The sequence below is a fragment of the Paraburkholderia aspalathi genome (assembly GCF_905220735.1).
Taxonomy (GTDB): domain Bacteria; phylum Pseudomonadota; class Gammaproteobacteria; order Burkholderiales; family Burkholderiaceae; genus Paraburkholderia; species Paraburkholderia aspalathi.
In genome coordinates, this window is sequence record NZ_CAJNBA010000007.1 from 285,920 (window position 1) to 328,230 (window position 42,311).

Genomic DNA, 42,311 nt, shown 5'->3' on the forward strand with positions numbered 1-42,311 from the left:
GCTGATGGCCACCGCGTTGATTGCAAGCCGCGTGGCGCGTCTCTTCGCTCCACCGCTGTATGAATCGCTGGCTCAGCGCTATATGGCGCCGCTACCGCAGCCGGCACCCGCGCCGGTGCCCGAAGTGCCCGAAGTCGACGTGCCCGAACCAGCGGCCGTCGATGAGATCACGGGTGAGGCGCCTGCTGAAGACGGCGCCCCGCGTCAGTAAACAACAACCGCCGGCGCGCGCATATAAACCGGCCGTGCCGGCGCCACTACGCAACCGGCCAGCATGACCGCCAGAACGGCGATCAGAAACAGATTCTTTTTCATCACGTGTTCCTCAGAAACACGGGCATGCGCTACGCCGGACGCACGAGCGGCGCCTGTGTCGTCAAACTGGAGGGAGCGGCACGAGCGGTGTCGATTCCGCTGTGCCGCACGCGGTTGTTGCCGGTGGACTTACGCCCAGTGGCCTTGGACCCAGCGATAGTTCGGACCGTGTTCGACCCAGTGGCCCGGCACCCAGTGGTAGCCGACGCGCTCGGCCTGCCAGTGGCCCGCGTCCCACACATAGCGGCCGTGATCCCAACGCCAATGACCGTGATCCCACACGTAGCCGACACGCGGTGCCGGCACGGCTTCATAACGCACGGCCGGCGGTGCGGACGGCGCGATCACGACGACTTCCTCGGCCGAAGCGGAGGCCACGGCAGATGCACCAGCAGCGATCAGAACAGCGTTGGCGATCAGCAAGCGAAAGGTCTTGTTCATGTTTTCCCTCTTTGGATGGACACCGAATGCGGCGTTATCCGTTTAATGCGCGAGGGGACGAAAGCGCTGACTGTGGGCGTGTAACGGCACACCCCGAAGTGCAACGGATTATTTCGCCGCGCGAAAAGCACGCGTGAGAGGGCCTGTGCGAGCGCACATGAACACAGAAGTAGCGGGGACGACGACGAGAAAAACAGCGGAGGGAAACGACGAGGGAACAAAACAACAAAAGCGCTTACGCGCCCCACCTCGTCACATCAACATCGACGCAACGAAACAGAGCGCGCAACACGTTACGCGGAACCCACCTGCGGTATTTCGATCTTGACCTCGAGCACTTCGAGATCGTCCTGACGTTCCAGGCTCACACGAATATCGTCATCGGAGATTTTCACGTACTTTGAAATCACGGCCACCAGTTCGCGTTGCAACGCAGGCAGATAATCGGCAGGCGCATGGCCGCCGGCGCGCTCATGCGCGATGATCAACTGCAGGCGTTCCTTCGCTACCGACGCGGATTTCTTCTTCTCGCCCAGCAAAAACGAAAGAATCGACATTACGTGCGCTCCCCTTACTTGGTGCCGAAGAGGCGCTGCAGCAGCCCTGGCTTCTGGTAATCGGTAAAGCGAAGCGATTTCTGCTCGCCGAGGAAACGCGACACGACATCTTTATAGGCTTCAGCAACGTCGGTACCGTCGAGGTGCACAGCCGGCAGCCCCTGGTTCGATGCATGCAGCACCGCTTCCGATTCCGGAATCACGCCGATCAGATCGATACGCAGAATTTCCTGGATGTCGGTCAGCGACAGCATTTCGCCTTCGCTCACGCGCTTCGGGTTGTAGCGGGTGATCAGCAGGTGTTCCTTGATCGGCTCCTTGCTTTCGATTGCGCGCTTGGTCTTCGACGACAGAATGCCGAGGATACGGTCCGAGTCGCGCACCGAGGAGACTTCCGGATTCGTCACGATCAGCGCTTCGTCGGCGAAGTGCATGGCGAGCAGCGCGCCCGATTCGATACCCGCCGGCGAATCGCAGACGATGTATTCGAAGTCCATCGCGATCAGGTCGTTGATGATCTTCTCGACGCCTTCCAGCGTCAGCGCGTCCTTGTCACGCGTCTGCGAGGCCGGCAGGATGAACAGGTTCTCGCACTTCTTGTCCTTGATCAGCGCCTGGTTCAGGTTGGCTTCGCCCTGGATCACGTTGATCAGGTCGTACACCACACGGCGCTCGCAGCCCATGATGAGGTCGAGGTTACGCAGGCCGACGTCGAAGTCGATCACGGCGGTTTTGCTGCCACGCAATGCGAGGGCCGATGCAAAACTCGCGCTCGTGGTCGTCTTGCCCACGCCACCCTTGCCCGAAGTCACCACAATGATTTTTGCCATTACCCTTACCTTGTGTTCGTCAAATTCGTCAATTATGTGCGGCCATATTTGCCGTGAAGCGCCGCGTGCCGTGTACGTTCAGGGCTGCGCGCGCTTCACGTCGATCAGGTGAGCCGCAACGGTTCGATCATCAGTTTTTCTTCTTCGAGCCAGATCTGCACCGGCTTGCCGAGCACGTCGGCCGGCAGCGGGTTCTCGGTCGTACGATAGATGCCCGCGATCGAGATGAGTTCCGGCTCGAGACACGTGCAGAAAATGCGCGCGTCGTGATTGCCCTGCACGCCGGCCAACGCCCGGCCGCGCAGCGGCGCGTAAATATGGATGTTGCCTTCCGCGATCACTTCCGCGCCGTAGCTCACCAGACCGAGCACGACCAGATCGCCCTTTGCGTAGATGCGCTGGCCCGAGCGCAACGGCTTGTCGACCACCATGGTTTGCGACGAGGTGGCAAGGCGCACGGGTTCGGCGGCCGGCGCGGGGTCGACCGCGGCGGCCGTAGCCGGCGTGCCCTCTACCGCCGAAAACAGATCGGCCGGCGGCGTGGCCGTTGCTGCGGTGGCAGCCGGTGCCGTAGCGGGCACATTGGCGGCTTCTTCGTCAGCGGATTTAGCGGATGCGCCGCGACGGTCGCGCGCTTCGAGCAAGGGCAGTGCGGACTCCGCCGCCCACGCCTGCTGCGCATTGGCCACCACGCCGACCGGGCGCATGCGCACGCTGTCGAGCAGTTGCGCGATGTCGGCGAGCGGCACGCGTTCCGTCTCGGCGAGCCGGCGCACGTCGATCGCGACGACGTCGTTAGCGAAAAATTCGGGGGTCGCCTCGAAGCGCCGGGTCAGTTCGGCACGCATCGCGTCGAGGTCGGTTGTCTTGACCACGAACAGGAGCGTGTCGACAGAGCCGCTGCGGAGTTCGAAAAAGGGCGATTTCTTGGGCGACATAGCGTTCGGCAAAAAATTTTGCGTATTTTACAGGCGTCCAGGCGGGGAGCGAGTTTTTTTGCCGACAGAACGCAGCACGGCGGCCTGAATACCCATGACGTGGCCACGTCTCGGCCATACAGGCCGCGTCCAGGCCGGTCATTTGGCCATGAACGCTGTTGCGACGCGGATGGGATGTGAGCGGCAGGCTGACGCGCCGCTCGCGAGATCACTGCTGAAATACCTGCGACGTGGTCGGCACGTGCCGCACCAGCAGGCTTTCTGCCTGCTCGGGCGCACGCGCGACGCGGCGATGCTCGCCGGTGGGACCGAAACCGAGCGCCTCGTAAAAGCGCATCGCATTGCGGTTGGCGTCCGCGACCCATGCGTAGATTTCCATGGCGCCTTCGCCGGCAAGCCAGGCGCTGGCCGTGTCGACCAGCAACTCGCCGCCTCGCAGATGACGCACGGCCGGCGCCACCCACAACTCGCAGACGAACGCGCGGCGCGCCTCGGAGTCGTCGAAATAGGCTTCGACTAGTCCTGCCGGATGGCCCTCGGTATAGAGGATGAAACTGGTGAAGATAAACGAAACAGCGTGTTCAGCAGCGGTGGCGTCGAAGGTGGCGGCATCCGCCGACAACGCGTCCTCTAGCGTCTCGCCGAAGGCATAGGGTGCCTCCCGCAGCGACGCAGTACGGAGTTCGCGGAAAACAGCGCCCTGATCAGCGGCGATACGGCGAACGGTCAATGACGGACTCATGCAGACGAAAACCCCTTGAAACCCTAAGGCATAGCTTTAACCGAACCGGCGCGCGAGTCAAATCCTTATTTGCCGGATCGAACTTTAGCCGCGGTTCCTGGTGCAGGCGCCGCGCGCCCGCTGCGCAGCAATTCGCACGCCCACCGTCCGGATAGCCGGTTCGTCAGGCGCGCTGGTCACTGCGTTCAAGGCGCTTCGTAATTGCCGGTGCCGTCCGGCCATGGCGTCAGCAGCTCGTAGCCCTCTTCGGTCACGGCGATCATATGCTCCCATTGCGCCGACAGCGAACGGTCTTTGGTGACCACGGTCCAGCCGTCACGCTGCACCGCGGTGCTGGCGCGGCCCGCGTTGATCATCGGTTCGATCGTGAAGACCATGCCCGGCTTCAGACGCACGCCCTGCCCCGGCTGACCGTAGTGCAGCACTTGCGGGTCTTCGTGATAAACCTTGCCGATGCCATGCCCGCAGTAGTCGCGCACGATCGAGAAACCGTCGCGCTGCGCGATCTTCTGGATCGCGTAGCCGACGTCGCCGAGCGTGGCGCCTGGCTTGACCTCGCGAATGCCGGCCAGCATCGCTTCATAGGTCGTGTCGATCAGCTGGCGCGCCACCGTGCTCGGCTGGCCGACGCAATACATGCGGCTCGTGTCGCCGAAATAGCCGTCTTTGATAATCGCGACGTCGATATTGATGATGTCGCCGTCTTTCAGGATTTCGCTGCGGTTAGGAATGCCGTGGCACACCACCTGGTTGACGGACGTGCAAACCGTCTTCGGAAAACCCAAATAGCCAACATTTGCCGGAATCGACTTTTGTGTATTGACAATGTAGTCGTTGCACAGTGTGTCGAGCTCGTCGGTGGAGACACCGGCCTTGACGTGCTCGCCGATCATCGCCAGCACGTCGGCCGCGAGGCGGCCGGAAATGCGCAGCTTGGCGATGTCGTCAGGAGTCTTGTAGGTAATGGCCATGAATTCGGTGGGGCTGAAACGATGTTGACGATCGGCCAATTGTACAGAGGATCGCCGGAGGGCCTCCGCGAGCCGGACGGGACCTGCTAGCCGGGCGTTTTTTCCGCACGACGCCGATCGGCTTTCTGGAGTCGGAAAAACCGTGTCAGCCTGCCCCATGCTGCGAGCGCGCAGAGAAATCTTTTGTGAGGCTTGCATCTGGCCGCGCATTCGCGTCGTAAAGAAGTTGAGGACTCGATTTCTTCCCCACATCGTTTAGTTCTTCTCAGAAGAACGGGGCCTCTTTGCGCCCGCGATTTGCGTTTGAGCATCGCGTGGATAGCAGTTGTCCGCGCGTATGCGTCGCGAGTCCGCGGCATTGGCGTCGTACCATCGGAGGAGCATAGCCATGTCGGAATCCAGCAATAAATCAGCAGAGCTTATCGACGTATTCGACCGCCGGGTTGAACGGCGCCTGCAGCGCAGACAGTTTTTCCGCAACGCTGGCGGACTCGGCCTAGGTCTGGTCGGCGGCACGCTGATCAGTGCGTGCGGCGGTGGCTCCGGCTCGAGTGCCTCGGCCGCCAGCGCACCGACCGATCCGGAGATTCTCAACTTCGCGCTGAATCTGGAATACCTGGAGTCGCAGTTCTATACGTATGCGACAACAGGTGCGGGCCTCGCGGCCAGCATGACGTCCGGTCTGGGTACGCTGGGCACGGTAATTCCAGGGCAGCAGGTGCCGTTCCAGGATCCGGTCGTTCAGGCCTATGCGAACGAAATCGCCAACGACGAACGCGAGCACGTCACCTTCCTGCGCAGCGCGTTGGGCTCGGCGGCAGTCGCGATGCCCTCGATCGACATTGGCGGGACCAATCCGAACGGAGCGTTCTCGAACGCGGCGCGCGCTGCGGGTCTGGTCGGCGCAGGCGTCACCTTCAATCCGTATGCGAACGACAACAACTTCCTGCTCGGTGCGTTCATCTTCGAAGACGTCGGCGTGACGGCCTACAAGGGCGCCTCTCCGCTCATCACCAACAAGACCTTCCTCGAAGCGGCTGCCGGCATTCTCGCGGCTGAGGCGTATCACGCCGGGCTCGTGCGTACAGTGCTGTTTGCAAAAGGCGTCGACACGGCGAGTATCTACACCGCCGCCAACGCCATCTCCGCCGCGCGCGCCAGCCTCGACCAGAACGGCCACGACGATCAGGGCATCACGGGCGCGACGTCTGGATCGTCGAACATCGTGCCGCTCGACAGCAACGGGCTCGCCTTCAGCCGCGGCTATGGCAACGTACTCAACATCGTCTACCTGACGAGTTCGATGGCGACCAAGGGTGGTTTCTTCCCGAACGGCGTGAATGGCACGCTCAACATGAGCGCCTGAAGCACGCAACGTACTGTGCCGGATGCACCGGCAACGGGTCGCCGCGATGACGATCGCGCTCACCCGTTGGCCGGCCTTCATCTGGATTGCCTTGAACGCTTGAAGACGGACAGGAGCAGTCATGAACAAAGCGATCAGCCAAGCCGCCGTGCCTCAAACCCTCACCGAGCAGACCTGTTTCGATATCCGCGAAACGCTGGCAGGACGGCGTCGCGGCTTGCGGACGATGCTGCCGTTCGTTGGACCGGCGGTCGTCGCTTCGATCGCGTATATGGACCCGGGCAACTTCGCCACCAATATTCAGGCGGGCGCCGGTTACGGCTACACCCTGCTCTGGGTGGTCGCGTTGGCGAACATCGTGGCGATGTTATTTCAGACGTTATCCGCCAAGCTCGGGATCGTGACCGGCAGCAATCTCGCCGAACTATGCCGCTCGGTCCTGCCGCGCCGTTGCGTGCTCGCGATGTGGGGCATCAGCGAAATCGCGGCGATGGCGACCGACCTGGCAGAATTCGTCGGCGGTGCGATTGGCGTTTCGTTGCTCACGCATCTACCGATGATGCCGAGCATGCTGATCACCGCCGCCGTCACCTACGGTTTGCTGCAGTTCGAGAAGCGCGGCTTCCGCCCGCTCGAACTGGCGATCGCGGCCCTCGTCGGTGTGATCGGGCTGTCGTATCTCGCCGAGTTGCTGATTGCGCCGGTGCATTGGTCATCGGTTGTCAAGCATACGTTCACGCCGGGCATGCCCGATAGCAACGCGCTGACGATTTCCGTCGGCATTATCGGCGCAACGGTCATGCCGCATGTGCTGTTCCTGCATTCGGGACTCACGCAGAATCGCGTCAAGCCGCGCAATGAAGGTGAGCGCGCCAAACTGCTGCGCTTTTCGAATATCGAGGTGGTGGTTGCGCTCGGCGTGGCCGGACTCATCAACATGGCGATGGTGATCATGGCGTCGAGCGCGTTTCATGCGGGGCATGCCGATATGGCCAGCATCGAAACAGCATGGCGCACGCTCACGCCGCTGCTTGGTGGCGCCGCGGCGGGTCTCTTTCTTGCGGCGCTGATTGCGTCCGGTGTGTCGAGTTCGGTCGTCGGCACGATGGCCGGGCAGATGATCATGCAGGGCTTTGTCGGCTTTCATATCCCCGTATGGGCGCGGCGGCTGATTACGATGGCGCCGGCGTTCGTGGTGGTTGCCTGCGGAGTGGACGCGACGCGCGCGCTGGTGCTGAGCCAAGTGGTATTAAGCATCGCACTACCGGTGCCGATGATCGCGCTGGTGTGGTTCACCTCGCGTGGCGACTTGATGGGCCGCTACCGGAATCGCCGCTCGACCACGATCGCCGCGGTGGCGGGCACATTCGCCGTGCTGGCGCTCAATCTCATTCTGTTGCTGCAAGTGGCCGGCATTTCTCCATGGCCGCCGTTCCACGCGGGATAAGGTGGCAAAGCAGCTTTCTGCATCCGGTTATCGGGTTGGCGCGTACATTGTTCGAACGCTTATTCACGAACGATTTTCGACGGACCCGACTTTCATGCCTCGACGCCTGCTTACCTTGACCGCCGCGCTGGCGCTCGCCGCTCTGGGCGGCTGTAGCGCCGCGGGCGTACTCAACGCCACCGTATCGCACAAGAACTTCCAGGTTGAGCACAGCCTCGCGTACGGCCGCTCGCCACGGCAGACGCCCGATGTCTACATGCCCGCCGCCAATTCACCGCAAAGCGGTTCGCACGGCCGTCCGATCGTCGTGTTCTTTTACGGCGGCAGCTGGCAGAGCGGTTCGCGCGACAGCTATCTGTTCGTCGGTGCGGCGCTGGCTTCGCGTGGCTTTGTGGCCGTGGTGCCCGACTATCGGACGTGGCCGGAAACCACCTTCCCTGGCTTTGTCGACGACGCGGCCGCAGCCGTGCGCTGGGCACGCGATCACGCGGCCGAGTTCGGCGGTGACCCGTCACGGATCTTTCTGATGGGTCATTCGGCCGGTGCGCATATCGTGATGCTGCTGGCCACCGACGGTCGCTATCTCGCAGCGCAACAGATGAGCAAGCGCGACTTGAGCGGCGTGATCGGCCTTGCCGGCCCGTATGATTTTCTGCCGCTGCACGACGCGACGCTTGAAGAAATTTTCCCGCCTGCATTGCGCGCGGCGAGCCAGCCGATCAACTTCGTCGAAGGCGACGAACCACCGGTGTTCCTCGCAGCGGGCGAGCGCGATACGACAGTCGATCCGGGCAACACCGACCGGTTCGCGGCCAGGCTGCGCGCCGCCGGCGACACGGTTGAAGTGAAACACTATCCGCGGATTGGGCACGCGCTGCTGGTCGGCGCCATCGCCGGGCCGTTGCGGGGCTTTGCGCCAGTCCTCGACGATACCAGCGCGTTTATCGACGCACAGACGAGCCGTGAGGTGCAGCGTGATGGTGATGCGCAATCATCGCCATGCGCATCATGCACGCTTCACTGCGCGGTACCGAGCAACTGTCTGCGCAAGGTCGGCGCGCGCGTCGACGGATCGAGCCAGATGCCGAAGAAGGCCCGTGCGAATGTAGGATCGTCGAACTCGCCGGTCATACGGTCACCCGCATAAAAACGCACGCCCTTGTCCGGCAGATAGACCGCGCTTAACTGGTCGCCGGGACCGACATCGACAAACGCCTGCATCATATCCGCACGCCAGCGCTCCAACGTATCGGCTGGAATCGGCGCGCTGGCAAGACGCTTGATCTCGCTGATACCCGCATCGACGAACCGCTCGCGCTTGATGCCGCGAGCGTAAATGATGTGCAGCGCGAAGCGTTCGTCATAGTCGATGGGTACGCGTTCGCTCCACATCTGCGCACGGTAGAGCTTGAAGCCGAACACGCTGAAATCGCCCTCGCCCACGAGTGTCGCGGACTGCATGTCGCCGCGCCAATCGGCGCAGGCGGCCGTCGCCCACAACACCAGCACGATCGCCGCGAGCACACGCATATCAGTCCGCCGAGGTGAGCAGGAACTGCATCACGTCCGTGCGTCCTTCGTCGAAGCCAGCTTCGCAGTACGCCAGATACAGCCGCCACGTCCGCACGAAAATCTCATCGAAGCCTTGCGTATGGATCGTATCGAGTTGTGCTTCGAACGCGCTGCGCCAGCGGCGCAGGGTCTCGGCATAGTCGTGTCCGAATGCCAACGACGTACGTGCCGTGAGCTTGCCACGCCGCGCCGCTTCGATGAAACGCTGCGGACTCGGCAACATGCCGCCCGGAAAAATGAATTCGCGGATGAAGTCACTGGTCGCGCGATAGGCGGCGAAGTGTGAATCGTCGATCGTGATGGTTTGCACGAGCGCGCGTGCACCAGGCAGGAGACGTTCGCGCAAGATGCGGAAATACGTCGGCCAGAATTTTTCGCCGACCGCTTCGAACATTTCGATCGATACGATGCTGTCGTACTGGCCCGTCAGCGTGCGGTAGTCGCGTAGTTCAAGATGCACCTGATCACTCAGACCTGCTTCGCTCACACGTTGCTTGGCGAATTCAAGCTGCGCCTGCGAGATCGTGATGCCGTGCACGTGGATTCCCTGGCGCGCCGCGTGCATCGCAAAACCGCCCCACCCGCAGCCGATTTCCAGAATGCGCATGCCTTCGCGCAAACCGAGCGTATCGATGATGCGTTGATACTTCGCATGTTGTGCGGCTTCGAGCGATTGGTAGAAATTGCCATCGAACATAGCGCTCGAATAGGTGAACGTCGGATCCAGCCACTGCGCGTAGAACGCATTGCCGATATCGTAGTGCGCGTGAATATTGCGCTGGCTGCCCGCACGCGTATTGGGCCTGAGCTTATGACGCAGCCCGTACCAGAGTTGCGCGAGCCAGCCGCCGTAGACCGTGCGTTGCAGCGCGCGCTCGTTGCGAATCGCGACGCGCAGCAAGGCGGCCAGATCAGGCGTGTCCACCCAGAACGTGCGCCATGCGTCGGCGAAACCGATGTCGCCTTTGCGCAGAATCGCGCCGCACGCACGCCAGTCGCGCAGCTCCAGACGCGCGCCCGGTGCCGCATGCGGATCGCCGAACACGCGCTGCTGACCGTCGGGCGTGATCAGCACCAGATGCCCAACCTGAATCCGTTCGAGCAGAGAGAGAAATAGACGGCCCGACGCGGGGATGGTTCGGTGCTCGCTCAGGGTTCTTGAAAGCGCCATGGCTGAATCTCCTCAATCGGACGATATGGGGCGCGCAGCGGCGGACGGTTGGCCGGCTGCGGCGTGGTCGGTGGATGCATCGGCGGTGCGACTCGGCGCAGGATGTTTGCCGTAGAACGGCGCTTTCTTGAAGGCGAGACGCAACGCCTGCCAATGAATTCGTACGACGACGCCGACGGTCAGCAACGGTTGGCGGATCAACGCGGCGAGCGCTGTCGAGCGCGTTAAGGGTTTTAATCGGCCACCCAGCGCGGTGCGGATCAGCAAACCGTCAGCGTCGTGGTAGTCGATCGAGACCGACGCGCTGTTTGGCGTCTCTCTGACGCGAAATTCGTAGCTCCCCTCGACGCGGCAAAATGGCGATACGTGTAGCACTTTTCGGCATTTGAGTTGTGTTTCGGACGTGATCGGAGCGTTGCCCGCAGCGCTCAAGAGGTAGCTATGGCGATCGCCAAAAGTGTTGCGCACTTCGGCCAGCAACGCGCGCAGATGACCGTCTCGATCGTGGCAAAACCAGAAACTGACCGGATTGAATGCATAGCCGAACACACGCGGGAACGCTTGTAGCCAGATCTTGCCGTCCGCTGCTTCAATACCCGCCGCCGATAGTTGCGCGCGCATCCATGTGGCGAGATCGCTACCGTCGCGTGGACCGTGATCGCGTTGGTGCAAGCTGAGCGGCCGCCAGCGATCGACGCCAAACCACCTGCTATCGAGCGACGCAAGACGATCCAGATCGCAGCGCACGCAAAACACCGGGTACGTGAAGGGATGATGCTTCGGCCGCAGACGCTCGTGCATCACCTGCCCCGTCAAAAGCCAGGCAGCCGGATCAACGTTGGCTTCGACGCGAGCGGGATTCATAGTTTGGCCCACGCCGGCGACGCGTCGAAATCGGCGGCCACGCGCAGTGCCGACTTCAGACCGTCCTCGTGAAAACCATAGCCCGTCCATGCGCCCGCGAACCAGGTACGGCGCTTGCCTTGCACCGACTGCAGACGGTGTTGCGCATCGATAGCGGCCAGATCGAACAACGGATGGTCGTAGACGAAGCGGCGCAACTCGGTGCCCGGCGCCGGCTGCGTCACCGGATTGAGCGTGACGACGAGCGGCGTTCTGAACGGCAGCGGCTGCAGTTGATTGACCAGATAACTGACGCACACCGGATGCGTGCCGTCGACCGCGCGGTTCCCCAGATAATTCCACGCCGACCACACACGCTGACGACGCGGCAGCAGGTTCGTATCTGTATGCAGCACCGCGACGTTCGGCTGGTAACGCACGGCGCTTAGCACGCTGCGCTCGTCCTGATCGGCGTCGTTTGCCAGCAGACGCAGCGAGGTCGGCGCGTGGGTGGTGAGCACCAGCGCGTCGAAGCGTTCCGTGCCCCTATCCGTGAAGACATCGACGCCGTCTGCATCGCGTCGCACACCTTTGACTGCGGTACCGATGCGCACGTCGTCGAGCGTGTCGACGATACGCCGTACATATTCGCGCCCTCCTCCGACCACCGTTTTCCACTGCGGCCGGCGGTTCACCTGAAGCAACGCATGGTTCAGACAAAAGCGCAGGAACGTGGTGGCCGGGAACGCGAGAATGTCTGCAGTCGCGCTCGACCAGATCGCCGCGGCCATCGGCAGCAGGTAGTGACGCTGGAACGCGCCGCCATAACCTCCGGCCGTCAGCAGTTCACCCATGGATGCGCGCGTTTCCATCGCGAGATCGAGATTGCTTTGCGCACTGCTGTTGAAACGCATGATGTCGCGCAGCATGCCGATGAAGGTCGGCGAGAACAGGTTGCGACGTTGCGCGAACACGGTGTTCAGGCTGGTGCCGGCCCATTCAAGGCGGCCTTCGTCGAGCGAGACCGAGAAGGTCATTTCACTCGGGTGCGACTCGACACCCAGTTCGGCGAACAGCGCGATCAGGTTCGGATAGGTGCGGTCGTTGAAAACCAGGAAGCCCGTGTCGACGGGATGTGTGTGGCCCTCGAGGGTGACGTCCACGGTGTTGGTGTGGCCGCCCACGTAGCCGGCCGATTCAAACAGCGTGACCTGATGGTTGCGCGCCAGCAGATAGGCGCTGGCCAAACCCGAGATACCGGCGCCGATAACCGCGACCCGCGAGCCGCGCGGTAGTGGTGAGGTCGGTGCGGAATGGGTCATGGGCGCGTCTCCTGGTTTCAGGGGCGCGCGGTCGGTTAGTTGGGTATGGCGGGGTGGCGCGTCCTTGAAGGGATTTACGCAGCGGGGGTTGAAACGGATGCAAATCTGGCGGATTTTGGACGGCAGACACGGGCACGCGACCCGGCGAGACAGAGCTAGCCGACGTGCGGCGTGCTCACATTGGCAATCGGGGAGAGTTGTTCATGCCGGGCCGCGAGGGCCCGGCAGAAAAATCTACCGCGTCAGCGCACCGGAATGATCAAGTGCTGACCGATAAGGATGAGGTTGGGGTTCGGCAGGTTATTGCGCTTCTGCACTTCAACAAATCGCGCACCGCTTCCCAACTGGCTCGCGGCAATGGCGTTCAGCGTGTCGCCCGAGCGGACCACGTACGTCTTCTCGCCGCCGGTCGCAGCGGTGGTGAGCACCTGGTCGCTGATGAAGTATTTACGCAACAGGTCCAGATAGGCCGGCGACTGCTTGACCTTCGCGATCGCGGAGTTCAGGTAGATCAGGAGCGCGCTGTCTTCCTTGCGTACGCCGATTTTGTACGCGAGATTGGAGCCGTCCAGCTTCGTGACAGCGAAGGTCAGGTCAGTGCCCTTGATTTCCGATACGCCGAACGGATAGTCGTAGACGATGGCGTCGACCTGATGCTCGTCCAGGAAGTGCGACATCCACGACCGCTGACCTTCGATGCTCGCATCCGACAGCTCGACGATCTTGCTATTCGGGAACGCTTTCTGGACATACGCTTTCACGTCCGGATCGCCCTGCAGCACGCCGACCGTTTTGCCCGCCAGGTCGGCTGCGGAGCGGACCGGCGAACCCTTGGCGACGATCAACGAATAGCCGAAGTCCTCGACATAGGGAATCGAATAGACGACGCCGCTCGGGGTGTTGTCGGGGAACGTCAGGCCGTCCATGGCGACGTCGACGACCGCGTTGCCCTGCTTGTCGGTTTTCGTCAGCTGATCGGGGACCGCCGGATACGTGTCCACGCCGTGGTGCGTGTCGACGGCGATGGTCGGATGATCGCCCGAGGTGAACTCTTTCTGCGCGAACAACAGATTGGCGAAGTCGACGTTGAAGCCTTGCGGCTTGCCGTTGTCTTCCGAGTAAAACGGCCGCGATGGATTTTCGACGCTGACGCGTACGACGCCGTTGCTCAAGATCGACTTCAGCGTGTCCTTGTTGGGCACGAAACCGTCTGGATTGCTCGGGGCTGGCGTTTTGACGTCGGCGCTGCTGGGGTTGCCGGTGTCTACGCCGTTCACCCCGCCATTCACCGCGACGGTGTCTTTGTCGGCGCTCTGGCCGCTGTTAAGCGGATTTTTCAGGCCGCCTTCGTGGATATACCAACCGGCAGCCAGTAAGATCAGGAAAAGAACCGAACCCAGAATTTTCTTCATTATTTTTTGATCGAGTTGAGTAGTCGAGCGGTGCGCGCCAGATTATTTGGGCGCCGCGGGCGAGCCGAGTTGCTGGGCGGGCTGACTGATAGCGCCGATCTCGGTAGCGGCCTTGGCTTGCTGCACTTCCGCGCTTTCCATCAGCGACGTTTCCATTTCGGAAAATGCTTTGTTGACCGAGTTCATCACAGAGTCGAGGGCGGCGTCGGTTTTGATTTGCGCGAACGTGTCGCTGGATTGCATGCCGGCGATCTTGTTCATGCGTTGCGCGGATTGCGACATATCCCACAGCGCTTTGGCCCGGTCGATCGCGTCGGAGAATCGCTTGAGTTCGTCCTGAACCTGCTTATAGCGCCCCTCGCGAAACGCGAGCAGTTTTCTCATCGTCGCGAGTTGGGTCTCGAAACGCGCCGCGTCTTCCGGATACTGCTTTTTAAACTGCGCGGTTTTATCTTCGAAGTTTTTCACTTCTGTGCGGAAATCCGTGATGCTCTTCTTGAACCGCTCGGCCCCTTCCTGCTTTTCGGCCAGTTCGTTGTAGAGCGTCTCGATCGGGTTCGACTTCGCTTCGTTCACGAACATCTTGACCTTCTGGTTCGCGAACTTCATGGCGAGAACGGGACCGAAGTTGATCGCCGCAAGCCCGATCACCGCCGCGAGGATCAGGCCTACCAGGCCTTTGACCAGCAGGATGGCGAGCGGCGCGCCGATGGCGATGCACAGCCCGATAATCGACCACTTGATGACTTTGTATTTCGTGCTGCTTTTGGTCGTGTCAACGACCGAATTGCCGACTGACATGTGAATCCCCTTTTGAAGCCTGTTTTACAAAACTGGTCTTGCAAACTGTTCGGGACATCGTTGTGGCTATGCGTTTGGCGTCGGTGTTTTTAGGCTCGACGCGAAAACGCTGTATGACTTTACAGGCACTCAGGCGACTCGGGAAGTGCCACTTCTTTTTCACCATAATTCGGCGGGTCACGAAGTCGAATTGGCCTAGTGGGCAATGGCTGCGCGCGTTGAATTCAGGCGGAAATATTTATGACAAACAAGCATCGGATTATTTTCTAATTGCTTTCAATTTGTGCGTTCGCGGTAAGTGAATTCGTTCTTGCGACCTGAGAACGCACATGTCCATTATGTGAATCGCATAAATTCGGTGCTGTGCTCGCTTTTTTGCATCGTTTTGGATGAAACAAAGTTGGGTGGTGAAGAAGGCCTCGCAGCGCAATCAAACGGGCGATGCGGGGGGCGCAATGATCAAATGCTCCCCTGGCCAGCGACAGCCGGGATAAAGAGAACGAATGACGATCGATTCAAATTAACGTTTCATATCCAATGTGTTCAAGGTGCCGGCCTGGCTCGCTCGCGCGCCAGGCCGTACCGTGCCCCTCATCAATCTCCGGAGCACGGTGATGCTGCATACATTGCTAGCCAGACGCGAAGGGCTGACTACAATGTATTGATAAAAGCAAAATTGCAGGGGCAGTCGGCGGTCCATTCAGGCATAGCGGTTAGTAGCGTGACGTTTCAATTCCTTCATTGGAGGCACGGCCATGACCTGCCTGAACGAAAGGATTGTCGGCGCAATATTCCTTGTTCTGACCGGATATGCGTTCGCGGGTGGCCTTGCCACCGACCTGCCCGAAGCGATGACCGTTGCGAACATCGCGCCTCTGCCCGAGACGGTTGTTCCACCCATTCCGGAACCGCAACGGTATTTGCACCGTTATGAAATGGAATATCAGTCGGACCAGGGAAAGCCGTTTTACGCGCAAGTCGATAATTTCTATAGCACGCAGGCGCCCCGCGAATTCCGATTTGGCGCTGGGAGCGTTGCGACGCCAGCGCCTGAGGCGGCACCACAGCAGACGTCGAGTTATCTCAATCTGGGGCCGTCGTTGGCGCCGCAACTCTCGATAGCCCAGTTGCCGAACACGACTTTAACGCTCGGTGCACAACCGCAGCGAAGGCTGTCGTTGACTGTCAACGATTGGGTCTTTTCTGGAACTGCGCGTGTGGCAGTTTTCCATTCGCATGATACGGGTGCGACGCTTTCTGTTTGGCATGGCTTCTGAGCCGGGCACGCGATTCGAACGACCCAAAAGCAAAACCCCCGCTGAACTTTCGTTCAGCGGGGGTTTTTAAATTTGGCGGAAAGGGTGAGATTCGAACTCACGGTACCCCTAAAGGTACACTGGATTTCGAGTCCAGCGCATTCGACCACTCTGCCACCTTTCCGGGTCTTCCAACTCACAGCAACTAGGCCATTTCGTCAGATCCAAGCGGGTCGTTGCTTGGGAGAGAAAGATTATAGAACAGCTGAAACCGATTTCCAAGCCCCTCGGCCAAAAAATTTAAAGGGACTTGGCAATCGGCAGCGGCCTCAGCCCGGCGCCAATCAAGCCGCCGGCACTTCCAGCCGTTCCACCCCACCGAGGTAAGGACGCAGCGCCACCGGCACCGTCACCGAACCATCCGCGTTCTGGAAATTCTCCAGCACTGCCAGGAGCGTGCGGCCAACCGCCAGACCCGAACCGTTCAGCGTATGCACCAGCTCCGGCTTGCCCTGCGCATTGCGGAAGCGCGCCTGCATCCGGCGAGCCTGGAACGACTCCGTGTTCGAGCAGCTCGAGATCTCGCGATACGTATTCTGCGCAGGCACCCACACCTCCAGGTCATACGTCTTGGCTGCCGAGAAGCCCATGTCGCCCGTGCACAGCGTAATCACGCGGTACGGCAGCTCAAGCTTCTGCAAAATCGCCTCAGCATGGCCGACCATCTGCTCCAGCGCGTCATACGACGTTTCCGGCGCGACGATCTGCACCATCTCGACCTTGTCGAACTGATGCTGACGGATCAGCCCTCGCGTGTCGCGGCCATACGAACCCGCTTCCGAGCGGAAGCACGGCGAATGCGCGGTCAGCTTGATCGGCAACGTGTCCGCTTCGACGATGCTGTCGCGCACCGTGTTCGTCAGCGAAATTTCCGACGTCGAAATCAGATACTGCGTGACCGTGTTCTCGTCACCGCCCTTCTCGACGCGGAACATGTCGTCGGCGAATTTCGGCAGTTGGCCGGTGCCGTACAGAATCTCCGGATTCACGATATACGGCGTATACACCTCGGTATAGCCGTGGTGCTGCGTGTGCGTGTCGATCATGAACTGCGCCAGCGCGCGATGCAGCCGAGCAATCTGTCCACGCAGCAACGTGAAACGCGCGCCCGACAGTTTCGCGCCGGTCTCGAAATCGAGGCCGAGCGGCGTGCCGACGTCGACGTGATCCTTCACCTCGAAATCGAACTGGCGCGGCGTGCCCCAGCGGCGCACTTCGACGTTCTCAGTTTCGTCTTTGCCTGCGGGCACGCTTTCGTGCGCCAGGTTCGGCACACCGAGCAGCAGGTCGGACAGACGCTTCTGGATATCGTCAAGCTTGGCCGCCGACGCCTTCATCTCGTCGCCAATCCCGCCCACTTCGGCCATCAGCGCCGACGTGTCCTCGCCCCGCCCCTTCATCCCGCCGATCTGCTTCGATAGGGTGTTACGGCGCGCCTGCATCTCTTCGGTACGGGTCTGGGTGTCGCGGCGTTCCGCTTCGAGGGCGGCAAAGGCCGCCACGTCGAGGGTATAGCCGCGGTCGGCGAGGCGTTTGGCGACGCCGTCGAGGTCTTTGCGCAGCAGCTGGATGTCGAGCATGGGATGGGGCAGGTGTTCGTTGTATGAAGCAGCGATTTTAGCGCACCGGCGCGGGCGGCCGGTGCGTTAGATGGTCAAGGCCGTGCGGAATGGCGACACGGCATCTGCAACCGCCGCAGAAGCCCGGGCGAAAAGGCTCAGCCCTTCTTCGGCTTGTTCTCGCTGCGCCACTGCGCGTCGAGCTCGGCCAGACGCGCCATCTTGTCGCCGATCTTGCCTTCGAGACCGCGCGGCGTCGGCTCGTACCAATGCGGGTCGCGCATGTTGTCCGGCAGATAGGTCTCGCCGGCCGCGTAGGCATCGGGTTCGTCGTGCGCGTAGCGGTATTCGTGACCGTAGCCGAGTTCCTTCATCAGCTTGGTCGGCGCGTTACGCAGATGCACCGGCACGCCGCGCGACTGGTCTTTGCTCACGAACCGCCGCGCTTCGTTGTACGCGTTGTAACCCGCGTTCGACTTCGGCGCGACCGCCAGATAGATAATCGCCTGCGCCAGCGCCAGTTCGCCTTCGGGCGTGCCGAGGCGTTCGTAGGTTTCGGAGGCGTCGAGCGCGATGCGCGCCGCGCGCGGGTCGGCGAGGCCGATGTCTTCCCATGCCATCCGCACGATGCGTCGCGCGAGATAACGCGGGTCCGCGCCGCCGTCGAGCATGCGGCAGAACCAGTACAGCGCGCCGTCCGGGCTGCTGCCGCGCACCGATTTATGCAACGCGCTGATCTGGTCGTAAAATGCGTCGCCGCCTTTGTCGAAGCGGCGCAAATTCTCGGCGAGCGCGCTGCCGAGCAGAGCGCCGTCGATTTCGGTGCTCTTCTGCTGGGCCGCCGCGCGCGCGACGATTTCCAGGTTGTTCAGCAGCTTGCGGCCGTCGCCGTCGGCGGAACCGATCAGGGCGTCGCGGGCTTCGTCGGTGAACGTGAGGCCGCCGAGTTCTTTTTGCGCGCGGTCGAGCAGTTCGCACTGCTCTTCGTCGGTGAGGCTTTTCAGCACGTAGACAGCGGCTCGCGAGAGCAACGCGCTATTCACCTCGAACGACGGATTCTCGGTCGTCGCGCCGACGAACACGAACAGGCCTGACTCGACGTGCGGTAAGAACGCGTCCTGCTGGCTCTTGTTGAAGCGATGCACTTCGTCGACGAACACTAGCGTCTGGTGGCCATTCGCGCGATGAATCTGTGCGGTCTCGACGGCTTCGCGGATATCCTTCACGCCCGAAAGCACCGCGGACAACGCGATGAACTCGGCATGAAACGCGTCGGCCATGAGCCGCGCGAGCGTGGTTTTGCCGACGCCGGGCGGGCCCCAGAGGATCATCGAATGGGCTTCGCCGGATTCGAAAGCGACCCGCAACGGCTTGTTCGGGCCGAGCAGGTGCTTCTGGCCGATCACTTCGTCGATATTGCGGGGCCGCAGGCGTTCGGCGAGCGGAACATTGGCACGGGTTTCTTCAAACATGACGTTTTGGGGATAATCTCGGCTTTTCCGGACGCGGTCCGTGTGAAGGCGGCGTGCTGCCGGATGAACAAAGCCGGCACGCAAGAGTGCGGGCAACGTCCTGCATTATGACAGTGACGGCGCTCGGGCGATGACCACGCCGGTTAGCCAGTAATCTCGCCGACAGCCTGACAGGCTAACATCGCGCGCGGATTGGCCGGCAACACGGGCATCGCACGCGAACATACAAGCAGCACCGAACGCACAAGCAACACCAACAGGGACAAGATTAGATGGCACAAGATCCACTCGCCGGCGACGCCGGCTCCACCTACGCACCACTCACGCCGGTGCCTGACGCGCGCCGCGCCTTTCGCACCGGCGACGCTTTCGCGCTCTGGTTCTCGCTCGGCATCGGCCTGCTGGTTGCGCAGGCGGGCGCGCTGCTGGTGCCCGGGCTGTCGCTGCCGCATGCGCTGCTGGCGATCGTGATCGGCAGCGTGATCGGCGTCGTATTGCTGGCGCTGGCAGGCGTGATCGGCACGGATACAGGGCTCGCGGCGATGTCGTCGTTGCGGCCGACGCTCGGTGTGCGCGGCGCCTCGGTGCCCGCCGTGCTCAATGCGGTGCAACTGGTCGGCTGGGGCTCGTTCGAGGTGATCGTGATGCGCGATTCCGCCGATGCGCTCGCCAAGCAGGCCTTCGGATTCTCGATGCCGCTGATCTGGACCGTGATCTTCGGTTTGCTCGCAACGCTGCTGGCCATCAGCGGCCCGTTGTCGTTCGTGCGCCGGTTTCTGCGCACGTGGGGCATCTGGCTGCTGCTGGCGGGCGCTGCGTGGCTCTCGTGGAATCTGCTCGCCAAGCACGATCTGGCCGAGTTGATGCGCCGTCCGGGTACCGGCGAGATGTCGTTCGGCGGCGCAATCGATCTGGTGGTCGCGATGCCGCTCTCGTGGCTGCCGCTGATCGCCGACTACACGCGTTTCGGCCGACGCCCCGGCGAGACCTTCCGCGGCACGCTGCTCGGCTATGGCATCGCAAACATCTGGTTTTACGCGCTCGGCGCGATCTACGGTCTCGCGGCCGGCGGCGGCGATGCGCTGCTGACCGGCGCGCTGGCTCAAGCAGGCGGCGGCCTCGCCCTGCTGCTGATCCTGATCGACGAAGTGGACAACGCGTTCGCCGACATCCACTCGGCAGCGGTCTCGACCGGCACGTTCTGGACGCGCGGCAGCGTGCCGTTGTTGTCGGCGGCTTTCGGCGCGCTGTGCACAGCGATCGCCTTGCTCGTGCCGATGGCGAAGTATCAGAACTTCCTGCTGCTGATCGGCTCGGTGTTCGCGCCGCTGTTCGGCGTGGTGCTGGTGGATCACTTCATCGTGCGCAAGCGTCGCATTGAAGCCGCCGTGCTCGGCGATGTGCGCGGCCGCTACGGCTTCTCGGGCGGCTGGCATCTGAGCGCATTTATCTCGTGGGCAATCGGGATCGTGGCGTATCAGGCGATCAATCAATGGCTGCCGAATCTGGGCGCTACGTTGCCGGCGTTGGTGATCGGCGCGGTGTGTTATCTGGCGCTGGTATCGACTCGGAAGACTGCCTACGCTTGAGTCGCGCAAGCATCGCTGCAATGAAGAGAAAAGGCCTGCATTTGCAGGCCTTTTCTCTTCATGCACCATCAATCGTGGTCAGCTCATCGCTTCGACGCCCGATACTCGACACCCGGCAACACGCACAGCAATTCAAACGCGAGATTCGCACCAAGCAGCGCGGTCGTACCGAACGGATCGTACGGCGGCGCGACCTCAACCAGATCGCAGCCGACGATATTCAAGCCATGCGAGCCGCGAATGATTTCCAGCGCCTGCGGCACAGTCAAACCGGCGATTTCCGGTGTGCCCGTACCCGGCGCAAACGCCGGATCGATACCGTCGATGTCGAACGTGATGTACACCGGACCGTCACCCATGCGTTCCCGCACACGCGCCATCAGCGGTGCCAACGACTGGTTCCAGCACGCCTCGGCCTGCACGACTTCAAAGCCCTGATCGCGGCACCAGTCGAAGTCTTCAGCCGCGTAACCCGTGCCACGCAGACCGATCTGCACGACGCGGTCGCAATCCAGCAAGCCCTCTTCCACCGCGCGGCGGAACGGCGTGCCGTGCGCGATCTTCTCGCCCATCATCGTGTCGTTGACGTCAGCATGCGCGTCGACGTGAATCAGGCCGACCTTGCCGTGCTTGCGATGAATCGCGCGCAGGATCGGCAGCGCGATCGTATGGTCGCCGCCCAATGTGATCGGCTTGCAGTTGTGCTGGAGGATTTCGTCGTAGGCGGTTTCGATGCGCTTGATCGAATCGTGCAGGTTGTACGGATTGATCGCGACGTCGCCGAGATCGGCCACGCGCAGCGAATCGAACGGCGCGGCGCGCGTCGCCATGTTGTACGGGCGCAGCAGCACCGATTCGCTGCGGATCTGGCGCGGTCCGAAGCGCGCGCCGGTGCGGTTCGAGGTGCCGAGATCGAACGGCACGCCGACGAAGCAGGCGTCGAACCCTTCGGCCGAGCCGACGTTCGGCAACCGCATCATCGTCGCAATGCCGCCGCAGCGGGGCATTGCGTTGCCGGACAACGGCTGCGGCCGTTCACCGGCGTCGGGGGAAATGAAAGAGGAAGTATTCATCGTGTCTCGGCAATGAAAAGAGGGGCAGTAAGCAAATACGTGCAACCGGCCGAGGGATCAATAGAAAAAGCGCACCTTGCCGGGCGAATCTCGATTCTTGAGCAGTTTCCCGCAAGTTAAAATACGAACAGAATAAACTTCACATTGATTCGTAGCGATGTATCCTGCCGTATGTTCTCCCAACTCACCGATCTCGACCTGCGGCTGATCCGCGTCTTCCTCGCCATCGTCGACGCCGGCGGCGTCTCGCCGGCCCAGGCCACGCTCAATGTCGGCCAGTCGACCATCAGTACGCAACTCGCCACGCTGGAAACGCGCCTCGGCTACCGGCTGTGCGAACGAGGCCGCGGCGGCTTCAGCCTGACCGCGCGCGGCGAGCAATTCATCGACGCAGCCCGCGCCCTACTGTCCGCCGTCGATACTTTCGGCATGCAGGCCCGCAATGTCGGCCGCAAACTGGTCGGCACACTCGATATTGGCATGATCGGCCACACACCGGTATCGGCAAGCGCGCGGATCAGCGACGCGATCGGCCGGTTTCGAGCGCGCGATCAGTCGGTGCGGTTTTCGATTCTGGTGCGCTCGCCGGGCGAGCTCGAAGAACTGCTGCTGAACGGCCGGATTCAGATCGGCATCGGCTATTTCTGGCATCGCGTGCCGTCGCTCGAGTACACCGAGGTTTTCGCCGAAGACCAGTTTGCGTATTGCGCAAAGGGACATCCGCTGTTCGCTTCTGCCGGCGAAGTACCGCCCGTTGAAGCCGCGGCTCACGAATGGGCGTGGCGGAGTTATCCACTACCCGAAGCCGAAAGCTCGACGACGCCGCAAAATGTCACCGCCCTCGCGGACAACATGGAAGCGGTCGCGATGCTGGTGTTGTCGGGACACCATCTCGGCTATTTGCCGGGGCATTTCGCGGCGCCGTTCGTGAAGCAAGGCTTGTTGGCCGCGTTGAATCCCGCACAGATGAAGTACCGCGTGGCGTTCCATATGGTCACGCGGGCGCGGCAGCATCGAACGGATATCGTTGAAGCGTTCATCGACGATATGAAGGCGGCGCATCCCGTGCAGGTGCTGGAAGTGGATGAGTAGCAGTTCGGCGTTGCACGCGCCGCCAAGAAAAAAGCCGCGCAAACGATGCGCGGCTTTTTCTTTGCATAGGCAAACTGCGGCAGCTTAACCGTTGATCACATCCGCGCCCTTCGGCACCGTGAATTTGAACGCATCGGCCGGCAGCGGCGGGTTCTTCTGAATGTTCGAGAACGTCAGCAGTGTCACGTTGCCGAACACATCGTGCAGTTCCATCGCTTCAAGATTGCCGTCCTTGAAGCCGATGCCAACGCGCTGAAACTGTGTGTCTTTTGCCTTGGGCGTCAGTTCGAGCCAGTCGATGCCGGCCTTCACGCCTGCATCATGCAGCGTGAAGTTCTTGTCCAGATCGTTGCTGCCGAACAGGATCGCCGCCGGGCTCGCACCGAGTGCGCCGCCAAGACTGCGCACCGTCACCTGGTTCAGATCCTTGTCGTACACGTACAGCTTGTCGCCGTCGGCTTGCAACAGTTGTGCGTAGGGCTTCTCGTATTGCCAGATGAACTTGCCGGGGCGCGCGAACGTGAACGTGCCGCTCGACGTGCCGGTCTTGCCAGTGGTGGACAGCACACCGCTCGCGCCGCTTGCACCCTGCGCCTTGCTCGGCGCGCGCACTTCCTGCTGCACGAAGGTACCGCGCGCGGAATGCACTTGCGCGACGAATGCCTTCAGTTGCTCGGTGCCGCTCGCGAAAGCTTGCGACGCGACGAGCATCGACGCGCCAATTGCCACACTGCCGACGCCGCGTGCGATCTTACGAGCGAGTCGGCCGACACGGTTGGGTTGAGCACTCTGTCGAGCGTGCTGCTGCGCGAATAGCTGCATGGTGTTTTCTCCCTTGATTGAATTTGTTGGACGGTCACGCCGGCGGGTGTTGAGGACAGCGGCCGGGCGACCGCGGCGGCTAGCTTGAACCGCGCAGCCGAGGGACGAGCCCTCAGCCTTGGGTCACAGCTTAAGCAAGAAGCCTTAAGCGGGGCTTATACGGCATTTATGCGCTGCGCCTTTTGCGGCTGGTTCGATGGGCCGGCCGTGTAGACCGCCTATTCCGCTTCCCGCGCCGGGGCAAGAATCTCTCGATTGCCGTTCGACGACATCGCCGACACCACGCCCGAGTTTTCCATCTGCTCGAGCAGGCGCGCCGCGCGGTTATAGCCGATGCGCAAATGCCGCTGCACCAGCGAGATCGACGCACGGCGGTTCTTAAGCACCACGTCGACCGCCTGGTCGTATAACGGGTCGGCCTCGCCGTCGCTCGAGCCCGATCCACCGGCGCCTGCGGAGCCTTCGTCGCCCTCGCCCGTCACGCCGCCTTCGAGAATGCCCTCGATATAGTTCGGCTCGCCCTGCTCCTTGAGCTTGTCGACGACGCGATGCACTTCCTCGTCCGACACGAACGCGCCGTGCACACGCACCGGCAAGCCGCTGCCTGGCGGCAGGTACAACATGTCGCCCATGCCGAGCAGCGATTCCGCGCCCTGCTGGTCGAGAATCGTGCGCGAGTCGATCTTCGACGACACCTGGAAGGCCATGCGCGTCGGTACGTTGGCCTTGATCAGGCCGGTAATCACGTCGACCGACGGACGCTGCGTGGCCAGAATCAGATGGATGCCGGCCGCGCGCGCCTTCTGCGCGATCCGAGCGATCAGCTCTTCGACCTTCTTGCCGACCACCATCATCAGGTCGGCCAGTTCGTCGATCACGACGACGATGTTCGGCAGGCGCGACAGCGGTTCCGGATCGTCCGGCGTCAGGCTGAACGGGTTCGGCAGCTTCTCGTCGCGCTTGGCGGCTTCGTCGATCTTGTTGTTGTAGCCAGCGAGGTTACGCACGCCGAGCTTGCTCATCAGCTTGTAGCGGCGCTCCATTTCGGCCACCGCCCAATTGAGCGCATGACCGGCCTGGCGCATGTCCGTAACCACCGGACACAGCAGATGCGGAATACCTTCGTAGACGCTCATTTCGAGCATCTTCGGATCGATCAGGATCATGCGGACCTGGTCGGCGCTCGCCTTGTAGAGCAGCGAGAGGATCATCGCGTTGATACCCACCGACTTGCCCGAACCGGTCGTACCAGCCACCAGCAAGTGCGGCATTTTCGCGAGGTCGGCGCACACCGGCTTGCCGCCGATATCCTTGCCGAGACCCATGGTGAGCGGCGAAGCCGCATCCGCATAAACCGCCGAGCCGAGAATCTCCGAGAGACTCACGGTCTGACGGCGCTGATTCGGCAACTCCAGTGCCATGAAATTCTTGCCGGGAATCGTTTCGACCACGCGAATCGACACCAGCGACAGCGAACGCGCGAGATCTTTCGCCAGACCGACGATCTGGCTGCCCTTCACGCCGGTAGCCGGCTCGATTTCATAACGCGTGACGACCGGGCCGGGATACGCGGCGACCACGCTCACTTCGACGCCGAAGTCCTTGAGTTTTTTCTCGATCAGACGCGAGGTGAATTCGAGCGTATCGGCGGAAATGGTTTCCTGTGCAGCCGGCGCTGCATCGAGCAGCGAGATCGGCGGCAAGGTGGAGTCGCCCGGCAGGTCCGTGAACAGCGGCACTTGCCGTTCTTTCTCGACGCGCTCCGATTTGGCGGGCGTGACGATGGGCGGCACGATCATGACCGGCTCGTGTTCCTCGATCCGCACGCGGCCCTTTTCGACCTTGCCTTCACGCTTCACGGCGGCGGCTTCGCCCAATTTACGGTCGCGACCGGCCTCGCGGCGCAGCTTGGCGAACGTGACTGCCGAAATGATCGACTCGCCGACCTTTTCCGACACCGACAGCCACGAAAAACGGAAATACAACGACAAACCGATGCCGAGCACGATAAGTAGGGCCAGCGTGCCGCCGGTGAAGCCGAGCGCATGGGATATGCCGCGCGCGACCGCCTCACCGATCACGCCGCCCGGCGCCCGTGGCAACTGCACTTTCAGCGACCACATGCGCAACGCTTCGATTCCGTCGCAGGCAAGCAACACCAGCATGAACGCGAACGCGTCCGCGAGCCACCCGGCATCGCGCGGCGCGTCTTCCTGCAGTTCCTCGTGACGGGTGATACGGCGGTAATTGGCGGAGATATGGCGGCCGAGCAGCACGATCCACCAATAGGCGGACAGCCCGAACAGGAGCAGCAGGATGTCGGACGTCCATGCGCCGACGCGGCCCGCCCAGTTGGCGATATGGTCGACCTGCGCGGCATGCGTCCAGCTCGGATCGTGCCGGCTGTAGCTGACGAGCGCCATGAGCAGGAACACGCCGAGCGCGACCTGCAAGATCCAGCGGATTTCGGTGAAAAGGCGCGACATGCGGTGCGGCAATGCCTGCGCGCTCGCGGAATAGGGAGCTTTTGCCATTGATCCTGTTGCTTGTGTGGCCGATTGCCGCTGGAGTCGCGGCCCGAAGCGGCGCTTAAGGCGGCTCCAGACCCGGTCCCGGCTGCCGGATCCATCGATGCGGCCTATTGTAAACGCAGTGCCTCACGCGAGGCTGTAAATGACGGTAACTTAGCCGATCGACCACACGAAAGGCCGCCCAGGCCCGCAGCGACGCTATCACCACGATCGGAAAGCTTCATGGAGCAGGCCGGCGTGCCGCCCTTTATAATGCCGCTCTGATACCCATCTATAGTTTCAGCTCAAGTCGCGCGGCCTCGCATGGGCGAGCCGGGCGCCGTAAAAGGATTTCGATCATGCCCGCTACTTCCACGAAACACGCCAAAGTTCTGATTCTCGGTTCCGGTCCCGCCGGCTACACGGCAGCGGTCTACGCGGCACGCGCCAACCTGTCGCCGGTGCTCGTCACGGGTCTCGCCCAAGGCGGTCAGCTGATGACCACGACCGACGTCGAAAACTGGCCGGCCGATGCGAACGGCGTGCAAGGCCCGGAGCTGATGGGGCGCTTCCTGGAACACGCAGAGCGCTTCAACACCGAAATCATCTTCGACCACATCCATACGGCCAAGCTGGATGAGAAGCCGATCCGCCTGATCGGCGACTCGGGTGAGTACACCTGCGACTCGCTGATCATCTCGACCGGCGCATCGGCGCAGTATCTCGGCCTGCCGTCTGAAGAATTGTTCATGGGCAAGGGCGTATCGGCTTGCGCCACATGCGACGGTTTCTTCTACAAGCAACAACATGTGGCCGTGATCGGCGGCGGCAATACCGCAGTCGAGGAAGCCCTCTATCTTTCCGGCATCGCCAAGAAGGTGACGGTGATCCATCGCCGCGACAAGTTCCGCGCCGAACCGATCCTGATCGACCGCTTGCTGGCGAAGGAAAAGGAAGGCCTGGTCGAGATCAAGTGGAACAGCACGCTCGACGAAGTGACGGGCGACCAGTCCGGCGTGACCGGCCTGCGTATCAAGAACACGCAAACCGGCGACACCACGGATATCGCGCTGCAAGGCATCTTCGTCGCGATCGGCCACAAGCCGAACACGGACATTTTCGCAGGCCAGCTGGAGATGAAGAACGGCTACATCATCACCAAGGGCGGTCTGAACGGTTTCGCAACGGCGACCAGCGTGCCGGGCGTGTTCGCAGCGGGCGACGTGCAGGACCACGTCTATCGTCAGGCGATCACCAGCGCGGGCACGGGCTGTATGGCCGCGCTCGACGCGCAACGTTATCTGGAAACGCTCGACGAGATCGGCGAGCACGTGATGAGCGCCGAAGCCGACCGCTGATCTGAGAAACACCAGGTGCAACGGTAAAATGGCGGCTGGGCATGGCCCGGCCACCTGCTTGATAGAAGGCCGCGGCTGAGAAGCTGGCGGCCTTTTTTGCGTCCTGTTCGCGTCGGATTCGCGCGATCGATCTACTTTTCTGTGTATTACCGATATGCCGAAGAATCAGCCCCACCCCAGCGAACCGAAGCGCGCCCGAGCTGTTGCCAGGCCCGCGCCGGAGGTATCCGCACCCGCAGTCAAACCGAAGATCGAACCGGCCGCGGGCCTGGCCGGCCTCGGCGCGTTGCGCGATGCATTAAAGGGCGACACACAACGTCGTGAACGCGAACGTGCGGCCGCCGCAGCGGCGCAACGCGAAGCGTCAGCGGATGCCGATCTGTTTCGCCGCGAGATCGGCGCGGTTGCACCGCTGGCGGTCCCGCCGCGCGCCAGCTTGCCGCGCAATCCTCCGCCGCCGTTGCCGGTGCAAACCAAACTCGACGAAGAAGCCGTGCTGCACGAAGCGATCTCCGACGAATTCGATCCCGAGGTCCTGCTCGAAACCGACGAAACGCTCTCCTATTGCCGTCCCGGCGTGAGCCAGGAAGTCGTCCGCAAACTGCGGCGTGGCGATTGGATCGTGCAGGCACAAATCGACTTGCACGGCATGCGTCGCGAGGAAGCCCGCGAGGCGCTGGCCGAATTCATTCGTGAGTCGGTGAAACGTGGCCTGCGGTGTTTGCGCGTGATTCACGGCAAGGGCCTCGGGTCGATTGGAAAAGAACCCGTACTGAAGGGCAAAGTGCGCGCGTGGCTCGTGCAGAAGTCCGAGGTGATCGCGTTCTGCCAGGCGCGTCCGCATGACGGCGGCGCGGGTGCCGTGGTTGTCCTATTGCAGCCGGGCGCATTGCCGGCTTCCCCCAAGTCCTGACGGAGTCCCGGTGATCCATCCGAGGCTGACGCTGGCGCTGACCATCATGGAAGCGCTGGCTATTTTCGCGTACGCGATTTCCGGTTTTATCGAAGCGAGGACCCGCCGGCTCGACGCCGTGGGCACCTTCCTCGTGGCCGTCGCGACGGCCTTCGGCGGCGGCACCTTGCGCGACGTGCTGCTGGAGCGGCGGCCCTTTTACTGGGTCGAGCATCAAGCCTATTTGATCGCGATCTTCGTGATGTCGTTGTTCGCGCCAACGCTCCTGAAGATGACGTCGCGGCTGCTTTCCGAGCGGGTTCTGCTGGTAGCCGATGCGATCGGGCTGGGCTTGTTCAGCATTTCAGGCACGTCGATCGCGCACGACGCGCAGATGCCGTGGTTCACGTCGGTGATGATGGGGGTGTTGGCCGGCGTCTTTGGCGGCGTGATTCGCGACGTGCTGTGCAACGAAGTGCCACTGATTTTGCGTGATTCACGGCCGTACGCGACATGCGCTTTTGTGGGGTGCTGGCTGTACGTGCTGCTGGACTATATGGACGTCGATACGGTTTATAGCGTGTTGATCGCCACCGCCTTTATCCTGCTCGCGAGGCTGGCAACGTTCAGGTTCAACGTCCGGCTGCCTCACTAAGTTTGCTTCATCAAACTGCTCTGATAAAAAGCACGCCGCCCGGAATCAGGCGGCGCGCTCCAAAGCAGTCTTACTTGTTGGTCGCCAACGCCCCCGCACTCTTCGAGCCGCCAAACAGCGCCGTCAGGTACTGCGAGTTGTTGTTCATCGTCGCCATCAGCGTGTTGAGCGCGGTGAACTGACTCTGGTACTGCTTCGTCAACTGCGCGCTGTAATTGGCGAGCGTGGTCTGCTGCGTGGTGATGCTCTTCAGGTCGGCATTCAACGCCGTGCTGCGGGTGTCGATGATGCCGCCCGTCTTCACGAAGTCGCTAATGCTCTTGTTCAATTTAGCGCCGATGCCGTTGGTCGAGTTGAACAACGCGGCGACTTGCGCCGGGCTGCTGGTGAGCGACGTACTCAGCTTCTTGCTGTCGATGACCAGGGTGCCGTCCGCCGGATCGCCCTTCAGCGTAATGCCAATCGAAGCGAGCCCCACCGCTGACGACCCCGCGCCGACGCCCCCGCCGACGATCGACGCCAACGTATTCTTGATCGTCGTCAGCGTCGAATCGCCAAGCAACGCGCCGCCGGTTTTCGAGGACTTGTCAAACGAGGACAGCGAGTTGATGGTCGTGACGACGGTGTTGTAAAGATTGGCGAAGTTGGTGATGGCCGTGTTCTGCGCGGTCGTATCCGGTGCGATCGTCAGTGTCTGCGTGGTGCCAACCGCGGCGCTCGACAGATTCAGCGTGACGCCGGAAATCGCTGCCGTCACCGCGTTCGTAGAGCTGCTCGCCTCAATCCCGCCGATGGTGAACTTCGCGTCCTGAGCAGCCTCGCTTTGTTGCCAGGCCTTGCTGGTATCCGAGGACACGATCGTGGACGCCGCGCCGTTCGCACCCGGCGTGGAGGTTACGCCGAGGCTCGACAGGCCTGCGTCGCTCTGCACGTCGCTGGTGGACACGTTGATCGTATTGGCCGCGCCGGTGGTAGTCGAGCGCAACACCAGGTGGGCACCACCCGTGCCGGTCACGATGGTGGCCGTGACACCCGGATTGTTGCCCGCCTTGTTGATCGCATTGGCGATACCGCTCAGCGTGTTGTTGGTGCTGTCGATCGTGACATCCATCGACTTGCCGCCAACTGCGATGGTTAACTTGCCGGTGCCCAATTTGGCGGTGGAATCGAACGCCGCCGACGAGAGACTCTGCGATGCAGCGATCTGCTTGACATCGATCGAGTAGCTGCCGGCGACTGCACCGGGACCCGCCTTGGGATCCATGCCCTTGCCGCTCGCGGTGGCCCCGAAGGTCGACAGGGTGGTTCCGTCCGAGAGATTCTTGATCGCTGCCTGCAAGGCGTTCAACGCGGAGCTCAGGGCGCCGTACGCGGATAAGGTGGTGGTATCGCTCGTCTGTTTGGCCTTCAGCGCCGCCGTCTGGCCGGCCGTCTTCGCATTCACGAGGGCCGAGACCAGGGTCGCCACGTCCATCGTCGCGTTGCCGGTGGAGCCGCTGATAATCGATTGCGCCGCTTGCTGCACCTGGTTCTGCGCATTAGCAGTCGCGCTATTCACAGACGTGGTGATCGTTGACATGCAAAGGCTCCGTGCGTCGAGTTATTCGTTATTTATTGCGTGACGCCCCGGTGGTCTTTCTGATTACGGCGGCAAACCGGCTACGTCGCGGTCACGTCGATTTCTTACAATTTTTTCAAATGTTACACGATCTTTCTTGAAAGTTTGTGACGTTTTGTCGTAACAAATCGCGGCGCATAAGCTTTTTCGAGCGTCCGGTCTTTGGCGGATGCGGATGGACATTCGGCTTCCGCTAAAATTTTCCGGGTCGTCGTGAGGTTGTCGATTTCCACCGCTCTCGTTCGTCGTCAGGTAAACGGCCCCTCCGGCCGTCATCGCGCCACAGCGCGCCTCGCAACCCGCCATAGGTGACCCCGATGACCCTGAAGCTCTATGCCCACCCCTTCTCCTCCTACTGCCAGAAGGTGCTGACCGCGCTTTACGAAAACGGCACGCCGTTCGAACTGCGCCTCCTCGCGTACGACGACCCGCAGGTCATGGCTGAGTTCGCCGCGCTGTGGCCGATCAAGCGCTTTCCCGTGCTGGTCGACGGCAGCCGGACCGTGATGGAGGCGAGCATCATCATCGAGTATCTCGGCCTGTATCACCCGGGGCCGGTGCCGCTTTTGCCGGCCGATGCCCGCGCCGCGCTGGAAGTGCGCAGCATGGATCGCTTCTTCGACAACTACATCTCCACGCCGCAGCAAAAGATCGTCTACGACAGCATGCGCGCCGAGGGGGAGCATGACCCGCGCGCCGTGGCGGAGGCCCGCAGCATGCTGGACACGGCCTACGGCTGGCTCGACAAAGTGATGGCCGAACGCGAATGGGCGGCCGGCGATACCTTCAGCCTCGCCGATTGCGGCGCCGCGCCGTTCCTGTTCTACGCCGACTGGACGCATCGCATCGGCCCGGCTTTTGAGCACGTGCTCGCCTACCGGAAGCGGCTGCTGGCCCGGCCATCGTTCGCTCGCGCGGTCGACGAAGCCCGCCCGTATCGCCCGCTGTTCCCGCTTGGCGCGCCTGATCGGGATTGATCGTACGGACCCCGCACGGGCCAACTTAACCACGAGAGCGCGCCAACACTATTTCCAAGCGATACACTTCACTTCGAAACCCACTTCCGCCCATCACTCATAAGGCAAAACATGGACCGTTTCGAAGCGATGGAGATATTTACGCGTGTGGTCGAGGCGAACAGCTTCACCAAAGTATCCGAGTCGCTCGACCTGCCCCGCGCCAAAGTCAGCCGGACCATTCAGGCTCTGGAAGAACACGTCGGCGTGCGGCTTCTGAACCGTTCGACGCGGCAGGTCAGCGTCACCGAAGACGGCGCGCTGTTCTACGACCGGTGCGTACGCATCCTCGCCGAAGTCGCCGATGCCGAATCCTCGCTGTCGAATAAGCGCGAACATCCGAGCGGCACGATTCGCGTCGATACGTCCGGCACGCTCGCCCGTGCGCTGCTGCTGCCCGCGCTCGACGACTTCTACCGGCAATACCCCGAGATCGACGTGCGGCTTGGGCTGGCGGATCGCAACATCGATCTGATTCAGGACGGGGTGGATTGCGTGATCCGCATGGGCACGCCGGAAGAGTCGAGTCTCGTCGCGCGGCGCATCGGCGAGGCGCGGATCGTGACCTGCGCGTCGTCCGCCTATCTGGAGCAATACGGCACGCCGACCACGCTCGAGGAGCTAAGCGAGCATCGCGCGGTCAACTACGTTTCCGCGCGCAGCGGCAAGACCTTTCCGTTCGAGTACGAGGTGGATGGCGAAATCGTCAAGGTCACGCTCAAAAGCGTGCTTGCGGTGAATGACGGCAGCGTCTACATCAGCGCGAGCGCCCTCGGCCACGGCATCATCCAGCCGTCGCGCTTCATGGTCGCGGATCTGATTGCGCAAGGCGCGCTCAAGGAAATTCTCACGAACTACACGAGCCCCAGCACGCCGCTTTCGATCCTGTACGCGCATCGCCGCAATCTGAGTTCACGGCTGCGCGCCTTCACCGAGTGGGTCACCGAGCTGGCACGGAACAATCCGGATTTGCGCATCAAGGACGCTTGACGTCGCGTCGCAGGGGCGACATGTTCCGGGGCCGCCGCAACCCGATGCAAACAGCACCCGGCACATGAAGAAAAGCCCCACGCGTCTCACGACGCATGGGGCTTTTTCAACGCAAATCGCTCAGCGAATAATTCGCCTCAGGCAATCCGCTCTTCATTGGTCGGATCGAACAACACCGCCTTCGACGCATCGAACAACAATGTCGTAGTCGACAAGGGCTGCGGATTCGAAGCCGGGTGCACGCGGCTCACAATGCGCTTGCCGTTCACCTGCGCGAACACCAGCGTATCCGGACCGGTCGGCTCGATCACATCGACCTTCACGTCGATCGCCTGCAGGTTCGCGTGGTCGCCATGCGCACCGCGTGCGTCGGTGATCCGCTCAGGGCGCAAGCCGAGAATCACTTCGCGCCCGACGTGCGACTTCACCTTCGCCGAATCGAACGGCAGATTCAACACATTGCGCGCCGTGCCCGTATCCAGTTCGATGCCCACGCCCGAACCCTGCTCCACCAGCTTGCCCTGGATGAAGTTCATCGGCGGCGCGCCGATAAAGCCGGCCACGAACAGATTCGCCGGCGAGTCGTAGATTTCCTGCGGTGCGCCGAACTGCTGGACGATGCCGTCTTTCATGACCGCGATGCGGTCGCCGAGCGTCATCGCTTCGATCTGATCGTGCGTCACGTAGACGATCGTCGTGCCGAGGCGTTGATGCAGCAGCTTGATTTCCGAGCGCATTTCGATGCGCAGCTTCGCGTCGAGGTTCGACAGCGGTTCGTCGAACAGGAACATCACCGGATCGCGCGCGAGCGCACGGCCCATGGCCACGCGCTGACGCTGGCCACCGGAGAGCTGCCCCGGCTTGCGGTCCAGCAGGTGCGTGATCTGCAGCGTGTTCGACACGCGGTCGACAATCTGCGCCTGCTCCTGCTTCGGCACCTTGCGAATGCCCAGGCCGAACGAGATGTTCTCGCGCACCGTCATGGACGGATACAGCGCGTATGACTGGAACACCATCGCGATGTCGCGATCTTTTGGCGAGAGGTTGTTCACCGTCTTGCCATCGATCTGGATCTCGCCCTTGGTCACGGTTTCGAGGCCGGCGATCATGTTGAGCAGCGTCGATTTCCCGCAGCCCGAGCCGCCAACGAGAATCAGGAACTGGCCGTCTTCGATGTCGATGTTGACACCCTTCAGAACCGGTACCCCGTTCGGGTAAGTCTTGTACACGTCACGGATGGAAAGGCTTGCCATGCTGTGAATCCTCTTGTCTCTGGTACAGCTTGAAAACTCTGGTCGGATGACGGCGACGCACTATCGAAGAAGCGCCGCCGCGATGCGTATGGTTAGCCCGGGCTTAACCCTTGACTGCGCCCGCCGTCAGACCGCGCACGAAATAGCGGCCGGCGACGATGTAGACGAGCAAGGTCGGCAATGCCGCGATGATCGCGCCGGCCATGTCCACGTTGTATTCCTTCACGCCGGTCGAGGTGTTCACGAGGTTGTTCAGCGCCACCGTGATCGGCATCGAATCGACACCGGAGAACACAATCCCGAACAGGAAGTCATTCCAGATCTGCGTGAATTGCCAGATCAGGCACACCATGAAAATCGGCAGCGACACCGGCATCAGAATCTTCGTGAAGATCGTGAAGAAACCTGCACCATCGATCCGCGCGGCCTTCACGAGTTCAGCCGGAATGCTCACGTAGAAGTTGCGGAAGAACATCGTGGTGAAGGCGATACCGTAGATCACGTGCACCACCACCAGACCGGTGATCGAATTCGACAGGCCGAGCAGGCCTTCGAAACGCGCCATCGGCAGCAGGATCGCCTGAAACGGAATGAAGCAGCCGACCAGGATCATCGTGAAGATCGGATCCGCGCCGCGGAAGCGCCAGTGCGTGAGCACATAACCGTTGAACGCGCCGATGATCGACGAGATCAGCACGGCCGGAATGACCATGCGCACGGAGTTCATGAAGAACGGCTGCATGCCGTCGCAGCGCACACCCGTACACGCACCGCTCCATGCCTTGATCCAGGGATCGATGGTCCAGTGAGTAGGCGGCGTGAGCAGGTTGCCGGTGCGCAGTTGGTCGACATCCTTGAACGACGTGGACAGCATCACGTACAGCGGAAACAGGAAATACAGGGCGAACAGAATCAAGGCCGCATAAATGACGGCACGGCTGATCGTCATCTTAGGCTGCATTGCGGGTGCTCCTCGATTCCAGATACATCAGCGGCACGAGCACGGCCACAACGGTGGCGAGCATCATCATCGACGATGCCGCGCCGACGCCCAGCTGCCCGCGATTGAACGAAAACGTGTACATGAAAATAGCCGGCAACGATGAAGACGTACCCGGACCACCCGCGGTCAACGCGACAACCAGGTCGAAGGTCTTGATCGTGATGTGGCAGAGAATCAGCAGCACGGAGAAGAACACCGGGCGCATGCTCGGAATCACGATCTTGCGGTAGATGGTGGGCAAGCCCGCGCCGTCCATTTGCGCAGCCTTGAAGATTTCACCGTCGACACCGCGCAGGCCCGCGAGGAACAGCGCCATCACGAAGCCGGTGGACTGCCACACGGCCGCGATCACCACGCAGAAAATCGCCTTATCAGGGTCGCCGAGCCAGCTAAACGAGAAGCTCGTCCAGCCCCAGTCGTGGAACACCTTTTCGAGGCCGACGCTCGGCGTCATGATCCATTGCCACGCCGTACCCGTCACGATGAACGAAAGCGCCATCGGGTACAGGAACACGGCGCGCAGCGCGCCTTCATTGCGGATCTGCTGATCGAGCAGGATCGCGAGGAACAGGCCGAGGCCGATACAGATACCGATAAACGGAATGCCGAACCAACCGAGGTTGGCAGCCGACGTCCAGAACACATCGTTATCGAACAGTTCGCGATAACGGTCGAGACCGACAAATTCATAACGAGGCATCAGCCGCGAATTCGACAGCGACAGATAGCCGGTAATAGCGATGAAACCATATACGAAGATCAGGCTGATCACGACGCTGGGTGCGAGCACCAGCTTCGGAATCCAGCGATCGGCAAGGGCCGCCATCGGCGACGTGCGGCGGGTCACGGTGGACGTTTTCCCGTTTCCGCTGATAGAAGCAGTCACTACTCGACTCCTGCTGAAACTGTACCGCCGGGGCGCTCGCTCACGAAAGACGCGAGACCGGAACGGCATAGGTGTGACTCGATGAAACCAGGGGTGAAGTGTCTCGCCCTAAGTAACGCAACGGCTGCAAGCATTCCGAAGAACGCGCCCGGCGCCCCCGCAGGGAACGACCAGGCGCACTACTTCGCTTGACGCTACTTACTTGGTCTTCGCAGCCTTCGCGAGCGCAGCAACCGCGCTCTTCGAATCCTGCTGCGAGTTCATGAACTTCGTGACCACGTCCGAGATCGCGCCGGCTGCTGCATCCGGTTGCGCCATGCCGTGTGCCAGCGAAGGCACATAGCCGCCCGACTTGATCGCCACTTGTTCATCCGCGTACGACTTCTTCGCGCAGTCGTCGAACTTGGCCATCGACACGCCCAGACGAACCGGGATCGACCCCTTGTTCAGGCTGAACTGTTCCTGGAATTCCGGCGACATGATCGTCTTGGCCAGCGCCAGTTGACCCGGCGTTGCACCCGTCTGGCCCTTCTGCTGGAAGAACACGAACGAGTCGACGTTGAACGTGTACGACTTTTCCGTGCCCGGAACCGCAGCGCAGACGTAGTCCGAACCCGCCTTCTTGTTGGCGTTGGCGAACTCGCCCTTCGCCCAGTCGCCCATGAACTGCATGCCGGCCTTGCCGTTGATGACCATCGCCGTTGCCAGGTTCCAGTCACGGCCCGTGCGGCCCGCGTCGAAGTAACCCTGGATCTTGCGGACCGTGTCGAACACGCCGACCATCTGATCCGACGTCAGCGTCTTCTCGTCGAGATCAACCAGCGCCTTCTTGTAGAAGCCCGCGCCTTGCGACAGCACGACGTCTTCCCACAGCGTCAGGTCTTGCCACGGCTGACCGCCCATCGCGATCGGCTGGATGCCCGCGGCCTTCATCTTGTCGGCCACCGCGAAGAACTCAGGCCACGTGGTCGGCACCTTGCCGCCCGCCTTGTCCAGCGCTGCCTTGTTGATGTACAGCCAGTTCACGCGGTGCACCGAGAACGGTGCTGCCACATAGTGGCCGTCCGCGTGCATGATCTTGTCGATTTCCGGCGGCAGGTTCTTCTTCCAGTCAGCTGCGGCCGAGTCGATCGGCACCAGCACGCCTTGCGAAGCCCAGTCCTGGATCAGCGGACCCTTGATCTGCGCAGCGCTCGGCGCGTTGCCCGAGATCACCTGCGTCTTCAGTGCCGTCATGGCAGCCGCACCCGCGCCGCCAGCAACCGCGAAGTCCTTCCACGTGTAACCCTGTTTCGTCATGTCGTCCTTGAGGACGCCGACGGCTTTCGATTCGCCGCCCGAAGTCCACCAGTGCAACACTTCGATCGACTCGGCAGCTTGCACGGCCGAGACGCCACACATCAGACCTGCGGCGCACAAAGCGCCCATGATCGCGCGAAATTTCATTGCTTATCTCCTCCAGACACCTGAACAAAAAACAAATGGCCCCTGATGTCGCCAGGGTGCTGTGGTTGGTTCAAACAGGCAAAACACTGGGCGATCGAGCACGGTCGGGCGCATGCGTTAAGGCATGTGCCGGCGGACCGATATCCGGCCGCTGGAAGCTCAAGAGATGAGTGGTTCGGGATGCAACTGACTGTCTCCTCTTTTGATTTTTGCCTGCCCGCGTCGCGCGCGGCAGACTCGAGGTGCCTTGCACGTTAACCCTGACGCCAGATCAGCTTTCCGGCCTTCCGTAAGGACCGCCGGGGGCATGCTGGCACGTGCTCTCACGCAATGTCCGTTAACATGCAGGGGACGCCTGCCGATTCGGGAAAACGCGCATCTAGCCTCACAGCGCACGCTTTTTTCATCGAATTAGCGCTACCTCTTGATTTGGATTGTAGTTAAACTACAATTCAGTGTCAAAAAATATTTTATCGGACTACGGTCGCCCTTTTTCGGTCCCCACGGCGGCCCCAGGATATCGACGGAGACACATGCAAACCGATTCAAGCTTCACCTTCGTTCTCTTCGGCGGAACCGGCGACCTGTCGATGCGCAAGATCCTGCCGGCACTGTATGAAGCGCACCGTGCAGGCGGCATGCTGGCCGACAGTGGCAAGATCGTCGCGGTGGCGCGGCATATAGCGGATCGTGCGGCCTACATTGACTGGGTCAATGAGCACGTCAAACCGCACGTATCGAAGAACGGTGTGGATGAAACAGCATGGGCGAGCTTCCTCGACCGTATCGAGTTCGTGAAGATCGATCTCGGCAACCCCGAAGACTTCACGCTGCTGCGCGACGCCTTGAGCGGCCGCCCCGGCATTCGGGTGTTCTATCTGGCCACAGGCCCGTCGCTGTTCGTGCCGATCTGCCGCGCGCTGGCGTCGGTGGGGCTCAACGAAAATTCGCGCATCGTGCTGGAAAAGCCGCTCGGCTACGACCTCAAGTCGTCCAACGCAATTAATGATGCAGTCGGTGAAATCTTCGCTGAAGAACAGATCTACCGGATCGATCACTACCTCGGTAAGGAGCCGGTGCAGAACCTGCTCGCGCTGCGCTTCGGCAATGTGCTGTTCGAACCGTTGTGGCGCCGCGAATGGGTAGAAAGCATTCAGATCACGATCGCTGAAGAACTCGGCGTGGAAGCGCGCGGCGACTTCTACGACAACACCGGCGCCTTGCGCGACATGGTGCAGAACCATTTGCTGCAACTGCTTTCCATCGTCGCGATGGAACCACCGCATTCAATGGATTCCGATTCGGTCCGCGACGAAAAGCTGCGCGTGCTGCGCGCGTTGAAGCCGATCGATCCGCGTGATATCGGCAAGGTCGCCGTGCGCGGCCAGTATCATGCGGGCGTGATCCGCGGCAGCGCGGTGCCGGCGTATGCAACCGAGCCTGGCGTGAAGCAGGACAGCAACACCGAAACCTTCGTTGCGGTGAAGGTGGAAATCGAAAACTGGCGCTGGGCCGGTGTGCCGTTCTTCCTGCGCACGGGCAAGCGTCTCGCGGATCGCGTCGCTGAGATCGTGGTGAATTTTCGTGCGGTGCCGCATTCGGCACTGGGCGCGTCCGCGTTGCGCGGTGGTGCGAACCGTCTCGTGATCCGTTTGCAGCCGAACGAAACCATTCGCCTCTACTGTCTCGCGAAGCAGCCAGGCGAAGGCATGAACCTCGCCAGCGTCCACCTCGACCTCGCGTTCGACCGCTTCTTCCGCGAAGGGCAAATGGAGGCGTATCAACGTCTGCTGCTCGACGTCATCAACGGCCGCCTCGCGCTGTTTGTGCGGCGCGACGAGCAGGAAGCGGCATGGCGTTGGGTCGAACCGATCCTCAACGAATGGGCCACTGCCAACAAGCCGCCCAAGCCGTATGCAGCAGGTACGTGGGGGCCGGCAGCGGCGAGCGCGATGTTGGCGCAGCACGGCACCTGCTGGCTCGAAGAAGAGAATTGAATCAACTGAATTACGGCGTCGTACCATGCGCGATCCCGATCGAAGCACGGCACGGCGCCGGCGAGACCCACCGACGAACTGAACGGAATGGCGCCGGTATCACGAAGGCGCCTGCAAGTCATCCCACTTGCAGGCATCGCGTGAGAGCAGGACGGCACATTCCGCAGATCTAACAAGAAAGCAGCACGGAGGAGAAGTGATCGAGCTTCACGCTTTCGACGATCAACGCGCCCAATCCGACGCGTTGGCGAAGGCGGTTGGCGACGCGTTACATGCGTCGCTCGCCGCACAGACGGCTACGTCAACCAACGACGCGCGCCCGGCCATGCTTGCAGTGTCCGGCGGCAGCAGTCCGCGTCCGTTCCTGCAGACGTTGTCCACGCAATCCTTCGACTGGTCGCGCATCGCCGTGACGCTGGTCGACGACCGCTGGGTGCCGGAAACGGACAGCGCGAGCAATTCGCAACTCGTGCACGAAACGCTGTTGCAGAACGCCGCGAAAAATGCCGCTTTCTGGCCGCTGGTCGACGCCACGCAAGACTTGAACGCGCACGTTGCCGCGCTGAACGCCGACCCGCGCTTTAGCGCCGTGCCGGACGTCGCGATTCTCGGCATGGGCGAAGACGGCCACACCGCGTCGATTTTCGCGGATGCGCCCGAATGGGACTACGCGATCACCACTGCCGAGCGCTTCGTTGCCGTGCATCCCGGCAGCGCGCCGCATGCGCGTGTGAGCTGGTCGCTCTCCGCGCTGAAAGAAGTGAAGCACCTGTTTTTGCTGATCGCAGGACCGCGCAAGATGGACGTGCTGAATGCCGCCACCGCTGCGCTACAAAAAAATGCCATCTCGCAGTTGGCAAACGACAAGGGAGTGAGACTCGATGTCTACTGGTGTGCAAACTAAGGCTGTTCCGGGCGCGGGCCAGCACGCCGATGGACCGAGGCTGCTCGCCGACATCGGCGGCACCAATGCGCGTTTCGCGCTCGAATACAGCCCGGGCGAAATCGGCTCGGTGCAGGTCTATCCGTGCGCGGACTATCCGGGCGTTGCCGAAGTCATCAAGAAGTATCTGAAGGACACTAAGATCGGCCGCGTGAATCACGCGGCGATTGCGATTGCGAATCCGGTCGACGGCGATCAGGTCAGCATGACCAATCACGACTGGAGCTTTTCGATCGAAGCCACGCGCCGTGCGCTCGGCTTCGACACGTTGCTGGTGGTGAACGACTTTACCGCGCTGGCCATGGCGCTGCCCGGCCTGACCGACGCGCAGCGCGTACAGGTAGGCGGCGGCGCGCGCCGTCCGAACAGCGTGATCGGCCTGCTCGGCCCGGGCACCGGCATGGGCGTGTCCGGCCTGATTCCCGCCGACGACCGCTGGATCGCGCTCGGCAGCGAAGGCGGCCACGCCACCTTCGCGCCGGCCGACGAACGCGAAGACATCGTGCTGCAGTACGCACGCAAAAAGTGGTCGCACGTCTCGTTCGAACGTGTGGCGGCGGGTCCCGGCCTCGAAGTGATCTACCGCGCGCTCGCGGGTCGCGACAAGAAACGCGTGGCGGCGAACGTCGACACGATAGAGATCGTCAAGCGCGCGATGGAAGGCGAGCCGCTCGCGGCCGAATCCGTCGACGTGTTCTGCGGCATTCTTGGCACCTTCGCCGGCAATATCGCGGTGACGCTCGGCGCATTGGGCGGCATCTACATTGGCGGCGGCGTCGTGCCGAGGCTTGGCGAGTTCTTCGCGCGTTCGTCGTTTCGCAAACGGTTCGAGGCGAAGGGTCGCTTCGAGGCATATTTGCAGAACGTGCCGACCTATGTGATTACCGCTGAATACCCGGCGTTTCTGGGTGTGTCGGCGATTCTCGCGGAGCAGTTGTCGAACCGCGCGGGCGGCAGTTCATCGGCCGTGTTCGAGCGGATTCGCCAGATGCGCGACGCGTTGACGCCGGCCGAGCGCCGTGTGGCCGATCTCGCGTTGAATCATCCGCGTTCGATCATCAACGATCCGATCGTGGATATCGCGCGCAAGGCCGACGTGAGCCAGCCGACGGTGATCCGCTTTTGCCGCTCGCTTGGCTGCCAGGGTTTGTCGGATTTCAAGCTGAAGCTGGCGACGGGTTTGACCGGCACGATTCCGGTGAGTCATAGCCAGGTGCATCTGGGCGATACCGCGACGGACTTTGGCGCGAAGGTGCTGGACAACACCGTGTCGGCGATTTTGCAGCTGCGCGAGCATTTGAATTTCGACCAGGTCGAGCGGGCGATCGATTTGTTGAACGGCGCGCGGCGGATTGAGTTTTATGGGCTCGGCAATTCGAACATCGTCGCGCAGGACGCGCATTACAAGTTCTTCCGGTTTGGTATTCCGACGATTGCTTACGGCGATCTGTATATGCAGGCGGCGTCTGCTGCGTTGCTGGGCAAGGGCGATGTGATTGTCGCCGTGTCCAAGTCGGGACGTGCGCCTGAGTTACTGCGCGTGCTGGATGTCGCCATGCAGGCGGGGGCGAAGGTGATTGCCATTACGTCGAGCAATACGGCGCTGGCCAAGCGGGCTACTGTCGCTTTGGAGACCGATCACATTGAGATTCGCGAGTCGCAGTTGTCGATGATTTCGCGGATTCTGCATCTCGTCATGATTGATATTCTTGCCGTTGGGGTGGCGATTCGGCGCGCTGTGCCTAGCGCTGATGTGGCTGAGACTGTCGCTAAGGCGCGACAGGGGGCGGATGATGATGCTACTGCTGTGCTTGATTGGTTAAGTCATGGGGCGGCTTCTTCGCCGCGGGATTAGGGGTTGATTTGCGCCTTCGCTGCGGGGTTGTTTGCTTGCGGCGTTGGCGTTTAGTTTGGGTTTTTTGCCTGCGTGGCGCTTGTTGTCTGTGTTCTTAGGGCTTTGGCCTTTCCTTGTTCTGGCTTTGGTGCCTTTCCTTGCATTGTTAGTGGTCTATTAGCGTTGCCCCTGTGCGGGGCGGCACTGTAGTGGTCAAGCAATCCTGGACACCGGCAAAGGGTATTTTTAAAAAGTCGAA

Annotated in this window: 36 protein-coding genes, 1 tRNA gene and 1 pseudogene (1 of these 38 cut by a window edge); 15 read left to right on the plus strand and 23 right to left on the minus strand. The window is 61.7% G+C overall.

Annotated elements, in window-relative coordinates:
* Window positions 1-211: the 3' portion of a chloride channel protein gene (locus tag KHO30_RS32285; RefSeq protein ID WP_211703356.1), read on the plus strand. The gene continues 1,205 nt to the left of window position 1, outside the view; the window shows 211 of its 1,416 coding nt (coding positions 1,206-1,416); its start codon lies off the left edge, out of view; it ends in the stop codon at window positions 209-211.
* A 233-nt stretch (window positions 212-444) separates the two neighbouring features.
* On the opposite strand, the gene KHO30_RS32290 is transcribed toward KHO30_RS32285, so the two are convergent.
* From KHO30_RS32290 to map, 6 genes are all read right to left on the minus strand, one after another.
* On the minus strand, window positions 445-756 hold the full coding sequence (locus KHO30_RS32290) for a YXWGXW repeat-containing protein (RefSeq protein ID WP_093643897.1): 312 nt from the start codon (window positions 754-756) through the stop codon (window positions 445-447).
* Between the two features lie 293 nt (window positions 757-1,049).
* Window positions 1,050-1,313: a cell division topological specificity factor MinE gene (gene minE, locus KHO30_RS32295; RefSeq protein WP_054035076.1), complete on the minus strand. Its 264-nt coding sequence runs from the start codon at window positions 1,311-1,313 to the stop codon at window positions 1,050-1,052.
* Between the two features lie 14 nt (window positions 1,314-1,327).
* Complete coding sequence (minD, locus tag KHO30_RS32300) at window positions 1,328-2,143, minus strand: septum site-determining protein MinD (RefSeq protein WP_054035077.1); 816 nt, start codon at window positions 2,141-2,143, stop codon at window positions 1,328-1,330.
* Between the two features lie 104 nt (window positions 2,144-2,247).
* The gene (gene minC, locus KHO30_RS32305) at window positions 2,248-3,081 is read right to left on the minus strand and encodes a septum site-determining protein MinC (RefSeq protein ID WP_093643899.1); all 834 of its coding nucleotides are present in this window, start codon (window positions 3,079-3,081) and stop codon (window positions 2,248-2,250) included.
* Window positions 3,082-3,289: 208 nt separating this feature from the next.
* Window positions 3,290-3,823: a GNAT family N-acetyltransferase gene (locus tag KHO30_RS32310; RefSeq protein ID WP_200620212.1), complete on the minus strand. Its 534-nt coding sequence runs from the start codon at window positions 3,821-3,823 to the stop codon at window positions 3,290-3,292.
* A 185-nt stretch (window positions 3,824-4,008) separates the two neighbouring features.
* Window positions 4,009-4,794, minus strand: a complete 786-nt coding sequence (gene map / locus KHO30_RS32315) for a type I methionyl aminopeptidase (protein ID WP_211703357.1) — start codon at window positions 4,792-4,794, stop codon at window positions 4,009-4,011.
* Between the two features lie 388 nt (window positions 4,795-5,182).
* Here map and KHO30_RS32320 point away from each other — a divergent pair, with 388 nt between their 5' ends.
* The 3 genes and pseudogenes from KHO30_RS32320 to KHO30_RS39795 form a co-directional block, all read left to right on the plus strand.
* A complete protein-coding gene (locus KHO30_RS32320) occupies window positions 5,183-6,160 on the plus strand; it encodes a ferritin-like domain-containing protein (protein WP_211703358.1) in 978 nt (325 codons plus the stop codon).
* 121 nt (window positions 6,161-6,281) lie between these two features.
* The gene (locus tag KHO30_RS32325) at window positions 6,282-7,607 is read left to right on the plus strand and encodes an Nramp family divalent metal transporter (protein WP_211703359.1); all 1,326 of its coding nucleotides are present in this window, start codon (window positions 6,282-6,284) and stop codon (window positions 7,605-7,607) included.
* Between the two features lie 256 nt (window positions 7,608-7,863).
* A pseudogene (locus tag KHO30_RS39795) lies at window positions 7,864-8,472 on the plus strand (alpha/beta hydrolase); the annotation flags it as partial.
* A gap of 152 nt (window positions 8,473-8,624) precedes the next feature.
* Here KHO30_RS39795 and KHO30_RS39385 read toward each other — a convergent pair.
* The 6 genes from KHO30_RS39385 to KHO30_RS32360 all read right to left on the minus strand — a co-directional run bounded on the left by KHO30_RS39385 (window position 8,625) and on the right by KHO30_RS32360 (window position 14,728).
* Window positions 8,625-9,137: a chalcone isomerase family protein gene (locus KHO30_RS39385; protein WP_211703360.1), complete on the minus strand. Its 513-nt coding sequence runs from the start codon at window positions 9,135-9,137 to the stop codon at window positions 8,625-8,627.
* A gap of 1 nt (window position 9,138) precedes the next feature.
* The gene (locus tag KHO30_RS32340; protein WP_211703361.1) at window positions 9,139-10,350 is read right to left on the minus strand and encodes an SAM-dependent methyltransferase; all 1,212 of its coding nucleotides are present in this window, start codon (window positions 10,348-10,350) and stop codon (window positions 9,139-9,141) included.
* A gap of 12 nt (window positions 10,351-10,362) precedes the next feature.
* Window positions 10,363-11,214 carry a DUF1365 domain-containing protein gene (locus KHO30_RS32345; RefSeq protein WP_211703362.1) on the minus strand — a complete coding sequence of 284 codons (852 nt, stop codon included), beginning with the start codon at window positions 11,212-11,214 and terminating at the stop codon, window positions 10,363-10,365.
* The gene (locus KHO30_RS32350; protein WP_211703363.1) at window positions 11,211-12,515 is read right to left on the minus strand and encodes an NAD(P)/FAD-dependent oxidoreductase; all 1,305 of its coding nucleotides are present in this window, start codon (window positions 12,513-12,515) and stop codon (window positions 11,211-11,213) included. The genes KHO30_RS32345 and KHO30_RS32350 overlap by 4 nt, the downstream gene beginning before the upstream one ends.
* 242 nt (window positions 12,516-12,757) lie before the next feature.
* On the minus strand, window positions 12,758-13,927 hold the full coding sequence (locus KHO30_RS32355) for a transporter substrate-binding and LysM peptidoglycan-binding domain-containing protein (RefSeq protein ID WP_211703364.1): 1,170 nt from the start codon (window positions 13,925-13,927) through the stop codon (window positions 12,758-12,760).
* Window positions 13,928-13,969: 42 nt separating this feature from the next.
* Window positions 13,970-14,728, minus strand: a complete 759-nt coding sequence (locus tag KHO30_RS32360) for a hypothetical protein (RefSeq protein ID WP_093643920.1) — start codon at window positions 14,726-14,728, stop codon at window positions 13,970-13,972.
* Window positions 14,729-15,483: 755 nt separating this feature from the next.
* Here KHO30_RS32360 and KHO30_RS32365 point away from each other — a divergent pair.
* Window positions 15,484-16,005 (plus strand): hypothetical protein, encoded by a 522-nt coding sequence (locus KHO30_RS32365; RefSeq protein WP_211703365.1) that lies wholly within the window; start codon window positions 15,484-15,486, stop codon window positions 16,003-16,005.
* A 73-nt stretch (window positions 16,006-16,078) separates the two neighbouring features.
* Here the strand turns inward: KHO30_RS32365 and KHO30_RS32370 are convergent.
* The 3 genes from KHO30_RS32370 to KHO30_RS32380 form a co-directional block, all read right to left on the minus strand.
* A tRNA-Ser gene (locus KHO30_RS32370) sits at window positions 16,079-16,168 on the minus strand.
* A gap of 160 nt (window positions 16,169-16,328) precedes the next feature.
* Window positions 16,329-17,624 (minus strand): serine--tRNA ligase, encoded by a 1,296-nt coding sequence (gene serS, locus KHO30_RS32375; RefSeq protein WP_211703366.1) that lies wholly within the window; start codon window positions 17,622-17,624, stop codon window positions 16,329-16,331.
* A gap of 137 nt (window positions 17,625-17,761) precedes the next feature.
* Window positions 17,762-19,075, minus strand: coding sequence for a replication-associated recombination protein A (locus KHO30_RS32380; protein ID WP_211703367.1), 1,314 nt, complete (start codon window positions 19,073-19,075; stop codon window positions 17,762-17,764).
* A 272-nt stretch (window positions 19,076-19,347) separates the two neighbouring features.
* Here KHO30_RS32380 and cytX point away from each other — a divergent pair, with 272 nt between their 5' ends.
* Window positions 19,348-20,664, plus strand: coding sequence for a putative hydroxymethylpyrimidine transporter CytX (gene cytX / locus KHO30_RS32385; RefSeq protein WP_200575217.1), 1,317 nt, complete (start codon window positions 19,348-19,350; stop codon window positions 20,662-20,664).
* Between the two features lie 83 nt (window positions 20,665-20,747).
* Here the strand turns inward: cytX and speB are convergent, their stop codons facing one another.
* Window positions 20,748-21,737 carry an agmatinase gene (speB, locus tag KHO30_RS32390; RefSeq protein ID WP_054035089.1) on the minus strand — a complete coding sequence of 330 codons (990 nt, stop codon included), beginning with the start codon at window positions 21,735-21,737 and terminating at the stop codon, window positions 20,748-20,750.
* A gap of 171 nt (window positions 21,738-21,908) precedes the next feature.
* Between speB and KHO30_RS32395 the strand changes: the two genes are divergently transcribed.
* Entirely contained in the window at window positions 21,909-22,829 is a 921-nt protein-coding gene (locus KHO30_RS32395; RefSeq protein ID WP_054035090.1) for a LysR family transcriptional regulator, read from the plus strand.
* Between the two features lie 84 nt (window positions 22,830-22,913).
* On the opposite strand, the gene lolA is transcribed toward KHO30_RS32395, so the two are convergent.
* Complete coding sequence (gene lolA, locus KHO30_RS32400) at window positions 22,914-23,651, minus strand: outer membrane lipoprotein chaperone LolA (RefSeq protein WP_211703368.1); 738 nt, start codon at window positions 23,649-23,651, stop codon at window positions 22,914-22,916.
* Window positions 23,652-23,869: 218 nt separating this feature from the next.
* Complete coding sequence (locus KHO30_RS32405) at window positions 23,870-26,185, minus strand: DNA translocase FtsK (RefSeq protein WP_093643953.1); 2,316 nt, start codon at window positions 26,183-26,185, stop codon at window positions 23,870-23,872.
* 335 nt (window positions 26,186-26,520) lie between these two features.
* Here KHO30_RS32405 and trxB point away from each other — a divergent pair, with 335 nt between their 5' ends.
* From trxB to KHO30_RS32420, 3 genes are all read left to right on the plus strand, one after another.
* Window positions 26,521-27,519 carry a thioredoxin-disulfide reductase gene (gene trxB, locus KHO30_RS32410; protein ID WP_093643955.1) on the plus strand — a complete coding sequence of 333 codons (999 nt, stop codon included), beginning with the start codon at window positions 26,521-26,523 and terminating at the stop codon, window positions 27,517-27,519.
* A 154-nt stretch (window positions 27,520-27,673) separates the two neighbouring features.
* Window positions 27,674-28,432, plus strand: coding sequence for a Smr/MutS family protein (locus KHO30_RS32415; protein ID WP_054035092.1), 759 nt, complete (start codon window positions 27,674-27,676; stop codon window positions 28,430-28,432).
* Window positions 28,433-28,445: 13 nt separating this feature from the next.
* Window positions 28,446-29,066, plus strand: a complete 621-nt coding sequence (locus KHO30_RS32420; protein ID WP_054035154.1) for a trimeric intracellular cation channel family protein — start codon at window positions 28,446-28,448, stop codon at window positions 29,064-29,066.
* A 70-nt stretch (window positions 29,067-29,136) separates the two neighbouring features.
* On the opposite strand, the gene fliD is transcribed toward KHO30_RS32420, so the two are convergent.
* On the minus strand, window positions 29,137-30,645 hold the full coding sequence (fliD, locus tag KHO30_RS32425; protein WP_211703369.1) for a flagellar filament capping protein FliD: 1,509 nt from the start codon (window positions 30,643-30,645) through the stop codon (window positions 29,137-29,139).
* 356 nt (window positions 30,646-31,001) lie between these two features.
* Between fliD and KHO30_RS32430 the strand changes: the two genes are divergently transcribed.
* Both KHO30_RS32430 and KHO30_RS32435 read left to right on the plus strand, forming a co-directional pair.
* On the plus strand, window positions 31,002-31,661 hold the full coding sequence (locus tag KHO30_RS32430; protein WP_211703370.1) for a glutathione S-transferase family protein: 660 nt from the start codon (window positions 31,002-31,004) through the stop codon (window positions 31,659-31,661).
* A gap of 111 nt (window positions 31,662-31,772) precedes the next feature.
* On the plus strand, window positions 31,773-32,690 hold the full coding sequence (locus tag KHO30_RS32435; protein WP_211703371.1) for a LysR family transcriptional regulator: 918 nt from the start codon (window positions 31,773-31,775) through the stop codon (window positions 32,688-32,690).
* Between the two features lie 137 nt (window positions 32,691-32,827).
* Here the strand turns inward: KHO30_RS32435 and KHO30_RS32440 are convergent, their stop codons facing one another.
* The 4 genes from KHO30_RS32440 to KHO30_RS32455 all read right to left on the minus strand — a co-directional run bounded on the left by KHO30_RS32440 (window position 32,828) and on the right by KHO30_RS32455 (window position 37,278).
* Complete coding sequence (locus tag KHO30_RS32440) at window positions 32,828-33,943, minus strand: ABC transporter ATP-binding protein (RefSeq protein WP_093643965.1); 1,116 nt, start codon at window positions 33,941-33,943, stop codon at window positions 32,828-32,830.
* Window positions 33,944-34,046: 103 nt separating this feature from the next.
* Window positions 34,047-34,904 (minus strand): carbohydrate ABC transporter permease, encoded by an 858-nt coding sequence (locus KHO30_RS32445; RefSeq protein WP_093643967.1) that lies wholly within the window; start codon window positions 34,902-34,904, stop codon window positions 34,047-34,049.
* Complete coding sequence (locus tag KHO30_RS32450) at window positions 34,894-35,832, minus strand: carbohydrate ABC transporter permease (RefSeq protein ID WP_093643969.1); 939 nt, start codon at window positions 35,830-35,832, stop codon at window positions 34,894-34,896. Before KHO30_RS32450 ends, KHO30_RS32445 begins: the two co-directional genes overlap by 11 nt.
* Window positions 35,833-36,030: 198 nt before the next feature.
* A complete protein-coding gene (locus tag KHO30_RS32455; RefSeq protein ID WP_211703372.1) occupies window positions 36,031-37,278 on the minus strand; it encodes an ABC transporter substrate-binding protein in 1,248 nt (415 codons plus the stop codon).
* 533 nt (window positions 37,279-37,811) lie between these two features.
* Between KHO30_RS32455 and zwf the strand changes: the two genes are divergently transcribed.
* The 3 genes from zwf (at window position 37,812) to KHO30_RS32470 (ending at window position 42,073) form a co-directional block, all read left to right on the plus strand.
* The gene (gene zwf / locus KHO30_RS32460) at window positions 37,812-39,275 is read left to right on the plus strand and encodes a glucose-6-phosphate dehydrogenase (protein WP_093643971.1); all 1,464 of its coding nucleotides are present in this window, start codon (window positions 37,812-37,814) and stop codon (window positions 39,273-39,275) included.
* A 196-nt stretch (window positions 39,276-39,471) separates the two neighbouring features.
* Window positions 39,472-40,179 (plus strand): 6-phosphogluconolactonase, encoded by a 708-nt coding sequence (pgl, locus tag KHO30_RS32465; protein WP_211703373.1) that lies wholly within the window; start codon window positions 39,472-39,474, stop codon window positions 40,177-40,179.
* Window positions 40,157-42,073: a bifunctional transcriptional regulator/glucokinase gene (locus KHO30_RS32470; protein WP_093643975.1), complete on the plus strand. Its 1,917-nt coding sequence runs from the start codon at window positions 40,157-40,159 to the stop codon at window positions 42,071-42,073. Before pgl ends, KHO30_RS32470 begins: the two co-directional genes overlap by 23 nt.
* Window positions 42,074-42,311: the final 238 nt, after the last annotated feature.

Excerpts from the sequence above, each read along its gene's own strand:
- KHO30_RS32290 (WP_093643897.1), bottom strand. The coding sequence starts at position 756 with ATGAACAAGACCTTTCGCTTGCTGATCGCCAACGCTGTTCTGATCGCT.
- minE (WP_054035076.1), bottom strand. The coding sequence starts at position 1,313 with ATGTCGATTCTTTCGTTTTTGCTGGGCGAGAAGAAGAAATCCGCGTCG.
- minD (WP_054035077.1), bottom strand. The coding sequence starts at position 2,143 with ATGGCAAAAATCATTGTGGTGACTTCGGGCAAGGGTGGCGTGGGCAAG.
- minC (WP_093643899.1), bottom strand. The coding sequence starts at position 3,081 with ATGTCGCCCAAGAAATCGCCCTTTTTCGAACTCCGCAGCGGCTCTGTC.
- KHO30_RS32310 (WP_200620212.1), bottom strand. The coding sequence starts at position 3,823 with ATGAGTCCGTCATTGACCGTTCGCCGTATCGCCGCTGATCAGGGCGCT.
- map (WP_211703357.1), bottom strand. The coding sequence starts at position 4,794 with ATGGCCATTACCTACAAGACTCCTGACGACATCGCCAAGCTGCGCATT.
- KHO30_RS32320 (WP_211703358.1), top strand. The coding sequence starts at position 5,183 with ATGTCGGAATCCAGCAATAAATCAGCAGAGCTTATCGACGTATTCGAC.
- KHO30_RS32325 (WP_211703359.1), top strand. The coding sequence starts at position 6,282 with ATGAACAAAGCGATCAGCCAAGCCGCCGTGCCTCAAACCCTCACCGAG.
- KHO30_RS39385 (WP_211703360.1), bottom strand. The coding sequence starts at position 9,137 with ATGCGTGTGCTCGCGGCGATCGTGCTGGTGTTGTGGGCGACGGCCGCC.
- KHO30_RS32340 (WP_211703361.1), bottom strand. The coding sequence starts at position 10,350 with ATGGCGCTTTCAAGAACCCTGAGCGAGCACCGAACCATCCCCGCGTCG.
- KHO30_RS32345 (WP_211703362.1), bottom strand. The coding sequence starts at position 11,214 with ATGAATCCCGCTCGCGTCGAAGCCAACGTTGATCCGGCTGCCTGGCTT.
- KHO30_RS32350 (WP_211703363.1), bottom strand. The coding sequence starts at position 12,515 with ATGACCCATTCCGCACCGACCTCACCACTACCGCGCGGCTCGCGGGTC.
- KHO30_RS32355 (WP_211703364.1), bottom strand. The coding sequence starts at position 13,927 with ATGAAGAAAATTCTGGGTTCGGTTCTTTTCCTGATCTTACTGGCTGCC.
- KHO30_RS32360 (WP_093643920.1), bottom strand. The coding sequence starts at position 14,728 with ATGTCAGTCGGCAATTCGGTCGTTGACACGACCAAAAGCAGCACGAAA.
- KHO30_RS32365 (WP_211703365.1), top strand. The coding sequence starts at position 15,484 with ATGACCTGCCTGAACGAAAGGATTGTCGGCGCAATATTCCTTGTTCTG.
- serS (WP_211703366.1), bottom strand. The coding sequence starts at position 17,624 with ATGCTCGACATCCAGCTGCTGCGCAAAGACCTCGACGGCGTCGCCAAA.
- KHO30_RS32380 (WP_211703367.1), bottom strand. The coding sequence starts at position 19,075 with ATGTTTGAAGAAACCCGTGCCAATGTTCCGCTCGCCGAACGCCTGCGG.
- cytX (WP_200575217.1), top strand. The coding sequence starts at position 19,348 with ATGGCACAAGATCCACTCGCCGGCGACGCCGGCTCCACCTACGCACCA.
- speB (WP_054035089.1), bottom strand. The coding sequence starts at position 21,737 with ATGAATACTTCCTCTTTCATTTCCCCCGACGCCGGTGAACGGCCGCAG.
- KHO30_RS32395 (WP_054035090.1), top strand. The coding sequence starts at position 21,909 with ATGTTCTCCCAACTCACCGATCTCGACCTGCGGCTGATCCGCGTCTTC.
- lolA (WP_211703368.1), bottom strand. The coding sequence starts at position 23,651 with ATGCAGCTATTCGCGCAGCAGCACGCTCGACAGAGTGCTCAACCCAAC.
- KHO30_RS32405 (WP_093643953.1), bottom strand. The coding sequence starts at position 26,185 with ATGGCAAAAGCTCCCTATTCCGCGAGCGCGCAGGCATTGCCGCACCGC.
- trxB (WP_093643955.1), top strand. The coding sequence starts at position 26,521 with ATGCCCGCTACTTCCACGAAACACGCCAAAGTTCTGATTCTCGGTTCC.
- KHO30_RS32415 (WP_054035092.1), top strand. The coding sequence starts at position 27,674 with ATGCCGAAGAATCAGCCCCACCCCAGCGAACCGAAGCGCGCCCGAGCT.
- fliD (WP_211703369.1), bottom strand. The coding sequence starts at position 30,645 with ATGTCAACGATCACCACGTCTGTGAATAGCGCGACTGCTAATGCGCAG.
- KHO30_RS32430 (WP_211703370.1), top strand. The coding sequence starts at position 31,002 with ATGACCCTGAAGCTCTATGCCCACCCCTTCTCCTCCTACTGCCAGAAG.
- KHO30_RS32435 (WP_211703371.1), top strand. The coding sequence starts at position 31,773 with ATGGACCGTTTCGAAGCGATGGAGATATTTACGCGTGTGGTCGAGGCG.
- KHO30_RS32440 (WP_093643965.1), bottom strand. The coding sequence starts at position 33,943 with ATGGCAAGCCTTTCCATCCGTGACGTGTACAAGACTTACCCGAACGGG.
- KHO30_RS32445 (WP_093643967.1), bottom strand. The coding sequence starts at position 34,904 with ATGCAGCCTAAGATGACGATCAGCCGTGCCGTCATTTATGCGGCCTTG.
- KHO30_RS32455 (WP_211703372.1), bottom strand. The coding sequence starts at position 37,278 with ATGAAATTTCGCGCGATCATGGGCGCTTTGTGCGCCGCAGGTCTGATG.
- zwf (WP_093643971.1), top strand. The coding sequence starts at position 37,812 with ATGCAAACCGATTCAAGCTTCACCTTCGTTCTCTTCGGCGGAACCGGC.
- KHO30_RS32470 (WP_093643975.1), top strand. The coding sequence starts at position 40,157 with ATGTCTACTGGTGTGCAAACTAAGGCTGTTCCGGGCGCGGGCCAGCAC.